The following is a 56,299-nucleotide window of genomic DNA, read 5'->3' as shown; positions in this document are numbered from 1 at the left end:
CTATGGGAGTCTTTATGCATTGTTTGCTGCTGGGGTGTGGCGATTTGGGAAGCCGGGTAGGTGAACTCTTATTGGCTGAAAACTTTCAGGTTTGGGGCGCCAGGCGCTCACTCGATAAATTGCCCCAAGGCATTCAACCCCTGGCCTGGACGTTACCTGAAGAGGCTCCACCACTGCCTCAAGTGGACTATCTCGTTTACTGTTTATCTGCCGATGAGTTTTCTCCTGAAGCCTATCGTCTGGCTTATTTGGAAGGCGTTGAGCAGATGATCAATAGCTTGAAGCGACAAAAAGTCTCACCGAAAAGAATTTTCTTTGTTTCTTCAACGGGCGTTTATGCTCAGAAGGATGGCGAGGAAGTGGATGAAACCAGTGAAACACGTCCTGAGAGTTTTTCCGGACAACTGCTTCTGCAGGGCGAAGAAGCGCTCTATCAAGCGCCCTGGCCGGTCAGTATCCTGCGTTTTTCCGGCATCTATGGGCCGGGTCGTGAGCGTTTGCTTCGCATGGTTAAAGAAGGCCGGTTTCCAGCTGAGCAGCCCTTAAAATACTCTAATCGTATTCATATTGAAGATGGTGCCCGGGCATTGGTCCATCTGATTCAGCAGGATGCGGCCCACCAGCCCCTGGAAGATACCTATTTAATCAGTGATTGCGAACCGGCCCCACTGCAAGAGGTTACTCACTGGCTTGCTCATCAGCTGGGAGTTTTGCCCCAGCCAGGCGAGGAGCTACCCTCCCGCGGCGGCAATAAGCGCATCAATAGCCAACGTCTTAAAGCAACCGGATTCAATTTCCGCTACCCCAGTTATCGGGAAGGTTATGCGCCCTTATTAAAGAAGGCTTAAGCGCTTTTCAATTTGGGCCAGCAGACTCTGCTCATCCAGGCCACAATCTTCCAGCAGCTCGGCCGGGGTTCCCTGGTCAACCCAGCGGTCAGGAATCCCCAGGTTGAGCAGGTTGGGCTGTAGGTTGTGAGCAGCATAAAGCTCATTGATGGCACTGCCGACACCCCCCATTACGGCATTTTCTTCCAGCGTTACCAGTAGCTCGTGCTTGGCGGCCATTTCCAGCAACAAGGCTTCATCCAGGGGTTTTACAAAACGCAGGTTCACCAAGGTCGCATCCAGAGTTTCCGCCAGCTTTTCAGCGGTGGGAACCAGGCTACCCAGGGCCAATAATGCCAGCTTTTTACCCTGACGCCGAACCTCAGCCTTACCCACAGGCAGGGACTGCAAATCCTGAGTAATCTCAACGCCGGGGCCGGTTCCGCGTGGATAGCGAACCGCTGCTGGACCCGGATACTGGTAACCGGTTGTCAGCATCTGGCGGCACTCATTTTCATCTGCCGGAGCCATTACCAGCATTTCCGGCACACAGCGCAGATAGGAGATATCCAGAGTGCCATGATGGGTTGGGCCATCTTCACCCACCACTCCGGCACGGTCGATGGCAAAGAGCACATCCAGTTTTTGTACAGCCACATCATGGATCAACTGATCATAAGCACGCTGCAAAAAGGTTGAATAGATGGCAACGACGGGCTTCATGCCTTCGCAAGCCATCCCTGCCGCCAAGGTCACTGCATGCTGCTCGGCAATGGCAACATCAAAGTAGCGTTCAGGGTACTGGCGGGAAAATTTGACCAGGTCCGACCCTTCACGCATAGCCGGGGTGATACCCAGCAAGCGTTCATCTTGAGCAGCCATATCACAGAGCCACTGCCCAAAGACATTGGAATACTTGGGTTTCTTTTTAGTGGTAGCAGGTGGCGGTGTTTGCAAAGGCTTAACCGGCTTTTCCAGCTTGGTTAACGCATGGTAGCCAATAGGATCAGCTTCCGCGGGAATAAAGCCCTTGCCTTTTTTAGTGACCAAGTGCAGAAACTGGGGGCCGGATAAGTGCTTGAGCTTTTTCAGAGTCGCCAGAAGTTCAGGCAGGTCATGGCCATCTATCGGACCCAGGTAATTAAATCCCAGCTCTTCAAACAGGGTGCCCGGTGTCACCAGGGACTTGACTTGTTCTTCCGTTTTACGCGCCAGCTCCCAGGCCAGAGGTAGTTTGGACAGGAGTTTACGGCTATTTTCCCGCAGGTGATGATAGGGCTCACTAACCAGCAGACGGGATAAATAGGTGGCCATACCGCCGACATTCTCAGAAATCGACATTTCATTGTCATTGAGAATGACCAGCAGATTGGGCTGCACATGCCCAGCATGTGTTAAAGCCTCAAAAGCCATACCCGCGGTCAGAGCACCATCACCAATCACAGCAACACTACGGCGTTTACTGCCCTGGGTTTTAGCCGCTATCGCCATACCCAAGGCTGCACTGATTGAGGTACTGGAGTGACCGACGCCAAAGGCATCATATTCAGATTCAGCACGCTTGGGGAAGGCCGCCAGGCCACCTTTTTGACGAATAGTAAGCAGCTCTTCCTTACGACCGGTCAGAATCTTGTGCGGATAAGCTTGATGGCCAACATCCCAGATGATCCGGTCATCAGGTGTATCATAAACCGCATGCAGGGCTACACTCAGCTCCACAACCCCCAAACCGGCACCAAAGTGACCACCGGTTTGACTGACGCTCCACAGTAGCCAAGCACGCACTTCCCTGGACAGGCTAAGCAGTTGACGTTCAGACAGTTTTTTCAAATCAGCCGGACAAGCGATCTGATCCAGTAGGGGCGTAGATGGACGCTCAGCAGGCAAGGCATCAAACATGGACGAAGGCTCAAATAAAGATAAAATTAATGATCACGCTGAATACACCAATCAGCCAGCTGCAATAAACTTGTCCAGTCCCCGGGCAGGCTTGCCAGACTGGATTTGGCCAGATCCACCAGATCCCTGGCTTTCTGCTCAGCAGCTTCTAACCCCAACAAACCAGGATAGGTTGCTTTTTGATGCAGTACATCTGCGCCGGTATTTTTGCCCAGCTTGGCCGTATCGCCGGTGACATCCAAAAGGTCATCCTGAACCTGGAAGGCCAGGCCCAGCGCATCAGCATAGGCATCCAGGCAGGCCAAAACAGCAGTGTCAGCCTGTCCGGCCAGACCACCCAAGCGAACTGCGGCACGGATTAATGCACCCGTTTTATGGCTGTGCAGGCGTTCCAGCTGCTTCAAGGTTAGTTGTTGTCCTTCCGCCTGTAAATCCAACATCTGGCCACCAACCATGCCCTGTGCGCCACTAGCCTGAGCCAGGGTTTGAATACTGGCCAGGGCAGCAGGCTGGTCACTGGTTGCCAAGACTTGAAAGGCCAGAGTTTGCAGGGCATCACCCACCAGAATGGCGGTGGCCTCATCAAAGGCTTTATGGCAGGTCGGGCGCCCTCTGCGAAGGTCATCATCATCCATGGCGGGCAGGTCATCATGCACCAAAGAGTAGGCATGGATAAGCTCTACAGCCATTGCCGGAGCATCGCAGGCTTCCCAGGAGGCACCTAGAGCGCGGCCCGTAGCATAGACCAAAAGCGGCCTCAGGCGCTTGCCGCCATTGAGAAGACTGTAAGCCAGAGCTTCCTGCAGTTGAGGCTCTGGACCTTGGTGAGTTTCCAGAAGCTTCAGTAGCTGACTATCTACCCTTTCACGCCCCTGACTTGCGAGTTGATTCAAGGCCTGCATCAGTCGGTCTGACCTCCGTTGGTCAAGGGCTCAAAACTGACCTGCCCCTGACTTTCTTGGAGCCGACTGACACGTTGCTCAGCTTGGTTAAGTAGCTGCTGGCAATTGCGAGTCAGCTGAACACCCTGTTCAAAAGCCTGTAAGGAAGCCTCCAAGGACAGCTCCCCTGACTCCATGCGGGTGACCAGCTCTTCCAGCTGTTTTAACTGCTGTTCAAAATCCTGCTCGTTTGCCATTTTCTCGCCTTAACTAAGCCTTGTTATCAGCAGGTCGGGGGGGTTGTCTTGTCAGGCTGTCTGCAACAGGAAGTTGCAGTCAGAGTTTACAGGGACGTATTCATACGTCCTGACCAGACAGACACCCTGACCTAGCCTGCTTAACCATCATGCATCAAACATTTTGCCCGGATTCATGATGTTGCCAGGATCAAAAACCTGCATGATCGCTTTCATATAAGCCAACTCTTCAGGGCTACGGCTGAAATGCAGGAAATCTTTTTTGACCAGGCCCACGCCATGTTCAGCAGACACGCTTCCGGCATATCTTTGGGTGATCGCAAAAACCTTGTCACTGACGTGATGGCATTTCTCAAAGAAAGCATCCTTTTCCATATCCTTGGGTTTAAGGATATTCAGGTGCAGATTGCCATCACCGATATGTCCGAACCAGACAATCTCAAAGCCTGGATAGGTTTCTGCGACAAAATCATCCACTTCTTTCAGGAATTCCGGCACCTTGGAAACCAGCACTGAAAGGTCATTTTTATAGGGCGTTTCATGGCTGATGGTCTCCGAAATAAATTCGCGCAGGCTCCATAGGCTTTGCGCCTGGGCTTCACTTTGACTGATCGAGCCGTCTTCCACCCAGCCTTCTTCCATACAGTGTTCAAAAACCTGCATGGCTCTGTCCATGACTTCTTCTGTTTCAGCTTCAAACTCCAGCAGGGCATAGTAGTCAGTGACACTGTCAAAAGGGCGTTGCAGCTGGTGATGAGCCACGACCTTATCCAAAGCATTATTGGAGAAGAATTCAAAGGCCGTTAAATCAACCTGACTCTGGAAGGCTTTGAGTACCTGCATAACATCCTGCATGGTCGGTGTACCCAGAACCATAACGGTCAGGTTCTTGGGAGGCCGGGTCAGTTTGATGGTTGCTTCGGTAATAATTCCCAGAGTGCCTTCAGCGCCAATAAACAGGTGGCGAAGGTCATAGCCGGTATTGTTCTTGATCAACCCCTTGTTCAGCTCCAGAACGTCACCCGCACCGGTCACTACTTTCAAGCCCAGCACCCAGTCACGGGTCATGCCATACTTGATCACCTTGATGCCGCCGGCATTGGTGGAAATATTACCGCCAATCTGACTGGAGCCTGCCGAGGCAAAGTCAACTGGGTAGTAAAGCCCCTGGTCTTCGGCAAATTTCTGCAATTGCTCGGTAATCATGCCTGCCTGAACCGTGACACTGCGATCAACTGGGTTGAAGTCAATAACCTTGTTCATGTAATCCATGACCACAACCAGTTCATCATTGGCTGCTACCGCACCCGCCGATAAGCCAGTCCGTCCACCGGAGGGAACCAGCGCAATCTTATTTTCGCGGGCAAAGCGAACAATCGCCTGAACATCTTCCGTAGAGCGTGGAAAAGCAATCGCTCGTGGTCTGGGCGTATGGATTTTGGTCCAGTCCCGACCATAAATATCCAGGGCTTCACCATCCAGGCGAACCCGGTCTGTACCTATCAGGTCTTCAATTGCTTGCTTGATTTGCTCAGGGGTCATTCTTATCTCCACTAACTGCCTGACTTGAGGCTGGAGGCCAAACAAAAATGAATGGCTTGCAGGTTAAACTTCAGCCATTTTCAGTCAGATTCAGGCTTAATATGCAGCATGATATGTTAACATAGCTTCCTTTAAGCTGGCTTGCCCAGACGAACTTTTTCCAACAGACCCTCCATCACGGAAACCTGCTTCATGGCTAAAACCACTTCACTGGATAAAGGCAAGATTAAGATCCTGTTACTTGAAGGCGTTCACCAGACCGCTGTGGACAATTTCAAGGCCAATGGCTACACCAATATTGAATACCACCCCAAGTCCCTTCCTGAAGCCGAACTGCTCAAGGCCGTTGAAGATGCTCACTTTATTGGCATCCGCTCACGCACCCAACTGACTGAAGAGGTTTTTGCAGCAGCCAAAAAACTGGTTGCTGTCGGCTGTTTTTGCATAGGCACCAATCAGGTCGAGCTCTATTCGGGACTGATTCGCGGCATCCCTGTCTTTAATGCGCCCTATTCCAATACCCGTTCAGTTGCTGAGCTGGTATTGGGTGAAATGATCATGCTGATGCGAGGCATTCCTCACAAGAGCGCCGAATGTCACAAAGGCGGCTGGATCAAGTCAGCCGAAGGCAGCTATGAGCTGCGCGGTAAAAAGCTGGGTATTGTGGGCTATGGCAATATCGGCTCTCAGCTGTCCGTACTTGCGGAAGGCCTGGGCATGGAAGTCTACTACTATGATGTAGTCGCCAAGTTGCCTTTAGGCAATGCCCGCCAAGTTGAAACTCTGGATGAGCTGCTGGGCATGTCGGATATCGTCACCCTGCACGTCCCTGAATTGGAATCCACCAAGTGGATGATTGCCGGTGAGCAACTACGCAAAATGAAAGCCGGTGCTCATTTGATCAATGCATCGCGTGGAAGCGTCGTGGTTATTGAAGACCTGGCCGATGTTCTTCAGTCTGGACACCTGGCCGGTGCGGCCATTGATGTTTTCCCGGTAGAACCTCGGGGTAACGACGATGAGTTTGTCAGCCCCCTACGTGGCCTGAACAATGTCATTTTGACTCCGCACATCGGTGGTTCCACGCTGGAAGCTCAAGCTAATATCGGTAAGGAAGTATCCGAAAAGCTGATTCGTTACAGCGACAATGGGACGACTACTTTTGCGGTCAATTTCCCTGAAGTGGCACTTCCTTCCCACCCCGGGAAACACCGCTTGCTGCACATTCATGAGAATATCCCCGGCGTCCTCTCGGAAATCAACCGGGTGCTTTCTGAAAATGGTATCAATATCTCCAGCCAGTACCTGCAAACCAACGACAAGGTTGGCTATGTAGTGGTGGATGTTGATGTGGAATACAGCCAGCAGGCACTCGAAGCGCTTAAAAAGGTTAAAGGCACCATACGTAGCCGCGTGCTTTTTTAAAACCTCTTGGTTCCTTGGCACCAGGGAAGGTGCCCAGTCTTTGAAACCCTTATCTACCACTGCAAAAACACCCAGAAAAGTTACATTTTCTATCAACCCCAACTTTTCAAAAGCTGCTATCTTCCCATAACTTAACCGGTTAACAGACAATTCTCTTCAGGAAGTTAGTATGCTGGCTCTTATCGCGGCTCCTTTTCAGGTCATTCTTGGCACCCTCTTTTTTGTAAGCATTACCCTGCTGATTTACGCCCCCGTCCTTCTACCCCTGGTTTATTTGCTGGACTGGCTGTATATCTCTGGCTATCTACCCTGGGATCAATGGCGTCTTCTTTACACGGCTCTTTTTCTCTATGTCAGCTCCATCCTGCTACAGGTCATCGCTGACAATGTGTTTGGCCTGACCTATCGTAAAATCACTCAGGATCCACAAATTGAAGAAGCCACTGCAGACCACCCTAATCTGGCTTGGCTCCACCAGGCTTTTGAAGAGGTCAAACAACAGTTTCCTGGCGAGAAAAGCGCACGCGTTTTTTACAACCCCAGTGGTGAAATCAATGCGATTGCTTTCCGAGATCTAAGGCATAAGGGGGTGATGATCTATGGCGGCCTCGTTAAAACCCTGATCGAAAAAAATGCGCCTGAGCAGCGCATAGCCGCCGTTAAAGGCATTCTTGCCCACGAGCTTTCTCACCTGACCAACTGGGATTTCCTAAGCGGCCAGTACCGCATGGCTTTGGCCAGACAGTTTAATTTACATATGTCGATCAGGAACAAGGTTTTCCAAACCCTCTGGACCTTCCTGCCCATTCTATTAATTATTGGCCTGTTCATTCGCTGGGGCATGGCTTTGATCCACAACCTGACAACAGGTTTGATCAATCTGCTCAGCAGCCTCTATCGTCGTCTGGATGCGGCCGTCAGTCGGGCCATTGAGTTTCGCTGTGATCGCCAAGCCGCCAAAGCAGTAGGCTGGCCATCCATTTTCCTGGGACTCAGCAGTCTACCCATTCAGTCCAGAAGCAATATGTTCGACAGTCACCCAGATGGTATTTCCCGGCTACTGTATATCCATCGTCGCGGTGGTGAGAAATCCAGTAATCAGTTAATCAGTGGCAGTATTGCAGCCAGAATAACCGCTCTTTTACTGTTTCCTTTGTTGGGTTTGTTGGCTTGGTGGCTGGGTGAATTGGCCCAAGTACTTCCGGCTGGCTACTTTGACCCCAGCTTTCAATTTCTACTGGGCCAGCTCATTGCTATTCCCGGCGTTGAAACAGCGATCAACTTCCTTGTTCAAAGCTGGCTAGTGGTGATCAACAGCCTGCAGTATCTAGTGTTCTGGTTACTCGAAGAAAGCACCCTGCTCTGGCCCCTGGTACAGAGCCTGAGCTATCAGGTCTGGGATTTTTTGATCCATTTTCATTACAACCTGCAAACAGGTATTACTGACCTCTACCTGCAGTTTTTACCACTCTTAAATCAGTGGACTGGTTGGCAAATCAGCTTGGACCAGTCAGCACTCAAATGGCTACCCCTGGCCAGCACCCTGCTGACCGAACTCTTTTTGATTCGACTCTTTTTTGCTTCTCTTCGCTGGATCAAGAAAACCCTGGCGTGGATTCAGCAGAAGGTCTTTTTACTGCGCTTTTTTGTTGCGACCCGGCTGTTTACCCGCAAATCAGCACCCGAGCTGGATAGACTCCTGGTCACTGCCTTCAATGAAAACAACTACTCAGCCGTCATCAGGCTAATCCGGCGTGGCGCCCATCCAGCCAGAGTCCAGCTGACTTCGGGTAAAAGTCTGGTTGAGCATCTGCATTTGCAGGGCAACCCGGCTGCCAGTAGCCTGGCCAGACTCCTACCCAAAGAGAAGTAACCCGATCAACGCACTTGGCGGTCCAGGCGCTCACTGGCCTCCCGGTGATCCCGTTGCATACGATCCTGGCGCTCTTGTTGAGCGCGGGGGTCTTCTTTGGGCAGATCTTTCATGGGTGACGAGCAGCCTGCAACAACCAGACTAATTAACAACAACAAACCCCAAGACTTTATCAATTTCAGCATGGTATTTTCCTCTTAAGAAAGCTCAACTCAATCCTTCAACAACCCTTGTGTCAGCCGGTCCAGCGTTTCTTGCCGCTTTTCAGATACTTCGTTCAAGAGGTGATGACCGCAATCCTTAATCAAGAAGGTTTTGGCCGTCGGCACCAAGCGGTGAAGTACCGTCAAATTATATTGCCAATCCACTGTAGTATCAGCTTCTCCCTGGATAATCACCACCTTTTCCCCAGCAGCAGGTGCCTTTTCAATGTAGGGAATCCAGCGGTTCAAAGCCTTGACCCAGGCCAGAGGCAAGCGCCTTGCCTGCAGAGGGTCCTGATCACGAATAAATTCCAAAAACTTGGCATCATGAGAATTGGCGCGAAACTTACGCGGCAGATGGCTAAAAAACAGTGATGCCAAAGGCAGCCATTTTCTCGCTGCCTTCCAGCCAAAGGGTCTCACCAGGGGTGCCAATAAGGCGATACGGTCAAAACAATTGTTAGTGAGTAAGTGTTCCAGGGCAACGGCACCCCCTGTGGAAAATCCAGAAAGCATCCAGGGTCGAGGCAAATTTTCTTTTTCCAACAGGTCTACCAGGCGCCTAAGAAACTGCTGGTAAATTCCAAAGTCATCAATACTGGCCCTGGAGCCACTGGATAAACCGTGGCCCGGCATATCAACCGCCAGATAGTGCAACCCATGAGCCAAAGCCCAACGCTGCAGGTGGGGGTAAAGGCCGCCGTGATCATAGTAGCCGTGCAGATGCAGCAAAGTGCCTGCGGCAGCCTGCTGATCGCCTAGCTGTGGCTTAAAACCTTGCAGCCAAACTCTCTGCTCACCTTCCAGCACCCAGCCCGCTCGAACTTGTGCCAGCAAAGGGTCGTCAACACTAGCCATGCCATAGAAGCTGAGGTAATCGGCATAGTCTTTTTCTGGCTGACGGGTCCAACTGGATTCAAGAAAAGTATGGGGCCATAACCTTAAACTTACTTTAAAAGCAGGTGCCTGCATAATCGACTCTTCCTGTTCGCCTAAAGACGGGTGAATTTCATAACAAAATCCTGTATCTTCTTGCTTCAACAACTTGTAAGTTCCTGAAAATTTACTACAAAATTCACCCTGTTAGGGGGGAGTTTACAACAAATTCCTTCAGGTTACGCAAATGATCAATCCCCAAAAGAAGAGGCGATTTTCCATGACTGATCGCGTTCAAGCAGGTGACTTGCAGGTCGCCAAAGAACTCTACGATTTTATTAACACTCAAGCTATTCCCGGTAGTGGAGTTACAAGCGAAGCCTTCTGGGCAGGTCTTGATAAGCTGGTACATGAGCTGGCTCCCCGCAACCGTGAGCTTTTGCAAAAGCGCGATGAGCTGCAAAAGAAAATTGATACCTGGCATCAAGAAAACCAAGGCCAATTTGATTTTGCAGCCTATAAGAATTTTCTGAAAGAAATAGGCTATCTGCAACCTGAAGGCGATAGCTTCCAGGCAACGACCAGCAAGGTCGATACTGAAATCGCCGAACAAGCTGGCCCTCAGCTGGTTGTGCCTATTACCAATGCCCGCTTTGCTCTGAATGCAGCCAATGCGCGCTGGGGCAGCCTCTATGATGCTCTCTATGGCACTGATGCCCTCCCAGAAGATGATGGCGCTCAAAAAGGCCCTGGCTATAACCCGGTTCGTGGCGAAAAGGTTATTGCCTTTGCACGTGACTTCCTGGACCAGAGTGCACCCCTGGCAAAAGACAGCCATAAAAATGCCACTGGTTATGTGGTTGCCGACGGTCAGCTGCAAGTCAGCCTGAAAGACGGTAGCACAACCAGCCTGAAAGACCCCGCGCAACTACAAGGCTTTACCGGTGAAGCCTCTGCACCTAGCGGTGTACTCCTTCAGCATCATGGTTTGCATTTTGAAATTCAAATTGACCGCAACCACCATATCGGCCAAACCGATGCAGCAGGCGTTAAAGACCTGCTGATGGAAGCCGCCCTGACTGCCATCATGGACTGCGAAGACTCAGTTGCTGCTGTCGATGCTGAAGATAAGGTTTTGGCGTACGGTAACTGGCTGGGCCTGATGAAAGGTGATCTGGCTGAAGACGTCAGCAAGGGTGGCAAAACCTTTACCCGCACCATGAATCCTGACCGTGAATACACTACACCGGATGGTGGGAAACTTAGTCTGCATGGTCGTTCCTTGATGTTTGTGCGTAACGTTGGTCACCTGATGACCAACCCAGCCATTCTATTGAAAGACGGCTCAGAAATTCCTGAAGGTATTCTGGATTGTGCCGTTACCAGCCTGGCGGCCAAGCACGACCTGCTGGGCAAGGGTAAGCTGAGTAACTCCCGCACGGGCAGCGTTTATATCGTCAAGCCCAAGATGCATGGCCCTGAAGAAGTTGCCTTCTCCAATGAGCTCTTTGCCAAGGTTGAAGACCTGCTGGGTCTGGAACGCTTCACTCTGAAAATGGGCATCATGGATGAAGAGCGCCGCACCACGGTTAACCTGAAAGAATGTATCCGTGCCGCCAAAGAAAGGGTTGTCTTCATCAACACCGGCTTCCTGGATCGTACCGGTGATGAAATGCGCACCTCTATGGAAGCAGGCCCTATGATTCGCAAGGGCGATATGAAGACCTCTGCCTGGATTCAAGCCTATGAGCAGTGGAATGTGGATATCGGCCTGGAATGTGGCCTCAAGGGCCGTGCCCAAATAGGTAAAGGCATGTGGGCCATGCCGGATCTGATGGGTGAAATGCTCAAGCAGAAAATCGGCCACCCCAAATCAGGTGCCAACACGGCCTGGGTCCCCTCACCTACTGCGGCTGCCCTGCACGCTCTGCACTACCACCAGGTCAACGTTGCTGAGGTTCAGGAAAAACTCAAATCACGTGAGCGCGCCAGCCTGGATGACATCCTAACCATTCCGGTTGCCGAAAACCCCAGTTGGTCCGCTGAAGAGATTCAGCAGGAACTGGACAACAATGCCCAGGGTATTCTGGGTTATGTAGTTCGCTGGGTCGACCAAGGCGTGGGCTGCTCTAAGGTTCCCGACATCAACAATGTCGGCCTGATGGAAGACCGTGCCACCCTGCGGATCTCCAGCCAGCATATTGCCAACTGGCTACGCCATGGCATTTGCAGCAAAGAACAGGTGATTGAAACCCTGCAACGCATGGCTAAGGTCGTTGATGGACAAAATGCTGGGGATCCAGCCTATCAGCCCATGCATGGCAATTTTGAGCAATCCGTTGCTTTCCAGGCGGCCCTGGAATTGGTATTGGAAGGCTGTGCCCAGCCCAGTGGCTACACAGAACCTGTCCTCCACCGCCGTCGTTTGGAGCTGAAGGCCAACCAAGCCTGATTGCCAAACGCGAGACATAAAAAAGCCGGGGACTAGCCCCGGCTTTTTTTGCGGCTGAAGAAAGCTGAATTACATCATGCCTTCAACACGGTCACGCAGTTCTTCATTGCTCTGCAGGGCCATGGCAATGTTGTTGTAGGTATCAACATCCAGACCTTCTTGCTCAACAGCTTCAACCATCAGCTGGCCAGCTTCTTGTTGCAGCTGGTTAGCAGCTTCCTGTTCGTCAGCAGCTTCAAGGCGCTGCGTAAAATCTTCACGGATTTCTTCAAGAGCAGGCTGGACAGCAACAAACTTTTCCAAATCAGCATCAGAAAAATCCATATCCATTTGCTGCTGCTGCATGCCCTGCTGGCTTTGCTGCTGAGCTACGGCATGAAGACTCAGGCCTGTCAGCATAAACAGGGCAAGAAACAATGCGGTCAATTTTTTCATTCTCAAAACCTCCAAGTAACAATTTTGGCTTCATTCACTCACCCAACTACTAGCGAAGACCATGCCAAAATTAAAAATAGATTATAACTCAATGTTTTTATTGAATTAATTTAATCCTAAAAAGTTTATGTCGGTTAACAGAGACATTTGCACAAAATAGCTAATGCGCCAATATGACACATGTGCCCCATAAAACAAGCAAGCCGGAGGCCTGCATGCAAAGCGCGAACTCAGCATCTCCCGTCACCATCTTGGGCAGCAGCCCTGTCATGCATAAACTTTATGAAAACTTGCAAGTCATTGCCAAAGCGCAAGGGCCGGTACTGATTATTGGTGAAACGGGTACAGGCAAGGAATTGGTTGCCCGCAATCTGCATACTGCCAGCGACCGGGCTCAGGCACCCTTTCTGGCTGTTAACTGTGCCGGCATCCCCCAGGAGCTTTTGGAAAGTGAGTTCTTTGGTCACACCGCTGGTGCTTTTACAGGCGCCAATAAAGCACGCAAAGGCCTGTTTATTGAAGCCAATGGCGGCACTTTGCTGCTGGATGAAATTGGGGAAATGCCCCTTGCGCTTCAGGCTAAGTTACTGAGAGCACTGCAAGATGGCTATATCCGCCCCGTTGGCATGGATACCGAAGAGCAGGTTGATGTGCGTATTTTGGCTGCAACCCACAGAGACTTGAAAGAAAAGGTTGCCAAGGGCGAATTTCGTGAAGACCTTTACTACCGCCTGGAAACCTTCACTTTACAACTTCCCCCGCTTAGAGACAGAGGGAGCGACAAACTCCTCCTCGCCCGCCAATTATTGACCGAGATGGCCAGAGACCAGCAAAGCAAGGTTGAAGGCTTTAGCAAAGAAGCCGAGCTGCTGCTAGAACGCTATGATTACCCAGGTAATGTTCGTGAACTGCAGAACCTCTTGGAAGCTGCACTAGCTTTCTGTGATGGAAAGCATATCCAGGCTTGGCACCTTCCCGAACGTCTAAGACAGCAACAGCTGAGCCCTCAGCAGGATGAACGCCCCAGCAGCCTACAAATCGAAAACCAACTACTTCGGGGGAATAAACTGCCTACGCTGGAAGAGCTGCAACAGCGTTATGTTCAGCTGGTTCTAGATGAAACCCAGGGCAATAAGCGCCGGGCAGCCGCTTTACTCGGAATTGGGCGAAGAACCCTTTATCGCTGGTTGGATGAAGCCAAGTAGCCACTTTAACTGAAAGCGTCATACTGGTGCTTTCAACCATTGATAAGTGAGCAGACCTAAAAAGGTTAAGACCAAACTACCCAGCAAATGCAGAGCGCTGGTTGCAAAAGCCCAACCCCAGCGGCCCTGCTGGAGCATATAAACCACTTCCGCAGAAAAGGTTGAAAAGGTTGTCAGTCCGCCCAAAAGCCCTGTCACCAGCAGAAGACGCCATTCAGGTGACAGCTGTGGATGCTGGGCAAAAAAGCCCAAGGCCAAACCAATTAAATAGCCGCCCGCCAAGTTGGCAATAAGAGTGCCCAAAGGCATGCCTGCCCAGACGGCATTGAGTTTCAAGGCCAGCCACCAGCGCAGCAATGCACCTCCACCAGCACCAAAAGCAACGGCCAAGGCCGCAAAAGGTAAGGACATAGATAATTCTCTGATGTAAGTTATATTCCTTAAAAAACACAGGCAAAAGGTTATTCTTCGTGGTTCAATAGGCTTATGTCAAACTCGCGCCCTGATTTCAGAGCAACTTCCGGCAAAAAACTGTCGCCGTTGCTAATTCCTTTGCTGATCGCTTCCTGGCTTTTGGCAAGTTTGATGCTACTCAACAGTTATCAGTCATCAGTCAGTAATTTTAGAGACTCAGCCTTTCAGCAAAGCGAAGAGCACACCTCCGCACTGCTAGAACTGCAAAAAACACTGGTACAAGCAAAACTCCATGAAATGCAGCGGGCGCTCCAGGCAATCACCCATTTGATTGAAAACCCTGGATTGGATAACCAGCAGCTCCTTCAAGCACTCTATGCTCGCAAGCATCCTAGCCCTGAAATTCTAGCGATTATTCTGCTCAATAACGAAGGAGAAACCGAGGCCTTCAGTCGGCCTGGTGAGAACCCATCACTGGGTGATCGCGAATACTTCACCTGGCATTTGAACAACCCCGAATCTGGACAGTTTTATCTTTCTCCACCCTTGCAAGCACGTCATCCCGAGCAGTTTCCTTTCGTAGCTCTTAGTAAAGCGATTACTGATGACGAAGGCCAATTAAGCTATGTGCTGGCTATGGCCATCGACCTCAAGATGTTGGCAGAGGACCTGAGTGGTCTGGTGAGTGCCAATGGTCATACCACCGTGCTGGCTCATCAATCCGGGGAGATTTACTTTCGCATGCCCTGGTTTGAAGATGCCGTTACCCAGCAATCACCTGTTATCGCAGACCACCAGGGCGAATTAGCGCAAAGCCATCTAACCAGAATCGCTTCACCTTTTGATGGGCACACCCGGCAAATTGCTTATGGACGGGTTGGCACTACCCCCTTGGTGGTTTTTATTTCTGAAAACCTTGAACCTACCCTGGCTGCGATTGACGACTACCAACAAAAACAAGCCTTGCGTTGGGGCTTGGCATTTTTGATAGCAACCCTGCTTTTTGCTGGCCTGGCCGGCTTGATTCGTTCACGCCACAAAAATCTGCAACAACTTCTGGAAAGCGAAGAACGTTACCGCCTGGCCAAGGAAGCCGCCAATATAGGTGTTTGGGATTTAAACCCACTAACCGGAGAATTGACTTGGGACCAACAGCTGTGGCAGCAGTTAGGTTATTCCCAACCTGAATTCAAACTCACCAAACAGTCCTGGCTGGATAGCATTCACCCTGAAGACCTGGACCGGGTTATTGAGATAACCTCCAGAAAAATTCAAGAATGCCAACCTTTTGAAATTGAGTATCGCTCCCGAACCAGCCAAGGTTCCTGGCTGTGGCTTCTCGGTAAGGGGCAAGTAATTGCCTGGAATGAACGAGGCCACTCCACAAGAGTGCTCGGTACCAGCCAGATTATTGAAGACAGAAAACAAACTGAACAGCAGCTTCAGGAACAAGCAGAAGCCCTGAAAGCGTCAAATGAAGAATTGGAGCAATTTGCCTATGTCGCTTCACACGACCTTCGCCAGCCGTTAAGAATGATTAGAAGCTATGTGGAGCTTTTGAACAAACGGTTAGCAGGACAGCTTAATGAAGAAACCAACCAGTTTATGACTTTTATCAATGAGGGTGCCCAGCGTATGGACAATATGCTGGTTTCTCTTCTGGAATACTCTCGTGTTGGCCGCAAGGGTGAGCCAATCAGCGAACAAAACCTGCGCCAGCTAGCAGCAGAAGCTTTAAGCTATCTACAGCCGCAAATCAAGGAGTCTCAAGCCAAAATAGAGTTCCAGGGCCAGTGGCCAGAGCAACTACCTACCAGTCGTAACGAGATAGTTCGCCTTTTTCAGAACCTGCTTAACAACGCCCTGAAATACCAGCCCCCTGGACAACAACCTCAAGTCCTTCTCACGGCAAGTAAGCAGGGTCAACACTGGCAAGTTAGCATTCAGGATAATGGCATCGGCATTGCAAAAGATCAGCAGGATCGTTTATTCAAAGTCTTTCAGCGCCTGCATACCCGCCAAGAGTATGAGGGAACAGGCATAGGGCTGGCGATTTGTCGTAAGATCGTCGAACGCCATGGTGGCGAAATCTGGCTGGAATCAGAGGGTAAAGGCCAGGGTACCTGCATGCATTTTACCCTGGCCACAAACCTTGATTAAAAGAACCAATTAAACCCGGAACTGCTTAACGCTTTCCTGTAGGCGGCAAGCAAGTTCAGCCAATTCCCGGCTGGCAGCAACATTCTGTTCCATACCTGCGGCTGCCAATTCGGAAGCCTCGGTAATGCTGGTGAAATTACGATTAATTTCTTCAGCAACAGACGACTGCTCCTCAGCAGCACTGGCGATCTGTGCATTCATATGATTAATATCCGTCACAGAACGTTGAATCACTTCCAAGGAGTTACCCGCACGGCGCGCCTGCTCGACGCTCTCGGCCGCTTTTAAACGCCCCTGCTCCATAACTTCAACTGCTCCCTGAGCACTGGACTGCATTTTTTCAATCCGCTGCTGAATGTCACGAGTCGACTCCTGAGTGCGACTGGCTAGAGCTCTTACCTCATCAGCAACCACCGCAAAGCCACGACCATGCTCGCCAGCTCTGGCTGCTTCAATAGCCGCATTCAAGGCCAACAGGTTGGTTTGCTCGGCAATGGTTTCAATCACTTCCAACACGGTTCCGATTTCCGTACTGTCCTCTGACAGCTGGTCAATCACCTTGCCGGCTTTTTCAACTTGCTTGGCCAGCTCATCAATACTGGCCAGTGTTCTTTTAACCTCATCGCCACCTGAAATGGTTTCTTCATCGGCCGTTTTGGCAACTTCTGAGGCTTCAACGGTATGCCCTGCAACTTCCTGAACCGTTGCCGACATTTGATTAATTGCGGCCGCGCCCTGTTCGGTTTGTTCGCGCTGGCTGCTGGCCAAGTCTCGATTTCGGGTGGCCGTTTCCTGAAGCTCACCCGCCGCCTGAGCAAGGGTGTTAGCCGTTGTTGTGACGCCCTGAATCACTTCTGACAATTGACTGCTCATGCCAGCCACCGCACCCATAATACTGTCCGGGTGGCGCGTCTTGATCGCTTGAGTCAAATCACCTGAAGCCACCTGGCGTATCAAGCGCGCCGCCACTTCAGGCTCCCCACCGATCATACGAGTCAATTTGGAAACCAAGCGTACACTGACCAAAACACCCACAATTAAAGAAAAAGCAGCGACCAATAGCATCAGGGTTTGAAAGCCACCCGTCTCCGAACGTACAAAATCCACCTGCTGCTGGATCTCCTGCTCTTGGTAATCAATAAACGCATTAATTGCACCCAGCCAGTCTGTATAGGCTGCTGAAACTTCTTCCAGAAGCAGGCGTCTGGCTGCATTCTGTTGTCCATCGCTTAAGAGCTGCAGCGTTCGCGTAGTCAGTGCCTGTGTTTGTTCTTCAATCATCTGAATCGATGCCAAAAGCTCTCTCTCAGTTGCAGTTACCCCAACTTCACGAGCAAATAGTCGGTCCATTTCCTGAGCCGAATCCTGATAAAAAGCATCCAAGTCATCAATTTGTGCCAAAAACGGCTGACGCTCACTGGCTGAGCTCACCAGGACCGCATCACGGATGGCAATGGCACGATCATGGACACTGCCACGAAAGTTAATTGCAAAACGCTGCTTACGGGTATCGACATCATTAACCTGTGTCAGAGTCGAATCCACGCTAGCAACCTTGACCACCCCGACCAGGGTAATCACCAAAATCAAAGCTAGCACCAGGCCAAAACCCAAATACAGACGTTGTGCAATTGTCATGTGACTGTCTCCAAAACCTTTACAAGATGGAACATCATAATTATACAATAATTTTATAATTTTATCCTATCAAGATTCTTGAAAACAGAAAAAATTAGCTATCATGAAAAATGAAGCGCTCTATAACGCAAAAAGCCCCTGATAAGGGGCTTTAAAACACCAAGGCAAAGCTAGCGCTCAGAAGGGAATTTCATCATCCATATCATTAAAGCTGGGGGATGTTGGCTGACCACCTGTTTGCTGAGGTTGAGGCGCCGGATTGGAATAGCCACCGCCTGGATGAGCAGGTTGCTGCTGATAATTCTGTTGTGGTTGCTGCTGAGGCTGAGGCGGCGGTGCCTGAGGTGACTGCTGAGGCTGAGGAGCCGCCTGCCTTGGCTGAGGAGGAGGTGGCGGTGGCGCAGCTGGTGCCTGTTGAGGAGCAGCCTGGCTGTAATCCTGCTGATAGTTACCTTGCGGCTGAGAATAGCCCGGCTGTCCACCTTGAGGTGCCTGCTGAGCATAATCATTAGGTTGTGCGGAGCGTCCAGCATTACCATAAGCTGGCTGACCACCTGCACTATCCAGCATCTGCATTTCATTGGCGACAATTTCAGTGGTGTACTGGTCTACACCCTGTTGGTTTTGCCATTTACGGGTCTGCAGCTTACCTTCGACATAAACCTTGCTGCCTTTTTTCAGATACTGGCCAACAATTTCTGCCAGGCGATCGAAAAAGACAACCCGGTGCCATTCTGTTCTTTCCTGCTTCTGACCGGTTTGGCGATCAGTCCACTGCTCACTGGTTGCAATACTGACATTGGCAACCTGCTTCTGATTTTGTGTAAAACGGATATCTGGATCTTGTCCCAGATTCCCGATCAAGATGACTTTGTTCACGCCCCTTGCCATGCTCTTCCCCTTGGTAAAAACCTTGTTGTCTATAAATTGTTCTGACTTTTGACTTAGCCAGATGTTTCAGCCAGCAACTCTTCCAAAGCATCTTCATCAAGTTGTTGCCGGTCCAGTTTCAGATAGCCAGTGGCCTCTTCAACCAGGAAAACCACCTCTTCCACACCAGGTAAGGCTTTAAGATTCTTTTCCAGCTCGTCCAAACCTTCTGCAGCCGTTTGCGGTGACAGATGAAAGACTCGGCTGGATAGGTGTCGAGGTGGTTGGAATCCAAGCAGCCCCAGGAGCCATAAGAGGCAGGCAGCAGCTGCGACCCATAACAGCCCTTCTGCACCCCAGCCACCCAGCAGCCAGCCACCCAGGATACCACCTGCAAAAGCACCCATAAATTGCGAAGTGGAATAAACACCCATGGCCGTTCCCTTGGATTCAACAGGGGCTTGCTTACTGATCAAGGATGGTAGGCTCGCTTCCAACAGGTTAAAGCCGATGAAAAAGATCCACAAGCCCGGTAGTAACCACCAGCCACCCGGAACCAGTAATGCCAAACCTAGGGCCAGCAATGCAAAGCCTGCCAGCAGAACGCGTTTCATTTGCCGCTTTTTTTCACCATAAATGATCAGCGGTATCATAAAGACGAAACCCAGCAGCATGCAGCCCAGGTAGACAAACCCTTGCTGGGCCAGGCTCCAACCAGCTTCCAGCAAAAGGCCAGGCACCGCAATAAAAATAGCGGTTAGCAACAAATGCAGCAGAAGAATACTAAAGTCCAAACGCAAAAGCTGAGGGTGACTAATCACTGGCGTTAGTTGCTTGAGGTCGATACCAGCATCCAGGTGCTTACGACTCTTTGCTGGAGAAGGCACCCAGCGCCACAAAACCAGCATACCCAACAGGCTAAGCACCAAAGTCAGCCAAAAGAGTCCCGACAAACCTAAACCCTGAGCCAGCCAGGGACCTAGTGCCATGGCTAGGATAAAAGCCAAACCTATACTAATGCCAACACTGGCCATGGCCTGGGTACGCCTTTCATCCCGGGTCAGGTCTGCCAATAAGGCCATGAGTACGCTGGCTATGGCGCCCATACCCTGCAAGGCCCGACCTAGAATAATCACTACTAGACTGTCAGCGGTAGCCGCAACCAGGCTGCCTAGCGCAAAAACGGCCAGCCCCAGGTAAATCAATGGCTTACGGCCCCAGCGATCGGATAGCCAGCCAAACGGAAGCTGAAGGAGTGCCTGGGTAAAGCCATAGATACCTATCGCCAGGCCGATCGCCAGAGGCGTCGCCCCATCAAAGTCTTCCAATAGCAGAGGCATGACCGGTAGAACCATAAAGAGCCCGAGCATGCGCAGACCATAGAGCCCGGCTAGACCGCTGATTGCCCGGATTTCAATAGAGTTCAGGGAGTCGCGCGACATAAAGCTTCCGTGTTGATAAAACCCGCTATTCTACCTTGGTGTCCATCCGCTCACCAGCCTTGCTGTCTTTTCCTTGTCAGGATGCTTGGCAGACACTGGAGACGTTTCCCCCTATAATGTCCGGTCGCATTAACGAAGAGGTGCAAGGTGGCTCTGGACAAGATAAGTGTACGTGGGGCGAGAACCCACAACCTGAAAAATGTTTCCCTTGAGATTCCACGCGACCAGCTGGTGGTAATAACCGGCCTCTCCGGTTCGGGAAAGTCTTCTCTGGCCTTTGATACCCTCTATGCTGAAGGCCAGAGGCGCTATGTGGAATCCCTCTCAGCCTATGCCCGTCAATTTCTGTCGATGATGGAGAAACCCGATGTCGATGGCATTGAAGGCCTGTCCCCAGCCATTTCCATCGAACAGAAATCCACATCCCATAACCCGCGGTCCACCGTGGGCACCATCACTGAAATTTATGACTATCTACGCCTTCTCTATGCACGAACCGGCATACCCCGTTGTCCGGAGCATGAGGTGGAGCTGGTCGCCAAAACCGTTAGTGAAATGGTCGATGAAGTCCTCAACCTGCCCGAGGAATCCCGCATTCTGATTCTTGCGCCGGTTATTCAGGATCGCAAGGGTGAGCACCTCAATCTGCTTGCAGACCTCAAAGCTCAGGGTTATATCCGGGCCCGAATTGATGGTCAGGTGGTTGAGCTGGATGAAGCGCCCGAGTTGGACAAAAAACGCAAACACACCATCGAAGTGGTGGTTGACCGCCTCAAAGTCCGTGATGACCAGCAGCTACGCCTGGCGGAATCTTTTGAAACCGCTCTGGCTCTATCTGATGGCCTGGCTCTGGTCAGCTTTATGGGCAGCGAACAAGAAGACCTCTTGTTTTCAGCCAACTATGCCTGCCCTCACTGTGGCTATGCAGTCTCTGAGCTAGAGCCACGGATGTTTTCTTTCAACAATCCCGCCGGCGCCTGCCCAACCTGTGATGGCCTGGGGCACAAGGCCTTTTTTGATGAGCACAAATTGATCGTTTCACCTGAGCTTTCTCTTGCTGAAGGGGTTATCAAGGGCTGGGACAGGCGCAATGTCTATTATTTTGGACTGCTCAAACAGTTAGCCAAGCATTATGACTTTACTTTAGAAACGCCCTGGAAAGAGCTTCCCAAAAAAATCCAGCAAGTCATTTTACAAGGTAGCGGAGAAGAAAAGATAGACTTCACCTATTCCAGTGATCGCGGGCGCCAGGTCATTAAGTCCCACCCTTTTGAGGGCGTGCTGCCCAACCTGGAAAGGCGTTACCATGAAACGGATTCCCAGAATCTGCGCGAAGAGCTCGCCAAACTCCTCACCACCCATGCCTGCCCCAGCTGTCATGGCAGCCGTCTCAAGGAGGCTTCACGTCATGTTTTTGTCGGCGGCATCAACCTACCTGAGGTGGTGAAAAAGCCGTTAGGCGAAGCCAGCAACTATTTCAGTACGCTGAAACTGGACGGGCACAGGGGCGAAATAGCTCAACGCATCCTGGTTGAAATCGTTGAACGACTTAATTTTCTAGTCAATGTCGGTTTGGACTATCTGTCTCTGGAACGAAGCGCCGAAACCCTGTCAGGTGGTGAAGCCCAGCGTATTCGCCTGGCCAGCCAGATAGGTGCGGGCCTGGTGGGTGTGATGTATATTCTTGATGAGCCTTCCATCGGCCTTCACCAAAGAGATAATGAACGCCTGCTCAGCACCCTGATGCGCTTACGCGACCTGGGTAATACCGTACTCGTGGTCGAGCATGACGAAGACGCTATTCGCCAAGCGGATCACCTCATTGACATAGGGCCGGGCGCGGGCGTGCATGGCGGCCAGATCGTTGCTCAGGGCACACCTGAACAAGTGATGCAGGCAAAGGGGTCAATCACCGCTGACTATCTTACTGGACGCCGGAAAATAGAAGTTCCCCAACTGCGTCATCCACCGAGCGAAGATCAACACCTATGGATACGCGGCGCCAGTGGCAATAATTTGCGCAACGTGGATGCCTGTATTCCGCTAGGCATTATGACCTGCGTCACCGGGGTTTCCGGTTCAGGCAAGTCCACCCTGATCAATAACACCCTCTATCCGCACGCAGCCCATGACCTCAATGGCAACACCAGCCTAACCCCTCAGCCGTGCAAAACCATTGAAGGCCTGGATAAGCTGGACAAGGTCATAGATATTGACCAGAGCCCAATAGGCCGCACTCCCCGCTCAAATCCAGCGACCTACACGGGTATCTTCACACCGGTCAGAGAGCTGTTTGCTGGAACTCAGGAAGCCAGATCACGAGGTTATAAGCCAGGACGTTTCAGCTTTAACGTTAAAGGCGGGCGGTGTGAGGCTTGTCAGGGTGATGGCCTGATCAAGGTGGAAATGCACTTCTTGCCGGATATCTATGTGCCCTGTGATGTGTGTAAGGCCAAACGCTACAACAGGGAAACCCTGGAAATACGCTACAAGGGTAAGAACATTCATGAAGTTTTGGAAATGACGATTGAAGAGGCGCGCGAATTCTTCTCTGCGGTGCCTGCAGTTGCCCGTCGCTTGCAAACCCTGATGGATGTGGGTCTGTCTTATATACGCCTGGGCCAGAGTGCAACCACGCTTTCAGGCGGAGAAGCTCAAAGGGTCAAGCTGGCTAAAGAGCTGGCTCGCCGGGATACCGGCAAAACTCTCTATATTCTGGATGAGCCCACCACCGGCCTGCACTTTGAAGACATTAAACAGCTCCTTGCCGTCCTGCATCGCCTCAGAGACCACGGCAATACCCTAGTGGTCATTGAGCACAATCTGGATGTCATTAAAACGGCGGACTGGATTATCGATATGGGACCGGAAGGAGGTAAAGGTGGCGGACAGATCATAGCTGAAGGTACACCTGAAGAGGTCGCCAGGGAGGCTCATTCGCATACCGGACGCTTCCTTGCCAAGATGCTTTAATAAAAGCCAGGCATAAAAAAACCGCGACTCAAGTCGCGGTTTTTTTGTTTGAAGATCACTTATTCAGCATCTTCAGCCTGAGGGCGATCAACCAGCTCTACATAGGCCATAGGGGCCTGATCACCAGTACGCATGCCGCACTTAAGAATGCGAACATAGCCACCAGGACGCTCAGCATAACGCTGGCCCAGTTCAAAAAGCTTACCAACGGCAGCTTTAGAACCAGTACGCGCAAATGCCAGGCGACGGTTAGCAACACTATCAACCTTAGCCAGGGTAATCAGCGGCTCGATAACACGACGCAGCTCTTTAGCCTTGGGCAGAGTTGTTTTGATGACTTCATGTTCAACCAGAGAAACGCTCATGTTTTTAAACATGGCCTTACGATGGCTGCTATTTCTATTGAGTTTACGACCACTCTTACGATGACGCATTGTCGTTTATCCTTTCCAAACCTTGAGACTTGAAATGACGTATTAGGCGCTGGCCTTGTCGTCGTTCTTCAAACTGGCAGGCGGCCAGTTTTCCAACCGCATACCCAAAGACAGGGCACGGGCAGCGAGGACATCCTTGATTTCAGTCAGAGACTTCTTACCAAGGTTAGGTGTCTTCAGCAGCTCAACTTCTGTGCGCTGGATCAAGTCACCAATATAATAAATGTTCTCGGCCTTGAGGCAGTTGGCTGAACGTACAGTCAGTTCAAGGTCATCTACCGGACGAAGAAGAACCGGATCAATTTGATCTTCCTCTTCTTCGGGCTCTTGTTGCTTGTCTGTTTCCAGATCAACGAAGGCAGCCAGCTGCTCTTGAAGAATGGTTGCCGAACGGCGAATGGACTCTTCAGGGTCCAGGGTGCCATCAGTTTCCAATTCCAAAACCAGCTTATCAAGGTCAGTACGCTGCTCAACGCGCGCCGCTTCAACGGCATAGGCGACACGTAGCACAGGACTAAAAGTGGCATCCAGAGCCAGGCGGCCAATGGGACGGGTTTCGTCATCATCGGATACACGGGCATCTGCTGGCACATAGCCACGACCCTTCTCAACACGCAGCTGCATGTTCAGCTGAGCACCACCATTCAAATTGGCGATGACCAAGTCAGGGTTGATGATCTCAACATCATGATCACCCTGAAGGTCGCCTGCTGTTACAGGTCCTGGACCTTGTTTTTTCAGCGTCAACACAGCATCGTCGCGGCTGTGAATTTTCACCGCAACCTGCTTGAGATTCAGGAGAATTTCAATCACATCTTCCTGAACACCCTCAAGTGTGCTGTACTCATGCTCGACGCCTTCGATCTCTGCTTCGACTATTGCACAGCCGGGCATGGAGGAAAGCAGAATACGACGCAGAGCATTCCCCAGGGTATGACCAAAACCACGCTCGAAAGGCTCGAGGATGATTTTTGCACGGGTCGGACTCAAGGTCTCGACTTTGATATCTCTTGGGCGAAGAAACTCTGTCACTGAACGCTGCATATGAACACCTGTTTGGCTGCCAGACGGTTACTCCAAGATTACTTGGAGTAAAGCTCGACGATGAGGTTTTCGTTGATTTCGGCTGAAAGGTCAGTACGCTCAGGCTGTGCCTTGAAAGTACCTTCCAGCTTGTTGCCATCAACCTCGACCCAGGAAACGTCTGAGCGCTGAGAAGCCAGTTGCAGGGCATTCTTGATACGTAGCTGCTGCTTGGACTTTTCACGCACGGCAACGACATCACCGGGCTGAACCTGATAAGAAGCCACATTGACTGTCTTACCATTAACGGTTAGGGCTTTGTGGCTGACCAGCTGACGTGCTTCTGCACGCGTGGAGCCAAAGCCCATGCGGTAAACCACGTTATCAAAACGTGATTCCAGCAGCTGAAGCAGGTTTTCACCTGTAGCACCCTTCATACGGGCAGCTGCTTTGTAGTAGTTACGGAATTGCTTTTCCAGAACACCGTACATACGACGGACTTTCTGTTTCTCGCGAAGCTGCAGACCATAGTCTGAAAGACGAGAACGACGTTGACCATGCTGACCGGGAACTGCTTCTGATTTACACTTCTTCTCAAAAGGAGTTACACCGCTTTTCAACAGCAGATCAGTACCCTCACGACGTGAGAGCTTACACTTGGGACCTAAGTAACGTGCCATGAATCTGCCTCCTTATACGCGGCGTTTCTTCGGTGGGCGACAACCGTTGTGTGGAATCGGGGTCACATCGGTAATGTTGGTGACCTTAAAACCAGCAGCGTTCAGAGCGCGAACGGCAGATTCACGGCCAGGACCAGGGCCCTTGACCATAACGTCGACATTCTTCAGACCATACTCGGCTGCCGCTGTAGCGGCACGTTCACTCGCGACTTGCGCTGCGAACGGGGTGCTCTTACGAGAACCACGAAAACCCGAACCACCGGCAGTAGCCCAGGAAAGGGTATTGCCCTGGCGGTCAGTTATCGTAATGATGGTATTGTTAAAAGAGGCGTGGATATGGGCGACGCCATCCACTACCGTCTTTTTAACTTTTTTACGAGTACGCGGGTTAGCCATAGTATCTTAAATTCCTGATTTTCGCGGTAGCACACCAGCTAAGACGGTGTGCAACCTGCTTATTTGCGAATAGGTTTACGCGGTCCTTTACGGGTACGCGCATTAGTTTTAGTGCGCTGACCACGAACCGGCAGGTTACGGCGGTGGCGAATGCCACGGTTGCAACCCAGATCCATCAGACGCTTAATATTCAGCGTAACTTCACGACGCAGATCACCTTCAACGGTGAAAGCGCTCACTGCATTACGCAGTTTATCCAACTCGTCGGTGGACAAGTCAGCAATTTTACGATTAGGTTCAATCCCGGATTCTGCACAAATCAATTTGGCGCGCGTTTTACCAACACCAAAAATGTAGGTCAGAGAAATGACCGTGTGCTTGTTATCCGGAATATTGACACCAGCAATACGTGCCATTCACTTCACTCCGATTCCAAGCCGGCAAAAGCCAGCTCCAGTTTTTATGTCCACAAAGGGCGCAAAAGCATACCCCTTGATAAAAGAAATATCAAGGGGTAAAAGCTGCAGCCTTCATGGTCCTGTCCAGAGTCTTAACCCTGGCGCTGTTTGTGACGAGGCTCAATGCAAATAACACGCACCGAACCGCGACGACGAATGATCTTACAGTTACGACAGATCTTCTTCACAGATGCACGAACTTTCATCTTCTACTCCGTTCCCAAAAGGTGATCAGCGTTTGCGACCATAGCCCTTGAGGTTAGCTTTTTTAAGCAAAGACTGATTCTGATATTGATGCGACATCAAGTGCGACTGCAGTTGTGCCATAAAGTCCATCACTACGACGACCACGATCAGCAAAGCGGTACCACCAACGTAGAAAGGAATATCCCAGGCAACCTGCAGGAACTGAGGCATCAAGGAAACAGCCGTTATATACAGTGAACCGAACAGGGTCAGGCGAGTTACCACCCCATCAATGTATTTTGCTGTTTGCTCGCCTGGACGGATACCGGGCAGGAAAGCACCTGATTTTTTCAGGTTTTCAGCAATTTCTTTGGGGTTGAACATGAGTGCTGTATAAAAGAAGCAGAAGAATACAACACTGAGTGCAAAAAGCAAGATGTACAGGGGTGCACCTGGGGCAAGAAGTTGCGCCAGATCCTGTAAAAGCCCCATACCTTCCGCACTTCCAAACCACTGGCCAATCGACGCGGGGAACAACAGGATACTTGAAGCAAAGATGGGTGGAATTACCCCAGCCATGTTTACTTTCAGCGGCAGATGATTGGATTGCGCTGCATACATCTGATTACCCACCTGCCGTTTGGCATAGTTCACCGTAACGCGGCGTTGGCCACGTTCGATAAATACGACAAAAGCAACAGTGGCAATACCCAGGGCACCGATTACCAACAAAGGAATCAGGTTCCAGGTACCTTCACTACGGGCAATTTCCAGAGAGCTACCTATAGCACCGGGCAAGCCCGCTACGATACCGGCGAAGATCAGCAGGGAAATACCGTTACCGATACCTCGCTCTGTAATCTGTTCACCCAGCCACATCAGGAAGACAGCACCACAAACCAGGGTCGTTACCGCAACAAAATAGAACCCGAAGTTCGCCATATAGACGACACCGCTTTGTCCTGCCAGGCCTACTGACATACCGATCGCCTGCACAAATGCCAGACCCACGGTGCCATACCGTGTGTACTGGTTGATTTTGCGACGTCCGGCTTCACCTTCTTTTTTCAGTGCTTCCAGCTTAGGTGTTACCGCTGTTAGCAGCTGCATGATAATCGAGGCAGAAATATAGGGCATGATACCCAGTGCCAAGATACTCATATTCTCCAGAGCACCACCCGAGAACATGTTAAACATGTCCAGGATGGTGCCACGGGTCTGATCGAAGATGGCAGCAAGCTGGTCAGGATTAATACCAGGGACAGGCACATGAGCACCAATGCGATACACAATGATCGCAACAATGACAAAGCGCAAGCGGGCCCAGACTTCTCCGAGTCCGCTTTGATTTCCTGGTAGGGATCCTGGTTTAGCCATTTCGTCCTCGACTTATCTTAGTCTTCGACTTTACCGCCAGCCGCTTCAATGGCCGCACGAGCACCCTTGGTCGCCTTAACGCCCTTGAGGGTTACTGCACGGTTGATTTCGCCGGACAGAATCACTTTTACATACTGAGTAGACTGCTTGATGATGTCCGCAGCTTTCAGGGTTTCAAGGCTAACCTCGTCCCCTTCAACTTGGGCAACTTCGTGCAGACGTACTTCAGCAGTCAGCGGTGCCTTGTGCGAAGTAAAACCAAATTTTGGCAGACGACGCTGCAAGGGCATTTGACCGCCTTCAAAACCTGGTTTGACCGTTCCACCAGAGCGCGCTTTCTGCCCTTTGTGACCGCGACCGCCAGTTTTACCCAGTCCACTACCGATACCGCGACCAACGCGCTTGGCGTCAGTTTTGGAGCCGGGTGCTGGGCTCAGATCGTTCAGATGCATGACTTATGCTCCTTCAACTCGCAGCAAATAGTTGACCTTATTGATCATGCCACGTACTGCGGGAGTGTCTTCCAGTTCTACCTGGTGACCAATACGGCGCAGACCCAGCCCCTTAACACAAAGCTTGTGCTTGGGAAGAGTGGCTATGGGGCTGCGTACCAGAGTGACTTTAATTTTCGCCATGGTTTACCCCAGAATCTCTTCTACGGTCTTGCCGCGCTTAGCAGCGATGTCTTCTGGCGCTTTCATAGCCGCCAGACCCTTGACCGTGGCGCGAACCACGTTGACCGGATTGGTTGAACCGTAACACTTAGCTAGAACATTCTGAACACCTGCCAGTTCCAGTACGGCGCGCATGGCACCGCCGGCAATAATACCGGTACCTTCCGATGCAGGCTGCATGAAGACTTTAGAAGCCCCATGAGCTGCACGTACAGGATACTGAAGCGTGGTGCCGTCCAGTTGGACATTAACCATGTTACGGCGAGCCTGTTCCATTGCCTTTTGAATCGCTACAGGCACTTCACGTGCCTTGCCACGACCAAAGCCAATGCGACCCTTGCCGTCGCCTACGACGGTCAAGGCGGTGAAACCGAAAATACGGCCACCCTTGACCACCTTGGCGACTCGGTTGACCTGTACAAGTTTTTCTTGCAGGTCACCGGCTGTTTTTTCAATATTCGCCATCGTCACACCCTTTAGAATTCCAGGCCGCCTTCACGAGCCGCATCAGCCAGGGCTTTTACGCGACCATGATATTTGAAACCACCGCGATCAAAGGCAACAGTTTCAATACCTGCAGCTTTGGCTCTTTCGGCGATCAGCTTGCCTACCTTGGAGGCGGCTTCGATGTTACCTGTCGCTCCGCTACGCAGACTGGAATCCAGCGTTGAAGCACTGGCCAGTACCTGGCCGCCATCGGCGGAAATGATCTGCGCATAAATGTGCCGCGGAGTGCGGTTCACGCACAGGCGAATCGCACCCAGCTCGCGAATTTTGGCGCGGGCACGGCGGGCACGACGTAAACGAGATTCTTTCTTCGCGTTCATAACCCTGCCTTACTTCTTCTTGGCTTCTTTACGACGAACGAGTTCGTCGCTATAGCGGATGCCCTTGCCCTTATAGGGTTCTGGACGGCGGAAACTGCGAATCTCTGCAGCACACTGGCCAAGCAGTTGCTTGTCAGCACCCTTCAATACAATCTGGGTGTTGCTGGGAGTTTCTGCTGTCACGCCGGCAGGAAGGGTATATTCCACCGGATGGGAGAAGCCCAAGGTAAGATTGATAGTTTGCCCTTTGGCTTGTGCACGATAACCAACACCGTTAATTTCCAGAGACTTGCTAAAGCCTGTGGAAACACCAGTCACCATATTGTTGACCAGTGCACGGGTAGTACCGGCATGCGCCCAGGCAGCTCGGTTGTTCGGGTTGCCAGCAGCAACTGTCACTGTTTTATCATCCACTTTAACATCGACCAGCGGATGGATATCCAGTTCAAGGGAGCCATTGCCACCCTTTACAGTTACCTTGCTGTCATTGAGTTTCAGCTCAACGCCAGCTGGCAGTTCAATCGGTTTCTTTGCTACGCGGGACATTGTACTCTCCCTTAGAACACGGTGCAGATGACTTCGCCACCGACACCGGCCGCACGTGCTGCACGATCACTCATCACACCCTTAGAGGTGGAGATAATCGCAACGCCCAGGCCGCCGGCAACTTTAGGCAGCTCACTCTTGCCTTTGTAGCTACGCAAACTGGGTTTGCTAACACGTTCGATCTTCTCGATGACCGCTTTACCTTCAAAATACTTCAAAGTCACAGTCAGTTCAGGTTTTACATCACCTTGGACTTGGAAGTCCTCGATGAAACCCTCTTCTTTTAGCACCCGGGCAACTTCAATTTTCATTTTCGAAGACGGCATGGTGACCGTCTCTTTGGTTGCCATTTGTGCATTGCGAATACGAGTAACCATATCCGCCAGGGTGTCTTGCATGCTCATTAGCTTTGCACTCCTGGATCCTAAGCTTACCAGCTGGACTTACGCAGACCGGGCACATCACCACGCATGGCTGCTTTACGCAGCGCGTTGCGGCTCAGGCCGAACTTGTTGTAAAAACCGTGTGGACGTCCAGTTGCACGGCAGCGGTTACGCTGACGAACAGAACTGGAATCACGCGGCAGCTTCTGCAGTTGTTGTAGCGCGTCCCATTGCTCTTCTTCCGAAGAGTTGGGGTTAACAATGATCGCCTTCAACTCAGCGCGCTTGGCAGCATACTTTTCTACCAGTTTGGTGCGCTTGAGTTCACGCTGAACCATGGAAACCTTCGCCATGTTTTTCCCCTTACTTCTTGAACGGGAAGCCGAGCGCAGTCAAAAGCGCGCGACCTTCGTCGTTGTTACGGGCACTTGTGGTGATGGTCACGTCCAGTCCACGCACCCTGTCAACCTTGTCATAGTCGATTTCAGGGAAGATGATCTGCTCACGCACACCCATGCTGTAGTTACCACGACCGTCAAAGGACTTGGGGCTCAAGCCACGGAAGTCACGAATACGAGGAATCGCAACATCCACCAGACGGTCCAGGAATTCCCACATGCGCTCATGACGCAGGGTGACCTTACAACCAATTGGCCAACCTTCGCGAACTTTAAAGCCTGCGATGGATTTACGTGCCTTGGTTACCACAGGCTTTTGCCCGCTCAGTTTTTCCAAATCCGCAACGGCGTTTTCCATCAGCTTTTTATCGCTGAGTGCTTCACCTACACCCATGTTCAGGGTGATCTTGGTGATGCGTGGTACTTCCATCACGTTCTTTAAGCCAAGCTCGTCTTTCAGTTTGGCTGCCACTTCATCTTGGTAAAGATTTTTCAATCTAGCCATGCTGATACCTGACTTGATTAGGAGTCGATCTCAGCTTGAGTCGACTTGAAAATACGTACCTTGGAACCATCGTCCAGGACCTTGAATCCTACTCTATCAGCCTTGCCAGTTTCCTTATTGAAAATGGCAACGTTGGAAGCATGAATGGGCGCTTCGCGCTCAATGATGCCGCCAGGCTGATTGGCATAGGGATTTGGGCGCGTGTGGCGCTTAATCATGTTGACTCCGGAAACCACATAGCGGTTATCCTTGAGTACACGCTTGATGGTGCCACGCTTACCCTTGTCTTTGCCTGCGATGACGATCACTTCATCGTCACGTTTAATTTTACGCATAACCGGCCTCTCTCCTTATAGCACTTCGGGTGCCAAGGAAATGATCTTCATGAACTTGTCGCCACGCAGCTCGCGGGTTACCGGCCCGAAAATACGGGTGCCCATCGGAGCGTCCTTGTTATCCAGAATGACGGCAGCATTGCCATCAAAACGAATAGCAGAACCATCTGGACGGCGAACGGGCGCCTTGGTGCGAACTACCACAGCCTTGAGAACCTGGCCTTTTTTCACCTTGCCACGAGGAATGGCATCTTTAACGGTGACCTTGATGATGTCACCGACACGTGCATAACGGCGGTGAGATCCACCCAGCACCTTGATGCACATTACGCGACGCGCGCCGCTGTTGTCGGCAACATCCAGCATTGATTGCGTCTGAATCATTAGTTATCTCCAAACTTTAAGCGTTCAGAAGCTGAGTTACCTCAGACTTCCTTGGCACGCTCAACAATCTCGACCAGTTTCCAGGTTTTCGTCTTGGACAAAGGACGACTTTCCTGGATGGTTACGGTGTCACCCATGCGAGCATCATTGGCCTCGTCATGTGCATGTAGCTTCGTGGAGCGACGTACATACTTACCGTACAGAGGGTGAGCAACACTGCGCTCAACCATGACTGTGACAGTCTTGTCCATTTTGTCGCTGACCACCTTGCCGGTGACAGTTCTGGCTTTCTTTTCAACTTCGGCCATTTTAGTTACCTGCCTTATCGTTGAGCACGGTTTTAATCCGAGCCACGTCACGACGCAACTGCTTAAGCAGATGGGTCTGACCCAGCTGACCAGTCACCTTGCGCATGCGGAGTTGAAACTGCTCGCGCAATAGACCTTGCAGCTGTTCTTTGAGCTCGTCAGCGGATTTCTCGCGCAGTTCTTGAGCTTTCATTACATCACCGTCCGTTTAACAAAAGTTGTCGGGATAGGAAGTTTGGCTCCGGCGAGCGCAAAGGCCTGGCGAGCCAGTTCTTCAGACACACCTTCAACTTCATAGAGCACCTTTCCGGGTTGAATAAGGGCGACCCAGTATTCCACGTTACCCTTACCTTTACCCATACGAACTTCCAACGGCTTTTCTGTAATCGGCTTATCTGGAAAAACTCGGATCCAAATCTTACCACCACGCTTGATGTGACGAGTCATGGTACGACGCGCCGCTTCAATTTGCCGGGCGGTCAGACGACCACGACCAGTGGCTTTCAGACCGAATTCACCAAAGCTGACCTTATTACCGCGATTTGCCAGGCCGCGGTTACGGCCAGTATGCATCTTGCGGAATTTTGTACGCTTGGGCTGTAACATCGACTATCCCCTTACTTGGAACCTTTCTTCTTAGGCGCCTGCTGCTGAGGCTGTTGAGCAGCCTTGGCACGCACCTCTTCGATCCCGCCCAGAATTTCGCCTTTAAAGATCCACACCTTGACGCCAATGACACCATAGGTAGTGTGGGCTTCAGCAGTGGCGTAGTCGATATCAGCGCGTAGGGTATGCAGAGGTACACGACCTTCGCGATACCACTCAGAACGGGCAATCTCTGCACCACCGAGACGTCCGCCAACCTGGATCTTGATGCCTTTGGCACCCAGACGCATGGCATTCTGCACGGAGCGCTTCATAGCACGGCGGAACATCACACGACGCTCCAGCTGACCAGCAACACTCTGAGCAACCAAGGCTGCATCCAGCTCTGGTTTGCGAACTTCTTCAATGTTGATGTGCACAGGCACACCCATCATGTCGGACACATCCTTGCGTAGACGATCAACATCTTCGCCTTTCTTGCCAATCACGATGCCGGGGCGGGCGGTGTGAATGGTGATGCGAGCGTTATTTGCAGGACGCTCGATCTGGATGCGGCTAACAGCTGCTTGCTTCAGGCGCTCTTCAAGGAAGCTACGCACCTGCAAGTCATTATTTAGCTTATCGGCATAAGACTGGCCTTCGGCATACCAAGTAGAGGTATGGTCCTTAACAATGCCCAGACGAATGCCAGTAGGATTGACTTTCTGACCCATCGGGTGACTCCTTACCGGTCTGCAACCTTGACGGTGATATGGCAAGTGCGCTTGAAAATGCGGTCAGCACGGCCCTTGGCACGGGGTTTAATCCGTTTCATGGTCATGCCTTCATCTACCATAATGGTAGAGACACGCAGTTCATCAATATCAGCACCTTCGTTATGCTCAGCGTTTGCAATTGCAGACTCGAGAACTTTTTTAACCAGACTTGCAGCCTTTTTGGGGCTGAATGCAAGCAGGTTAAGTGCATCCGCAACCTTCTTGCCACGCACCTGATCAGCAACCAAGCGCGCCTTCTGTGCGGACAGACGGGCACCACGCAATTTAGCGGCGACTTCCATCATTACCTCCTCGATTAGCGCTTGGCTTTCTTGTCAGCTGCATGACCCTTGTAGGTACGGGTAGCAGCAAATTCACCCAGCTTGTGACCGACCATCTCTTCAGTGATGTAAACCGGTACATGCTGGCGTCCATTGTGGACAGCAATCGTAAGGCCGATCATATCTGGAATGATCATTGAGCGACGTGACCAAGTCTTGATTGGCTTTTTGTCTTTGCCTTCGACCGCAACTTCCACTTTTTTCAACAGATGAAGGTCAATGAAAGGACCTTTCTTCAGTGAACGAGGCACAGCGGTATCCCCTTAATCGTTATTTCGCTTTACGGCGACGAACAATCAGATTGTTAGTACGCTTGTTTTTGCGAGTTTTGTAACCCTTGGTAGGTACACCCCAAGGCGTTGTTGGGTGTTTACCCATATTACGTCCTTCACCACCACCGTGAGGGTGGTCAACTGGGTTCATGGCAGTACCACGAACGGTAGGACGTACACCACGCCAACGGGAAGCACCGGCTTTACCAAGAACTCGCAGGCTGTGTTCAGAATTACTGACTTCACCCAGAGTCGCACGGCAATCTACCAATACCTTACGGGTCTCACCTGAACGCAGACGCAAGGTGGCATAAGCACCCTCACGGGCAACCAGCTGAGCAGAAGTACCTGCAGAGCGGACCATTTGCGCACCTTTGCCAGGCTTGAGTTCAATACAATGAACCGTAGAACCCAGTGGCATGTTACGCAGTGGCAGCGTGTTGCCTGCCTTAATCGGAGAATCCATACCCGATTGAATCTGGTCACCAGCAGTCAGACCCTTGGGAGCGATAATGTAGCGGCGCTCACCATCCAGGTACTTGATCAGCGCGATGTTGGCTGAGCGATTAGGATCATATTCCAGACGCTCAACAATACCTACAACACCGTCTTTGTTACGCTTGAAGTCGATGATGCGATAATGTTGACGATGACCACCACCGATATGACGGGTAGTGATACGTCCATTGTTGTTCCGGCCGCCAGACTTGCGCTTGGTATCCAACAGAGGTGCATGAGGCGCACCCTTGTGCAGATCCTTGTTCACCACCTTGATTAGATGGCGGCGACCGGCTGAAGTCGGCTTAGCTTTTATAACTGCCATGATTCAACCCCTTGCCTTATTCCGCGTCAGCGAAATCGATCGCTTGACCTTCCGCGAGGCTAACATAAGCCTTACGGAAACCTTTGCGACGACCGAGACCGTGAAGAGTGCGTCGGGTTTTAGCTTTAGCATTCGTAACACTAACGGCTTCAACCTTGACATCAAACAGTTGCTCGACAGCCTTTTTAATTTCAGGCTTAGTCGCATCTGAAGCTACTTTAAATACATACTGGTTTTTTTCGTCAGCCAGTACAGCAGCTTTCTCGGTCATGTGTGGACCGAGCAGCACTTTATATAGGCGCTCCTGGTTCATCCCAATTTCTCCTCGAACTGACGCAGGGCTGGCACAGTGACCAGTACGTTTTCGTAGGCGATCAGGCTTACAGGATCAGCAGCTTTGGCTTCAATCACATCAACGTGGGGCAAGTTGCGAGCAGCCAGGTAAAGATCACTGTTCAATTCAGAAGTAACGATCAGCACCTTGTCCAGCTTCATTTCTGCAAGCTTGGTAGCCAGTAGCTTGGTCTTAGGGGCTTCAACAGTGAAGTCCTCAACAGCAACCAGGCGATCCTGACGAGCCAGTTCTGACAGAATGGAACGCATCGCAGAGCGATACATTTTCTTGTTCACTTTTTGTGAGTGATCTTGTGGACGGGCCGCAAAAGTAACGCCACCTTTCCGCCAGATCGGAGAAGTCGCTGTACCAGCACGCGCACGGCCAGTACCTTTTTGACGCCAAGGCTTCTTACCACCACCTTTAACATCAGCGCGATTCTTCTGGGCACGAGTACCTTGACGGGCACCGGCCATATAGGCAACGACAACCTGGTGAACCAGGGCTTCGTTGAATTCTTTTCCAAAGGTCGCATCGGATACTTCGACAGTACCCTGAGCTCCGGCAAGATTCAGGTTCATGTGTCTCTATCCTCTTAGCTGCGAGCCTTGACCGCCGGACGAACCAGCACATCTGAACCGGTAGCGCCAGGCACGGCACCTTTTACCAGCAGCAGATTACGCTCTTCATCAACGCGGACGACTTCCAGAGATTGCACGGTGACACGCTGATTACCCATTTGACCAGCCATTTTCTTGCCTTTAAAGACACGGCCTGGCGTCTGGTTCTGACCAATAGAACCAGGAGCACGGTGGGAAAGGGAGTTACCGTGGGTAGCATCCTGAGTACGGAAATTCCAGCGCTTAACAGCACCTTGGAAACCCTTACCTTTGGATGTAGCGGTCACATCGATTGATTGACCTGCTTCGAACAGACTGACTGTCAGCTCAGCGCCCACTTCTGGAGCTTCCTGACCTTCAGCTAGAGGAAATTCACGCAGCAGACGACCTGCCTCTACACCAGCCTTGGCAAAATGACCTGCCTGAGCTTTGGTAAGATGCTTGGCCTTACGTGAACCTGAAGTAACCTGAACAGCAGTATAGCCATCGTTTTCAAGGCTACGAATCTGCGTTACTCGGTTAGGAGTCACTTCAATAACGGTGACAGGTATAGAAATACCTTCTTCGGTGAAAATGCGGGTCATGCCGCTTTTCTTACCGACTAAACCAAGAGCCATTTTATGTCTCCTATCAGTGTACGGGGCTATCACCCGCTATGGCTGCCTTTTTCAGGGCATTCCACTATCTCAATTGTATTGCGTCTCGCGACGCGAACCACTTAGCTTGTCAGCAGGGATTAACCCAGGCTGATTTGAACATCAACGCCAGCAGCCAGTTCGAGCTTCATCAGGGCATCAACTGTTTTTTCAGTTGGCTCAACAATATCCAGCACACGCTTGTGGGTGCGGATCTCATACTGATCGCGGGCATCTTTGTTCACGTGCGGAGAAATCAGCACGGTGAACTTTTCTTTGCGAGTCGGCAGAGGGATCGGACCTTTGATCTGAGCTCCAGTACGCTTGGCTGTCTCAACAATCTCCAGCGCGGACTGATCGATCAGTCGATGATCAAACGATTTCAGCCGAATACGGATTTTCTGGTCTTGCATTATCCAATGCTCCGATACGGACACTAGGATGCAGGCATCTGCACCCCACCTAAAAAGGAGCAGCATTATAGTGCTGCCATCTAAAGGATGTCAAATCTTCTTCTCAAGATTTATACAACAAAGAGGGCCTCCTTGCGGAGACCCTCTTTAAGGTGCGAGCACCAAGATTCGATATTACTCGATGATCTTAGCTACAACACCAGCACCTACGGTACGGCCACCTTCACGAATCGCAAAGCGCAGGCCGTCGTCCATTGCAATAGGAGCAATCAGAGTAACAACCAGCTTGACGTTATCGCCAGGCATAACCATTTCAGTACCTTCAGGCAGTTCACAAGAACCAGTTACGTCAGTTGTACGGAAGTAGAACTGAGGACGGTAGCCCTTGAAGAAAGGCGTATGACGGCCACCTTCGTCTTTGGACAGAACATAAACTTCTGCTTCAAAAACGGTGTGAGGAGTGATGGAACCTGGCTTGGCCAGAACCTGACCACGCTCAACGTCGTCACGCTTGGTGCCACGCAGCAGGGCACCGATGTTCTCACCAGCACGACCTTCGTCGAGCAGCTTGCGGAACATTTCCACACCAGTACAGGTGGTTTTGGTGGTTTCTTTAATACCAACGATTTCAATTTCTTCGCCAGTTTTAACGATACCACGCTCTACACGGCCAGTTACTACTGTACCACGACCGGAAATAGAGAAAACGTCTTCGATTGGCATCAGGAAAGGCTGGTCAATCGCACGCTCAGGCTCAGGGATGTAGTCGTCCAGGGCTTCTACCAGTTTCTTAACGGCAGTAGTACCCATTTCGTTGTCATCTTTACCTTCCAGAGCCATCAGGGCAGAACCGATGATGATTGGAGTGTCGTCGCCTGGGAAGTCATAAGTAGACAGCAGGTCACGAATTTCCATCTCAACCAGTTCCAGCAGCTCTTCATCGTCAACCATGTCGGCTTTGTTCATGAAGACTACGATGTAAGGTACACCAACCTGACGAGACAGCAGGATGTGCTCACGCGTCTGAGGCATGGGGCCGTCAGCAGCAGAACATACCAGGATAGCGCCGTCCATCTGAGCAGCACCAGTGATCATGTTCTTGACATAGTCAGCGTGGCCTGGGCAGTCAACGTGTGCATAGTGACGCGTTGGAGAATCGTACTCTACGTGAGAAGTAGCGATGGTGATACCACGCTCTTTTTCTTCAGGAGCATTATCGATACCGTCAAAGGCAACAGATGCGCCTGTGCCCCAAACTTCGTGACATACACGAGTCAGAGCAGCAGTCAGAGTGGTTTTACCATGGTCAACGTGACCGATGGTGCCAACGTTTACGTGGGGTTTACTACGTTCAAATTTTTCTTTAGCCACAACGATAACCTCTTCAGTTAACGGCAGAATTAAAAATTACTTTTGGTTAATAACGGCGTCTACGATGCTGGACGGTGCTTCGGCATACTCGGAGAATTCCATCGAGTAGCTGGCACGACCCTGGGTCGCAGAGCGCAGGTCGGTTGCATAACCAAACATTTCGCCCAGCGGCACCTTGGCACGAATAACCTTACCGGAAGGCAAGTCATCCATACCCTGCACCAGGCCACGACGGCGATTCAGGTCGCCCATAACGTCGCCCATGTAGTCTTCAGGCGTAACCACTTCAACCTTCATCATAGGCTCAAGCAGTACTGCACCTGCCTTCTTGGCGCCTTCCTTGATTGCCATGGAACCAGCAATCTTGAAGGCCATTTCGTTAGAGTCAACGTCGTGGTAAGAACCGTCGTAGAGGGTTACCTTAACGTCGATCATTGGGTAGCCAGCCAGAACACCATTCTGCAGCTGTTCATAACAGCCTTTATCAACAGAACCGATGTACTCACGTGGAACCACACCACCAACGATTTCGTTTACGAACTCGTAATCTTTATCGCCATCTTCACCCTTGTCGGTCAAAGGCTCAATGCGCAGCCATACATGGCCATACTGACCACGACCACCGGACTGACGCACAAACTTGCCTTCTTGCTCAACCGACTTGCGGATGGTTTCTCGGTAGGCAACCTGTGGCTTACCGATGTTGGCTTCGACCTTGAATTCGCGCTTCATGCGGTCAACGATGATATCCAGGTGCAGCTCACCCATACCAGAGATGATGGTCTGACCGGACTCTTCGTCAGTCTTGACGCGGAAAGAAGGATCTTCCTGGGCCAGTTTACCCAGTGCAATACCCATTTTTTCCTGGTCAGCTTTAGACTTAGGCTCCACAGCCACAGATATAACCGGATCAGGGAATTCCATGCGCTCCAGAACGATCTTGTGATCTGGGTTGCACAGGGTATCACCTGTCGTTACATCTTTGAGACCTACGCAAGCCGCGATGTCACCAGCGCGGACTTCTTTGATCTCTTCGCGGTTGTTGGCGTGCATCTGAACCAGACGACCAACGCGCTCTTTCTTCTGACGGACTGAGTTGTAAACACCCTGACCAGTTTCTAGCACACCTGAGTAAACGCGGATGTAAGTCAGAGTACCAACGAAGGGGTCGGTTGCTATCTTGAACGCCAGAGCAGCAAAAGGCTCTTTATCGTCAACAGGGCGAGTACCCACGGAGCCGTCTTCCAGCTCACCTTCAATGGCTGCAACTTCATCAGGCGCTGGCAGGTATTCAATAACCGCATCCAGCATGGCCTGAACGCCTTTGTTTTTAAAGGCGGAACCACACATCGCCAGAACGATATCGTTAGCGATGACGCGCTGACGTAGACCTGCCTTGATTTCTTCAGTGGTCAATTCACCACCTTCAAGGTACTTGTCCATCAGTTCTTCGTTGGCTTCAGCAGCAGCTTCGATCATCTGCTCGCGGTACTGATCAGCTTTATCCTGGAGTTCAGCAGGAATGTCACGCAGCTCAAAGCTGGTGCCCATATCCTCTTCACTCCAGTAAATAGCCTTCATACGAATCAGGTCGATAACACCTTCAAATTCGTCTTCAGCGCCGATAGGCAACTGAATAGGTACAGGATTAGCAGCCAGACGCGTTTTGATCTGATCAACAACCCGCTCAAAGTCAGCGCCGGAACGGTCCATTTTGTTAACAAAGACCAGACGGGGAACTTCGTACTTGTTAGCCTGACGCCAGACAGTTTCTGACTGAGGCTCAACACCGGAAGAACCACAGAAAACCACCACAGCACCATCCAGAACCCGCAGTGAGCGCTCAACTTCGATCGTGAAGTCAACGTGCCCAGGGGTATCGATGATGTTGACGCGGTGTTCGTCAAACTGGTGATCCATACCTTTCCAGAAGGTCGTTACAGCAGCAGAGGTAATGGTAATACCACGCTCCTGCTCCTGCTCCATCCAGTCAGTCGTCGATGCACCATCGTGGGTCTCACCCAGCTTGTGGTTAACACCTGTGTAAAACAGAATCCGCTCGGTCGCCGTGGTTTTACCTGCGTCCACGTGGGCACAGATACCAATGTTGCGATAGCGTTTAATAGGGGTTTTGCGTGCCACTTGGGGCCTCCCTTAGAAGCGGTAGTGAGAAAATGCCTTGTTGGCTTCGGCCATGCGGTGCACATCTTCACGCTTCTTAACGGCTGCACCTTTACCTTCAGAGGCATCCAGCATCTCGCCAGCCAGGCGTAGATCCATGGACTTTTCGCCACGCTTGCGTGCAAAGTCTACCAGCCAGCGCATGGCCAGGGCATTACGACGCGAAGGACGAACTTCTACTGGCACCTGATAAGTGGCACCACCAACACGACGGGACTTAACTTCGACCAGCGGCTGAATAGTCTCGAGAGCCTTCTCGAAAACTTCCAGGGGATCTTTCTTGGTGCGTTCTTCCACTTTGCTCAGCGCGCCATAGACAATACGCTCAGCAACGGATTTTTTGCCGCTTTCCATCACGTGGTTCATAAACTTGGCCAAACGCTCACTTCCGTACTTAGGATCTGGAAGCACATCGCGTTTTGCCGCAACTCTTCTTCTTGGCATGATAAGCCCTCAAAACGGTCTTCAGGTAACTCCAGGACACCAAATGAAATCTAACGGCCTGGCCTTACTCTTATCAGACAGTGGTTAATAAAATTACTTAGGACGCTTGGCGCCGTATTTGGAACGACCTTGCTTACGATCCTGTACACCGGAAGTATCCAGAGCACCACGCACGGTGTGATAACGCACACCAGGAAGGTCTTTTACACGACCACCGCGAATCAGAACGACCGAGTGCTCCTGAAGGTTGTGACCTTCACCGCCAATGTATGAAGAAACTTCATAACCATTGGTCAGACGCACACGGCAGACTTTACGCAGTGCCGAGTTAGGTTTTTTAGGTGTAGTCGTGTAAACACGAGTACATACGCCACGCCTTTGTGGGCAAGCCTGAAGTGCAGGAACGTCACTCTTGGCTACTTTCCGTTTGCGTGGCTTGCGAACCAACTGATTAATTGTTGCCATGCAAGCAAACTCCAATGTCTGTTTAGGCACCAAAATGGGTGCTTCAACTAGGCAGATTTCTGATAATACAAAATGGATAGACGCACCTATCCCCTCTTTTGAGGAAGCGCATTCTACGGTCACCCAGTAGACAAGGTCAAGACTTGCAGGTTATTTCCTGCAAATCCTGACCTTTTTTATGCTTTATTCCTCATCTTGATCCAGTGCTGACAGCTCACTGGTCAAGGCCGCTTCAACTTCACTCGCACTTGGACCGGCAAGCAAGGCTTCTTGATCTTCGCGACGACGCTTACGCTGCGCGTGATAAGTCAAGCCGGTACCCGCTGGAATCAAGCGGCCTACAACAACGTTTTCTTTCAAACCGCGCAGATAATCCTTCTTGCCGGTCACTGCAGCTTCGGTCAGGACACGTGTTGTTTCCTGGAAGGAAGCCGCCGAAATGAAAGATTCAGTTGCCAAAGATGCTTTGGTAATACCCAGCAACAGGCGATTGAACTTGGCAGCAAACTTGCTGTTTTCTTCGAGGCGGCGATTTTCTTCGACAACCTTGAAGTATTCAACCTGCTCACCACCAATAAAGCTAGAATCACCTGGATCTGTAATTTCAACTTTGCGCAGCATCTGGCGCACGATAACTTCAATGTGCTTATCGTTGATACCTACACCCTGAAGGCGGTAAACATCCTGTACTTCGCTGGTGATATATTTCGCCAGCTCGCTAACACCCAGCAGGCGCAAAATATCGTGAGGATTGGATGGGCCATCAGAAATCACCTCACCCCTTTCCACTGTTTCACCTTCAAAGACGTTGATCTTACGCCATTTGGGAATCAAGGTTTCAACAGGATCACTACCGTCATTTGGAGTGATCACTATACGCTGTTTGCCTTTGGTTTCTTTACCCAGCGAGATGGTTCCCGAAATTTCTGCCAGTACAGCGGGCTCTTTCGGTTTACGCGCTTCGAAGAGGTCAGCAACACGCGGCAGACCACCGGTAATATCCTTGTTACCACTGCTTTCCTGAGGAATACGGGCAATGATTTGACCGACTTTAACTTCTGAACGGTCTTCAAGGGTCACTACGGCCTTACCAGGCATCATGTACTGCACAGGCGTTTGGCTGCCAGGCAGGATGATTTCTTTGCCATTCTCATCCAACAGCAGCAGCATAGGACGCTTGTCTTTACCAGCTGCGGGACGGTGCTGAGTCTCGATGATTTCAATCGACGACAGACCCGTCAATTCATCAATGTTACGGTTGATGGTAATGCCATCTTCCATATCACTGAACTGAACGCGACCGGCCACTTCGGCAACGATTGGATGAGTGTGTGGGTCCCATTTAGCAACGATCTGACCAGCTTCAACCGCCTCGCCGTCACGAACGTTGATTTCAGCACCATAGGGCAGCTTGTAGTATTCGCGCTCACGGCCCTGAGCATCGGCAATCGCCAAGGCCCCAGAACGGGAAACAGCAACCAACTTGCCATCATCACGGTCAACCACCTTGATGTTGTGGAAGCGGACCTTGCCACCATGCTTAACCTGAACACTATCCGTTGCTGATGCACGCGAGGCCGCACCACCGATGTGGAAGGTACGCATGGTCAGCTGGGTGCCTGGCTCACCGATCGACTGAGCAGCAATAACACCGACAGCCTCACCCACGTTGACCTGGTGGCCACGTGCGAGATCACGACCGTAACACTTGGAGCAAACACCGTAGCGCGTATCACAAGTGATGGTGGAGCGAACGATAATTTCATCGACACTCAGGGTATCCAGCTGGTTACACCATTTTTCATCCAACAGGGTGCCCTTGGAAATGACCACCTCACCGGTTTCAGCACTGATAACATCGCGCGCCACCACACGACCCAGAACGCGCTGGGACAGAGGTACGATGATATCGCCACCTTCGATGATGGGGTGCATAACCAAGCCTTCTTCGGTGCCACAGTCTTCTTCTGTAACAACCAGGTCTTGGGCTACGTCAACCAAACGACGCGTCAGGTAGCCCGAGTTAGCAGTCTTCAAGGCAGTATCCGCCAGACCCTTACGCGCACCGTGAGTCGAGATAAAGTACTGAAGTACGTTCAGACCTTCGCGGAAGTTGGCCACGATGGGGGTTTCAATGATCGAGCCATCAGGCTTGGCCATCAGACCACGCATACCGGCTAGCTGACGGATCTGGGCAGCAGAACCCCGAGCACCTGAGTCAGCCATGATAAAGACGCTGTTGAACGAGTCCTGCTCATGCTCGACACCCTTGGAGTCGACTGCTTTCTCTTTGGAAATACCGACCATCATTGCCTTGGCAACCTTGTCGTTCGCCTTGGACCAGATGTCGATAACCTTGTTGTACTTCTCACCCTGAGTGACCAGACCGGAAGCAAACTGCTGCTCGATTTGTTTCACTTCAGCTTCTGCTTCAGCAACGATTTTCGCTTTCTCATCAGGAATAACGAAGTCGTTTACACCAATTGAACAACCTGACCAGGTCGCATAACGGAAGCCGGTATACATCAGTTGGTCAGCAAAAATAACCGTGTCTTTGAGACCCACGCGGCGATATGCCTCGTTGATCAAGCGTGAAATGGCTTTTTTGTTCAGTGGCTGGTTAGCCAGCTCAAAGGGCAAGCCCTTGGGCAGAATGCGGAAGAGCAACGCCCGACCAACGGTCGTATCGGCCATGAAGGTGCGGGTTTCTGGATCCCCTTCAATTTCTTTAACCGTTTCAGTGATACGTACCTTAACGCGAGCATGCAAGCTTAACGCACCCGTTGCATAGGCACGTTCAGCTTCATCGATTCCGCTCAGGAAGCGACCTTCACCCTGGGCACCGATTTTCTCACGGGTCATGTAGTAGAGACCCAAAACCACGTCCTGCGAAGGAACGATAATGGGCTCACCATTGGAAGGCGACAGGACGTTGTTGGTCGACAGCATCAGGGCACGGGCTTCGAGCTGGGCTTCCAGAGTCAGAGGCACGTGAACCGCCATCTGGTCACCGTCAAAGTCGGCGTTATAGGCCGCACATACCAGTGGGTGCAGCTGGATGGCCTTACCTTCGATCAGGACAGGTTCAAACGCCTGGATACCCAGACGGTGAAGCGTCGGTGCTCGGTTCAAGAGAACAGGGTGCTGGCGGATGACTTCAGCCAGAATATCCCAAACCTCAGGCAATTCACGCTCAACCATCTTTTTGGCTGCTTTGATGGTCGTAGCCAGGCCACGCGCTTCCAGCTTGGCAAAAATGAACGGCTTGAAGAGTTCCAGCGCCATTTTCTTAGGCAGACCACACTGATGCAGGCGCAGCGTAGGACCAACGGTGATGACCGAACGGCCTGAGTAGTCAACACGCTTACCCAACAGGTTTTGACGGAAGCGACCCTGCTTACCCTTGATCATATCAGCCAAGGATTTCAGAGGACGCTTGTTGCTACCCGTGATGGCGCGACCACGACGACCATTATCCAAGAGGGCATCAACCGCTTCCTGGAGCATCCGCTTTTCATTACGCACGATAATGTCTGGTGCATTGAGTTCCAACAGACGCTTGAGACGGTTATTCCGGTTAATGACTCGACGGTAAAGATCGTTCAGGTCAGAGGTCGCAAAGCGGCCACCATCCAGAGGCACCAGAGGACGCAGATCGGGTGGCAATACGGGCAGCACTTCCATCACCATCCAGCCAGGCTGGTTGGAGGAGTCACGGAAAGCTTCCAAAATCTTCAAGCGCTTGGTCAGTTTCTTCATCTTGGTTTCAGATGAAGTCTGAGGAATCTCTTCGCGAATGGTTTCGATCTCATCATCCAGATCGATATCATTCAGCAGTGCCTGAACGGCTTCAGCACCCATACGGGCGTCAAAGTCATCGCCAAACTCTTCCAGGGCATCAAAGTACTGTTCATCGTTCAGCAGTTGACCTTTTTCAAGCGTGGTCATACCTGGATCGATAACGATGAAACTTTCAAAATAAAGGACGCGCTCAATATCGCGCAGAGTCATGTCCAGCATCAAGCCAATGCGTGATGGCAAGGACTTCAGGAACCAAATGTGGGCAACAGGAGAAGCCAGGTCAATATGACCCATACGCTCACGACGCACCTTGGCCTGGGTAACTTCAACACCACACTTTTCGCAGATGATGCCTCGATGCTTCATCCGCTTGTATTTTCCGCACAAGCACTCGTAGTCTTTAACCGGGCCAAAAATCTTGGCACAGAAAAGACCGTCACGCTCTGGCTTGAAGGTACGGTAGTTGATCGTCTCTGGCTTCTTGACTTCACCAAAGGACCAGGAACGAATCATGTCCGGTGAAGCAAGGGAAATCTTGAGGGATTCAAATTCCTCAGGTTGTCCCTGAGTACGCAATACATTGACTAGGTCTTTCATCAGCCGCAGCTCCCGTTGGAGTTACGGCGGGCCACTGGCCCGCCGGCACTTTCTACTCTAGCCCCGCATGGGGGTTCCCCGCATATCTGCCTGGGGTATTAATATTCCAGGTCGATATCGATCGCCAGAGAACGTATTTCTTTAATCAGAACGTTGAAGGACTCAGGCATACCTGGCTCCATCTTGTGATTGCCATCCACGATGTTTTTGTACATCTTGGTACGACCATTCACATCATCTGATTTAACCGTCAGCATTTCCTGCAAGCTGTGCGCTGCGCCATAGGCTTCCAGCGCCCAGACTTCCATCTCACCAAAGCGCTGACCACCGAACTGTGCCTTACCACCCAAGGGCTGCTGGGTAACCAGGCTGTAAGAACCGGTGGAACGGGCGTGCATCTTGTCATCAACCAGGTGGTTCAGCTTCAACATGTACATGTAGCCAACCGTTACCGGGCGGTCAAATTTGTCACCCGTACGGCCATCATAGAGGTCCATTTGACCACTACGTGGCAGGCCAGCAAGCTCCAGCATGGCTTTGACTTCGTGCTCTTTGGCACCATCAAAGACGGCTGTGGCCATGGGCACACCTTTTTTCAGGTTGTGTGCCAACTCGATGACTTCTTCATCACTGAAGCTGTCCAGTTCTTCCTTGTTCTTGCCACCGATCTGGTTGTAAACCTGCTCCAGGAAGCTACGGATTTCAGTAACCTGAGCTTCGCGTTCAGCCAAGAGCATTTCTTCAATGCGCTCACCCAAACCCTTGGCTGCCAGACCCAAGTGGGTTTCCAGAACCTGACCTACGTTCATCCGGGAAGGAACACCCAGCGGGTTGAGTACCACATCAACGGGGATACCCTTCTCGTTGTAAGGCATGTCTTCAACCGGCATGATCGCAGAAATAACACCCTTGTTACCGTGGCGGCCAGCCATCTTGTCACCGGGTTGAATGCGGCGCTTAACAGCCACATAAACTTTGACGATTTTGAGTACGCCAGGAGCCAGGTCATCGCCTTGCTGCAGCTTACGTTTCTTGTCTTCAAACTTTTCTTCCATGATGTTCTTGCGCTCTTCCAGCTGCTGCTGGGCTTGGGCAAGAAGCTCATTCAAAGACTCGTCCTGCATGCGTAGCTTGAACCACTGCACGTTGGGCAGCTCTTCCAAGTAAGCCGCAGTAATGCGCTCATTCTTGGAAAGGTTAGGACCACCGTTGACAGGCTGGCCTTCGAGAGCATTGTGAAGACGCGTAAAGGTCGCTTCTTCAGCAATCCGGTACTCTTCTTTAAGGTCTTTGCGAACCTCGTCCAACTGCATCTGCTCAATGGATAGAGCGCGCTTGTCTTTTTCCACGCCATCGCGGGTAAAGACCTGGACATCAATAACTGTACCCTTCATGCCGGTAGAAACACGCAGTGACGTATCCTTAACGTCAGAAGCCTTCTCACCAAAGATGGCACGCAGGAGCTTCTCTTCGGGTGTCAACTGGGTTTCGCCCTTAGGTGTTACCTTGCCGACCAGAATGTCGCCAGGACCAACTTCGGCACCGATATAAACAATCCCTGAATCATCCAGCTTGGACAGCGCCGACTCACCGACGTTGGGAATATCAGAAGTAATCTCTTCTGAGCCCAGCTTGGTATCCCGAGCCACGCAGGTTAGCTCTTGGATATGAATAGTCGTGAAACGGTCTTCTTCAACAACCCTTTCTGAAACCAGAATCGAGTCCTCAAAGTTGAAACCATTCCAGGGCATAAAAGCAATACGCATGTTCTGACCCAGAGCCAGCTCACCCATATCAACTGAAGGACCATCAGCCAGGATATCACCACGGGTCACACGATCACCGGGCTTAACGATAGGACGCTGGTTAATACACGTGTTCTGGTTAGAACGGGTGTACTTGGTCAGGTTGTAAATATCGATACCTGCCTCACCACCTATCAGCTCGCCTTCATTAATGCGAACGACGATTCGTGAAGCGTCAACCGAGTCAACAACACCGCCGCGCAGAGCAACAGCACAAACACCTGAGTCACGCGCAACAAAGCGCTCCATACCTGTACCCACCAGCGGTTTATCTGCTTTAAGGGTAGGTACTGCCTGACGCTGCATGTTCGAACCCATTAGGGCGCGGTTAGCATCATCATGCTCCAGGAAAGGAATCAAGGAAGCGGCAACGGAAACAACCTGACGTGGCGAAACGTCCATCAGGGTCACCTGATCAGGTGTAACAAAGGTGGTATCACCCTTATGACGCACCTGAACCAGATCATCAATCAATTCACCGTCATCGCTAAGCTTCGCGGAAGCCTGGGCGATAACAAACTGGCCTTCTTCAATCGCTGACAGGTAAGCAACTTCATCCGTTACCTTGCTATCCACTACCTTACGGTAAGGTGTTTCCAGGAAGCCATAAGAGTTGGTACGTGCATAGGTCGCCAAGGAGTTGATCAGACCGATGTTAGGGCCTTCAGGCGTTTCAATTGGGCAGACACGACCATAGTGCGTTGGATGAACGTCACGTACTTCAAAGCCGGCACGCTCACGCGTCAAGCCACCCGGGCCGAGCGCAGAAACACGACGCTTGTGAGTCACCTCAGAGAGCGGGTTGTTCTGGTCCATAAACTGTGACAGCTGACTGGAACCAAAGAATTCCTTAACCGCTGCAGCGACAGGTTTGGCATTAATTAGGTCCTGAGGCATCAGGCCTTCACTTTCAGCCAGAGACAAGCGCTCTTTTACTGCGCGCTCAACACGAACCAGGCCAACACGGAATTGGTTTTCAGCCATCTCACCGACAGAACGGATACGGCGGTTGCCCAGGTGATCAATATCATCCACATCACCCTTACCATTACGAATATTCAGCAGCTCACGCATGACATCAATAATGTCTTCGTGCTGAAGAATAGCCGAGCCAGTATCTTCTTCACGGCGCAGGCGGCGGTTGAATTTCATCCGGCCAACAACCGAAAGGTCATAGCGATCTTCGGAGAAGAACAGGTTTTGGAAAAGGCTTTCCGCTGCTTCTTTAGTGGGTGGCTCACCAGGACGCATCATCCGGTAGATTTCAACCAAAGCTTCAAGCTGCGAACGGGTCGGATCCGCTTTAATGGTATCCGACATGAAGGGACCGCAATCCAGGTCGTTAGTGTAAAGCGTTTCAAAACTGGTGACCTTGGCTTCAACCAGCTTCGTCAATACTTCGGCATTCAGCTCAGAGTTGCATTCGGCAATCAGTTCACCGGTCGAAGGGTCGACCATATCCCGCGCCAAAACCTTACCAAAGAGGTAATCAGCAGGAACAGCCAAGCGACTGATACCCGCTTTTTCAATCTGGCGGATATGCTTTTGGGTGATGCGGCGATCTTTCTCAACAATCACCTTGCCATCTTGATCTGTAATTTCAAAAGACGAGGTTTCGCCACGCAAGCGTGAAGGGATCAGGTCAACTGAAAAACCATTATTTTCAATATTAAAGGTGCTGGTTTCAAAAAACATTTCCAGTATCTGTTCGGCTGTATAGCCAAGCGCACGAAGCAAAATGCTTGCTGGCAGCTTCCGACGACGGTCGATACGAACAAATACGAGATCCTTGGGATCGAATTCAAAATCCAGCCAGGAGCCACGGTAAGGAATAATACGGGCAGAGTAGAGAAGCTTGCCCGACGAATGGGTTTTACCCCGGTCATGATCAAAGAAAACACCAGGTGACCGGTGCAACTGGGAAACAATAACCCTTTCAGTACCATTGATAACGAAGGTACCGTTTTCTGTCATGAGCGGCATTTCGCCCATGTAAACTTCCTGTTCTTTGATGTCCTTGATTGCCTTGTTCGGCGAATCCTTATCGTAAATAACCAGGCGCACCTTGACGCGCAAGGGAGCAGCATAGGTTACGCCACGCAGGATACACTCCTTGACGTCAAACGCCGGGGTACCAAGACGGTAGCTTACATACTCAAGCGCTGCATTGCCTGAGTAGCTCTCGATAGGAAACACGGACTGAAATGCAGCATGCAAACCAGTTTCAGTACGCGCATCACCAGCCTTATCTTCTTGAAGGAACTGGCGATAGGAATCCAGCTGTATGGCCAGTAAGTAAGGAACATCCATTACTACTGGTAGTTTACTGAAATCCTTGCGGATGCGTTTTTTCTCTGTGTACGAGTAAGCCATCTATTTTCCCCAGCTTGTTCACCAGAAACCAGACCGCAAGTGGTCACTACGCCTTAAGGGGGAGGCGCGCCCCAACTGCGATGCACCGGTTAAGGTGAAACATGCAGTCATATCTAATCAGCAAAGCAGGCTTTAACAGAAAAAGGCCGGGGGCGCAAGCGCCACCAGCCATTCAACTGCCGCAGCCTAAAGCTGCCAAGCAAATTACTTGAGTTCCACCGTAGCACCGGCTTCTTCAAGCTTCGCTTTTGCAGCTTCAGCGTCTTCTTTAGAAGCGCCTTCTTTAACCGTTGCAGGTGCGCCATCAACCATGCCTTTGGCTTCTTTCAGGCCCAGACCGGTGATTTCACGAACGGCTTTGATAACGTTAACTTTCTTGTCACCAGCTGAAGCCAGAACAACGTCAAATTCGGTTTGCTCTTCAGCAGCTTCGCCGCCACCAGCAGCGCCACCAGCTACAACAGCAGCTGCAGCGCTAACACCGAATTTTTCTTCCATTGCTTCAATCAGTTCAACAACTTCCATTACTGACATTTCAGCAACGGCATTGATGATGTCTTCTTTGTTAAGTGCCATGTTAGCTCTACCTAAATTAAAATGAGTAAACTACTCGGAAATTTAAGGAAGCGATCAAGCCGCTTCTTGTTTCTGGTCGCGCAGTGCCGCGAGAGTACGTACCAGCTTGCCAGCCGAGGCTTCTTTCATAGTAGCCATCAGTTTGGCGATCGCTTCGTCGTAAGTTGGCAGACTTGCCAGACGATCGATATCCTTCGCTGGGATGATCTCACCCTCGTAAGCCATTGCTTTGACTTCGAATTCTTTCTGATCTTTTGCAAAGTCCTTGAACAACCGGGCAGCAGCGCCTGGGTGATCCATGGAGAATGCAATCAGTGTAGGACCTACAAACTGATCAGACAGACCTTCATAAGCAGTGTCTGCAAAAGCAAAACGAGCCAGGGTATTACGCACAACACGCATATCTACCTGAGCTTCACGAGCTTGCTTACGCAGCTCGGTCATTGCACCTACAGTCACGCCACGCGAGTCGGCAACAACTACGGACTGAGCAGCTTTGGCAGCTTTGTTGACATCAGCAACAATAGCTTTTTTGTCTTTCAGACTTAATGCCACTTTTTTGCTCCTCTTGGAGAGAAGTTGCTTGGCAACTCTCTACGGTTTCCAACCCTCCGAAAGATCGGAGTCGTTTATGATGGTTGGACCGACAATTCTGGCGGCCTCCATCTGCGTAGGAAATTAAGTTTTTGCAGTACAAAAACACCTACGGTCTTTGACGGTCAGCGGGCTAAAACTTAGCCCGCTCCGCAAAGTAACCTCACAGATTCAAGCTTGAAATATCAACAGTCAAGCCTGGACCCATGGTGGTAGACAAGGACACCTTCTTCACATAAACGCCTTTGGAAGAAGATGGCTTCAATTTTTTCAGATCGGACAGCAGGGCTTCAACGTTGCCACGGATAGCATCTGCAGCAAAATCAACCTTACCAATACCCGCGTGAACAATACCGTTCTTATCAGTACGGAAACGAACCTGACCAGCTTTGGCGTTTTTAACAGCAGTTGCCACGTCAGGTGTTACTGTGCCAACTTTGGGGTTAGGCATCAGACCGCGCGGACCCAGAATCTGACCCAGTTGACCAACAACACGCATGGCGTCAGGTGCAGCGACAACAACATCAAAATCCATGACGCCTTTTTTGACTTGTTCGGCCAGGTCTTCCATACCTACTAGGTCAGCACCGGCTTCTTTAGCAGCATCAGCAGCAGCACCCTGAGCAAAAACAGCAACGCGTACATCTTTGCCTGTACCATTAGGCAGGACAGTTGCGCCACGAACAACCTGGTCAGACTTACGTGGATCTACACCTAGGTTAACTGCCAGCTCAAACGTTTCTTTAAACTTTACAGGGGGCAGAGAAGCCAGAACTTCGACTGCTTCTTCAAGAGTGTAAGCCTTGTTGGAATCAACTTTTTCAGCAATTTGCTTTTGACGCTTAGTCAGCTTGGCCATTTACACACCCTCCGAGTCTATACCCATACTGCGCGCAGTACCGGCAATCGTACGAACAGCTGCATCCATATCGGCTGCAGTCAGATCTGGCTCTTTCATCTTGGCAATTTCTTCCAGCTGCTCGCGTGTAATTTTGCCAACCTTGTTCTTATTGGGTTCAGCAGAACCTGATTTAAGACCCAGGGTTTTCTTCAGCAGTACAGCTGCGGGAGGGGTTTTGGTGACAAAAGTAAAGCTGCGGTCACTGTAAACAGTGATAACCACAGGAATCGGAAGACCTGCTTCCATTTCCTGAGTTTGAGCATTAAATGCTTTACAGAATTCCATGATGTTCACACCGTGCTGACCCAGTGCTGGACCAACGGGTGGACTTGGGTTCGCCTTACCAGCTCCAACTTGAAGCTTGATGTAGGCTTGTACTTTCTTAGCCATAATTTACTCCTGTGGGTTCAACGCCTTGCGGCTCCCCGTTTTAATTTGCTGGCAATACCAGCACCTAATTAATCTTTTTCTACCTGGCCGAAATCCAGCTCTACAGGTGTCGCTCGCCCAAAAATAAGTACTGAAACGTGCAGGCGGCTCTTTTCGTAGTTCACTTCTTCTACGACACCATTAAAATCGGCAAAAGGCCCATCCAGGACGCGCACCACTTCACCTGGTTCAAACATGGTCCGAGGACGAGGTTTATCTGTGCCATCCTGGACACGCTGAAGAATCTGATCAGCTTCTTTCTCAGTAATGGGTGCAGGCCTTTCTGGTGTACCACCAATAAAGCCCAGAACCTTGGGCGTTTCCTTTACCAAGTGCCAGCTATCATCATTCATTTCCATTTCCACCAGCACGTAGCCGGGGTAGAATTTACGCTCACTTTTGCGCTTTTTCCCTTCACGCATTTCAACAACTTCTTCAGTGGGCACTAGAATCTGACCAAAGAGATCTTCCATCTCTTTCAGATTGACACGCTCTTGAAGTGAGCGCATAACCTGTTTTTCAAAGCCCGAATAGGCGTGTACGACGTACCAGCGCTTAGCCATAATGCTTCTCCTAGTAAATCAGGCTTTGGATGATCCAGCTCAAGAAGGAATCAATGAGCCAAAGGAGCAGAGCAACAATAGCTACAGCAGCAAGAACGATCAGAGTTGTCTGGGTCGTTTCAGGGCGTGTAGGCCAGATAACCTTACGTATTTCAGTCCGCGCTTCACGGGCCATGGCCAGAAACTTTTGCCCCTTGGCTGTTTGTGCAAAAACACCAGCCGCCAGGGCCAGCAACACAACAACGCCCGCCACTCGATAGAGCAGAGGCTGATCACCAAAATACATGTTTCCCAGCACTGCTGCTGAAACCAGCAACACTACAAGAGCCCATTTAAAACCATCCAGGCGAGCTGGCTGAGCTTCGGCTTTTGCTTTCATCTGGGATTTAACTCCTTGCGGCAGCACTTTGTATGGAAATATCAAAACCAACCTGGGGAAGATTGGCAGGCCAGGAGGGAATCGAACCCCCAACCTGCGGTTTTGGAGACCGCTGCTCTGCCAATTGAGCTACTGGCCTAAAATTTGGCATTAAGAACTTGACGCTTGCTCACGACCAAAACTCAATCGTGGAGCTCATGGGCGGATTTGAACCGCCGACCTCACCCTTACCAAGGGTGTGCTCTACCCCTGAGCTACATGAGCTTATTTGGAGCGGGCAGCGGGAATCGAACCCGCGTCATCAGCTTGGAAGGCTGAGGTTCTACCATTAAACTATGCCCGCTTGCCCGGGAAAAACTGGTGGAGGGGGAAGGATTCGAACCTTCGAAGCTCGCGCGGCAGATTTACAGTCTGCTCCCTTTGACCACTCGGGAACCCCTCCAGCGAGGCGATAAATTATACTCAAATTTATGCCTGTGTCAAGGAAGAATTTTCTCTCTCCCCAAACAACGGCGGCAACTTTAACAGCTAGGCTCTTATTCGGCAAGTCTTTTTTCAAAACTCCTTTCAGGCATACCACTGAGTTGTCCGGATTTTTCCGATGAGGTCACTGGAAACATTAACTCCAAACCTGCGTAGACCATATCTGGCCAGCAATAAGGGATGACATCCAAGCCACCTGAAATTAGCAGAGCATCACCACCCGTCAAAATAATTGGAAGCTTATGCTTCTGTTCCATTTGAATTTGAGTATAGGCCGTATTTATTTGCCCAATTGCTGCCAAATAAATGCCATGTCCGACGGCCTGATGAGTCGTTCGTCCGGGTGTAGTCATTCCCTGGTGATCCTCATCTGGGTCTATAGGGACATTGCGGGTACCCAGCTTCAGACTCTCTTTCATTAGCCGTATTCCTGGCGCAATAAAACCACCTAGGTGCTGCCCCCCATCCAAGACAAAATCGATGGTGATCGCACTACCGCAGTCAACCACGCAACACCCGCCCACGGCATGAAAGCCAGCTAGAATCCCCAGCCAACGGTCTACTCCCAGTGTTGATGGTTGGCGATAGGCATTGCGCACACCCGAGAAGCGCTCTGAAGAGCGAGCAACATGAAGAGGAACCCGATAGCGCCTTGCCAGTCGCTCTACCTCCTGCAGAACCTCCTTGCCGCCCACGTTGGAAACGCGCATCAATTTAAGATCACGAAAATCAGGTATCTCGTCTGAGTCTTCCCAACGATCGCGTGTCCAGATGGAACCTCTATCCAGAATGCGGCTTGAAGTAATGCATTTTAGGCGCCATTTGGTCAGGGTATTGCCAATATCAAGATCAAGAATCACTCAGATAACCTCAAACTGATTTCACCGGAGTTAATAGAACGCCAGCTGCCATCAGCAGCTTGTACATTCAGCTCACCCAGCGGGTTAACATCACCCAAAAGCACTTCTTCCTGACCCGATGCGGAGATCAAATGAACCTTTTTACCCTTCCAAATATGCAGCTGATTCCAAGCTTCCACATGAGGCTGAAAGCCAGTTATTGCATAACTTTCCAGCACCCTGGCAACCTCAATAAAAAGGTCAGCGACCAACTGATTTCGTGAAGGCAGCTTTTCAGTATGATCACTAAGGAAGGTGAAGCTTTGATCAATCAAGGAAGCATCAAATGTAGGGGGACGGCTAAAATTAACGCCATAGCCTACAACAAGAATACAGGGGCCTGCCAGGTCACCGGTAATTTCAATGAGTATTCCTCCCAACTTACTGCCATTGAGATAGACATCATTGGGCCATTTCAGGCCTGTTCCAGGAAAACCATATTTCTGTAAACATCGGCAGAGGGCAACACCTATGGCAAGACTTAAACCTTGAAGCTTTTGGGCCGAGCCATCAAAGTGCCAACCTAGTGTAGAGCTCAGAGAGGAGGCAAAAGGACTCATCCACTGGCGCCCTCTACGCCCTTTACCTTGCACCTGCATTTCAGCGGTCACAAAATGCTTGTGGATATTTTGTCCTGCATTGGCAAAATCGAGCAGGTGGGTATTAGTTGAACCGACCAAAGGAAGGGTTTCTAGCTTGGCATCATGAAAGGAGTCGAGGGACTTAATCTGCTCTGCCAAAGCTGTCGCATCAAGCAAATCCAAAGGCTCAAGAAGGCAGTAACCTAATTGCTTGTCTGTGGTGTACTCAAGACCCAACTCAGGAAGCTTTTGGATTTGTTTCCACACTGCTGTACGACTGATCGCTAACTGATCACCTAATTCAGTACCGGTATGAGGCTTGCCGTCACTTAATAGCTTGATTAATGGATAAAGGTTCATGAAAACTCCCTAGCAAGCCGCAAGTGTAGCTTTTTCCAGTGAACTTGTAACCTAATCAACAGGCATAAAAAAACCCCCAGCTTTGAGCTGGGGGTTTTTCTTTAATAAGTGCCTGACGATGACCTACTTTCACATGGGGAAGCCCCACACTATCATCGGCGCTGAGCGGTTTCACTGCTGAGTTCGGCAAGGGATCAGGTGGTTCCCACTCGCTATTGTCGTCAGGCGTAACTGGTTGGTTGCTGGCGGTGTTACTAAGGCCAACAGCCTAAAAAGGGGCAAGCAATCTCGTTCGCTTCGTCAAAGCATCATCTGTTTCGTATCCGGTTTACGTCGTTTCAGTACCGCTTAAAACCGTTTGGGTGTTATATGGTCAAGCCTCACGGGTCATTAGTACCGGTTAGCTCAATGC

General features: G+C 50.9%; 60 protein-coding genes, 4 tRNA genes and 1 rRNA gene. 7 read left to right on the top strand and 58 right to left on the bottom strand.

All coding sequences use genetic code 11. The annotated features are described in order from the left end of the window. Nucleotides 1-14 precede the first annotated feature (14 nt). A complete protein-coding gene (locus tag BM185_RS13770) occupies nt 15-848 on the top strand; it encodes an SDR family oxidoreductase (protein ID WP_091964948.1) in 834 nt (277 codons plus the stop codon). Here the strand turns inward: BM185_RS13770 and dxs are convergent. The 4 genes from dxs to BM185_RS13750 form a co-directional block, all read right to left on the bottom strand. Beyond that, nucleotides 834-2,726, bottom strand: a complete 1,893-nt coding sequence (dxs, locus tag BM185_RS13765; protein ID WP_091964946.1) for a 1-deoxy-D-xylulose-5-phosphate synthase — start codon at nt 2,724-2,726, stop codon at nt 834-836. The genes BM185_RS13770 and dxs overlap by 15 nt on opposite strands. A gap of 26 nt (nt 2,727-2,752) precedes the next feature. After that, a complete protein-coding gene (ispA, locus tag BM185_RS13760) occupies nt 2,753-3,628 on the bottom strand; it encodes a (2E,6E)-farnesyl diphosphate synthase (RefSeq protein ID WP_091964943.1) in 876 nt (291 codons plus the stop codon). Then, nucleotides 3,628-3,864, bottom strand: a complete 237-nt coding sequence (locus BM185_RS13755; RefSeq protein WP_091964941.1) for an exodeoxyribonuclease VII small subunit — start codon at nt 3,862-3,864, stop codon at nt 3,628-3,630. Before BM185_RS13755 ends, ispA begins: the two co-directional genes overlap by 1 nt. A gap of 147 nt (nt 3,865-4,011) precedes the next feature. Beyond that, on the bottom strand, nt 4,012-5,406 hold the full coding sequence (locus BM185_RS13750; protein ID WP_091964939.1) for an FAD-binding oxidoreductase: 1,395 nt from the start codon (nt 5,404-5,406) through the stop codon (nt 4,012-4,014). Nucleotides 5,407-5,598: 192 nt separating this feature from the next. On the opposite strand from BM185_RS13750, the gene serA reads away from it, so the two are divergent. Next, nucleotides 5,599-6,831: a phosphoglycerate dehydrogenase gene (serA, locus tag BM185_RS13745; RefSeq protein ID WP_091964937.1), complete on the top strand. Its 1,233-nt coding sequence runs from the start codon at nt 5,599-5,601 to the stop codon at nt 6,829-6,831. Between the two features lie 169 nt (nt 6,832-7,000). Further along, entirely contained in the window at nt 7,001-8,704 is a 1,704-nt protein-coding gene (locus tag BM185_RS13740; RefSeq protein WP_091964935.1) for a M48 family metallopeptidase, read from the top strand. Between the two features lie 5 nt (nt 8,705-8,709). On the opposite strand, the gene BM185_RS13735 is transcribed toward BM185_RS13740, so the two are convergent. Together BM185_RS13735 and BM185_RS13730 are read right to left on the bottom strand one after the other, a co-directional pair. After that, entirely contained in the window at nt 8,710-8,889 is a 180-nt protein-coding gene (locus BM185_RS13735; RefSeq protein ID WP_091964933.1) for an outer membrane protein assembly factor BamD, read from the bottom strand. A gap of 27 nt (nt 8,890-8,916) precedes the next feature. After that, a complete protein-coding gene (locus BM185_RS13730) occupies nt 8,917-9,951 on the bottom strand; it encodes an alpha/beta fold hydrolase (protein ID WP_143089523.1) in 1,035 nt (344 codons plus the stop codon). A gap of 112 nt (nt 9,952-10,063) precedes the next feature. On the opposite strand from BM185_RS13730, the gene BM185_RS13725 reads away from it, so the two are divergent. After that, nucleotides 10,064-12,235 carry a malate synthase G gene (locus BM185_RS13725; RefSeq protein WP_091964928.1) on the top strand — a complete coding sequence of 724 codons (2,172 nt, stop codon included), beginning with the start codon at nt 10,064-10,066 and terminating at the stop codon, nt 12,233-12,235. A gap of 69 nt (nt 12,236-12,304) precedes the next feature. On the opposite strand, the gene BM185_RS13720 is transcribed toward BM185_RS13725, so the two are convergent. Continuing rightward, complete coding sequence (locus tag BM185_RS13720; RefSeq protein ID WP_091964926.1) at nt 12,305-12,670, bottom strand: DUF4168 domain-containing protein; 366 nt, start codon at nt 12,668-12,670, stop codon at nt 12,305-12,307. A 173-nt stretch (nt 12,671-12,843) separates the two neighbouring features. On the opposite strand from BM185_RS13720, the gene BM185_RS13715 reads away from it, so the two are divergent. After that, complete coding sequence (locus tag BM185_RS13715; protein WP_091964924.1) at nt 12,844-13,875, top strand: sigma 54-interacting transcriptional regulator; 1,032 nt, start codon at nt 12,844-12,846, stop codon at nt 13,873-13,875. Between the two features lie 18 nt (nt 13,876-13,893). Here BM185_RS13715 and crcB read toward each other — a convergent pair whose 3' ends face one another. Continuing rightward, nucleotides 13,894-14,286, bottom strand: a complete 393-nt coding sequence (gene crcB, locus BM185_RS13710; protein WP_091964922.1) for a fluoride efflux transporter CrcB — start codon at nt 14,284-14,286, stop codon at nt 13,894-13,896. 174 nt (nt 14,287-14,460) lie between these two features. Here crcB and BM185_RS13705 point away from each other — a divergent pair, with 174 nt between their 5' ends. Continuing rightward, nucleotides 14,461-16,449 (top strand): ATP-binding protein, encoded by a 1,989-nt coding sequence (locus BM185_RS13705; RefSeq protein WP_218149452.1) that lies wholly within the window; start codon nt 14,461-14,463, stop codon nt 16,447-16,449. Between the two features lie 9 nt (nt 16,450-16,458). Here the strand turns inward: BM185_RS13705 and BM185_RS13700 are convergent, their stop codons facing one another. The 3 genes from BM185_RS13700 to BM185_RS13690 all read right to left on the bottom strand — a co-directional run bounded on the left by BM185_RS13700 (nt 16,459) and on the right by BM185_RS13690 (nt 20,399). Next, nucleotides 16,459-18,087, bottom strand: a complete 1,629-nt coding sequence (locus BM185_RS13700; protein WP_091964918.1) for a methyl-accepting chemotaxis protein — start codon at nt 18,085-18,087, stop codon at nt 16,459-16,461. 177 nt (nt 18,088-18,264) lie between these two features. Then, complete coding sequence (locus BM185_RS13695) at nt 18,265-18,966, bottom strand: single-stranded DNA-binding protein (protein ID WP_425434219.1); 702 nt, start codon at nt 18,964-18,966, stop codon at nt 18,265-18,267. A gap of 65 nt (nt 18,967-19,031) precedes the next feature. Then, the gene (locus BM185_RS13690; protein WP_091964914.1) at nt 19,032-20,399 is read right to left on the bottom strand and encodes an MFS transporter; all 1,368 of its coding nucleotides are present in this window, start codon (nt 20,397-20,399) and stop codon (nt 19,032-19,034) included. Nucleotides 20,400-20,552: 153 nt separating this feature from the next. Here BM185_RS13690 and uvrA point away from each other — a divergent pair, with 153 nt between their 5' ends. Then, entirely contained in the window at nt 20,553-23,372 is a 2,820-nt protein-coding gene (gene uvrA, locus BM185_RS13685) for an excinuclease ABC subunit UvrA (RefSeq protein WP_091965041.1), read from the top strand. A 59-nt stretch (nt 23,373-23,431) separates the two neighbouring features. On the opposite strand, the gene rplQ is transcribed toward uvrA, so the two are convergent. The 47 genes from rplQ to rrf all read right to left on the bottom strand — a co-directional run bounded on the left by rplQ (nt 23,432) and on the right by rrf (nt 56,113). Continuing rightward, a complete protein-coding gene (gene rplQ, locus BM185_RS13680; protein WP_091964912.1) occupies nt 23,432-23,806 on the bottom strand; it encodes a 50S ribosomal protein L17 in 375 nt (124 codons plus the stop codon). A 42-nt stretch (nt 23,807-23,848) separates the two neighbouring features. Beyond that, entirely contained in the window at nt 23,849-24,850 is a 1,002-nt protein-coding gene (locus tag BM185_RS13675; RefSeq protein WP_091964910.1) for a DNA-directed RNA polymerase subunit alpha, read from the bottom strand. A 38-nt stretch (nt 24,851-24,888) separates the two neighbouring features. Then, nucleotides 24,889-25,509: a 30S ribosomal protein S4 gene (gene rpsD, locus BM185_RS13670; protein WP_091964907.1), complete on the bottom strand. Its 621-nt coding sequence runs from the start codon at nt 25,507-25,509 to the stop codon at nt 24,889-24,891. A 12-nt stretch (nt 25,510-25,521) separates the two neighbouring features. Further along, complete coding sequence (rpsK, locus tag BM185_RS13665; protein ID WP_091964905.1) at nt 25,522-25,905, bottom strand: 30S ribosomal protein S11; 384 nt, start codon at nt 25,903-25,905, stop codon at nt 25,522-25,524. Between the two features lie 59 nt (nt 25,906-25,964). Next, nucleotides 25,965-26,321, bottom strand: a complete 357-nt coding sequence (rpsM, locus tag BM185_RS13660; protein ID WP_091964903.1) for a 30S ribosomal protein S13 — start codon at nt 26,319-26,321, stop codon at nt 25,965-25,967. 134 nt (nt 26,322-26,455) lie between these two features. Then, on the bottom strand, nt 26,456-26,569 hold the full coding sequence (gene rpmJ, locus BM185_RS13655) for a 50S ribosomal protein L36 (RefSeq protein ID WP_072326876.1): 114 nt from the start codon (nt 26,567-26,569) through the stop codon (nt 26,456-26,458). Nucleotides 26,570-26,594: 25 nt separating this feature from the next. Then, the gene (gene secY, locus BM185_RS13650) at nt 26,595-27,926 is read right to left on the bottom strand and encodes a preprotein translocase subunit SecY (RefSeq protein ID WP_091964901.1); all 1,332 of its coding nucleotides are present in this window, start codon (nt 27,924-27,926) and stop codon (nt 26,595-26,597) included. A 17-nt stretch (nt 27,927-27,943) separates the two neighbouring features. After that, nucleotides 27,944-28,378: a 50S ribosomal protein L15 gene (gene rplO / locus BM185_RS13645; RefSeq protein ID WP_091964899.1), complete on the bottom strand. Its 435-nt coding sequence runs from the start codon at nt 28,376-28,378 to the stop codon at nt 27,944-27,946. 3 nt (nt 28,379-28,381) lie between these two features. Next, nucleotides 28,382-28,561, bottom strand: coding sequence for a 50S ribosomal protein L30 (gene rpmD, locus BM185_RS13640; RefSeq protein WP_091964897.1), 180 nt, complete (start codon nt 28,559-28,561; stop codon nt 28,382-28,384). A 3-nt stretch (nt 28,562-28,564) separates the two neighbouring features. Continuing rightward, nucleotides 28,565-29,065: a 30S ribosomal protein S5 gene (gene rpsE, locus BM185_RS13635; RefSeq protein ID WP_091964895.1), complete on the bottom strand. Its 501-nt coding sequence runs from the start codon at nt 29,063-29,065 to the stop codon at nt 28,565-28,567. Between the two features lie 11 nt (nt 29,066-29,076). Beyond that, the gene (gene rplR, locus BM185_RS13630) at nt 29,077-29,427 is read right to left on the bottom strand and encodes a 50S ribosomal protein L18 (protein ID WP_091964893.1); all 351 of its coding nucleotides are present in this window, start codon (nt 29,425-29,427) and stop codon (nt 29,077-29,079) included. Nucleotides 29,428-29,436: 9 nt separating this feature from the next. Further along, the gene (rplF, locus tag BM185_RS13625; RefSeq protein ID WP_091964891.1) at nt 29,437-29,973 is read right to left on the bottom strand and encodes a 50S ribosomal protein L6; all 537 of its coding nucleotides are present in this window, start codon (nt 29,971-29,973) and stop codon (nt 29,437-29,439) included. Nucleotides 29,974-29,984: 11 nt separating this feature from the next. After that, complete coding sequence (gene rpsH / locus BM185_RS13620; RefSeq protein WP_091964889.1) at nt 29,985-30,377, bottom strand: 30S ribosomal protein S8; 393 nt, start codon at nt 30,375-30,377, stop codon at nt 29,985-29,987. A gap of 26 nt (nt 30,378-30,403) precedes the next feature. Continuing rightward, on the bottom strand, nt 30,404-30,709 hold the full coding sequence (rpsN, locus tag BM185_RS13615) for a 30S ribosomal protein S14 (protein WP_091964887.1): 306 nt from the start codon (nt 30,707-30,709) through the stop codon (nt 30,404-30,406). 10 nt (nt 30,710-30,719) lie between these two features. After that, complete coding sequence (gene rplE, locus BM185_RS13610; protein ID WP_091964885.1) at nt 30,720-31,259, bottom strand: 50S ribosomal protein L5; 540 nt, start codon at nt 31,257-31,259, stop codon at nt 30,720-30,722. Nucleotides 31,260-31,276: 17 nt separating this feature from the next. Further along, nucleotides 31,277-31,594, bottom strand: coding sequence for a 50S ribosomal protein L24 (gene rplX / locus BM185_RS13605; RefSeq protein WP_091964883.1), 318 nt, complete (start codon nt 31,592-31,594; stop codon nt 31,277-31,279). Between the two features lie 15 nt (nt 31,595-31,609). Beyond that, complete coding sequence (gene rplN, locus BM185_RS13600; protein ID WP_072326865.1) at nt 31,610-31,978, bottom strand: 50S ribosomal protein L14; 369 nt, start codon at nt 31,976-31,978, stop codon at nt 31,610-31,612. A gap of 41 nt (nt 31,979-32,019) precedes the next feature. After that, the gene (gene rpsQ, locus BM185_RS13595; protein WP_091964881.1) at nt 32,020-32,286 is read right to left on the bottom strand and encodes a 30S ribosomal protein S17; all 267 of its coding nucleotides are present in this window, start codon (nt 32,284-32,286) and stop codon (nt 32,020-32,022) included. Between the two features lies 1 nt (nt 32,287). Next, a complete protein-coding gene (rpmC, locus tag BM185_RS13590; RefSeq protein ID WP_091964879.1) occupies nt 32,288-32,479 on the bottom strand; it encodes a 50S ribosomal protein L29 in 192 nt (63 codons plus the stop codon). Then, a complete protein-coding gene (gene rplP, locus BM185_RS13585) occupies nt 32,479-32,892 on the bottom strand; it encodes a 50S ribosomal protein L16 (protein ID WP_091964877.1) in 414 nt (137 codons plus the stop codon). Before rplP ends, rpmC begins: the two co-directional genes overlap by 1 nt. An 11-nt stretch (nt 32,893-32,903) precedes the next feature. Beyond that, nucleotides 32,904-33,605, bottom strand: a complete 702-nt coding sequence (rpsC, locus tag BM185_RS13580) for a 30S ribosomal protein S3 (RefSeq protein WP_091964875.1) — start codon at nt 33,603-33,605, stop codon at nt 32,904-32,906. An 11-nt stretch (nt 33,606-33,616) separates the two neighbouring features. Further along, entirely contained in the window at nt 33,617-33,949 is a 333-nt protein-coding gene (gene rplV / locus BM185_RS13575; RefSeq protein ID WP_091964872.1) for a 50S ribosomal protein L22, read from the bottom strand. A 14-nt stretch (nt 33,950-33,963) separates the two neighbouring features. Continuing rightward, nucleotides 33,964-34,239, bottom strand: coding sequence for a 30S ribosomal protein S19 (gene rpsS / locus BM185_RS13570; protein ID WP_091964870.1), 276 nt, complete (start codon nt 34,237-34,239; stop codon nt 33,964-33,966). 19 nt (nt 34,240-34,258) lie between these two features. Next, the gene (rplB, locus tag BM185_RS13565; RefSeq protein WP_091964868.1) at nt 34,259-35,083 is read right to left on the bottom strand and encodes a 50S ribosomal protein L2; all 825 of its coding nucleotides are present in this window, start codon (nt 35,081-35,083) and stop codon (nt 34,259-34,261) included. A gap of 16 nt (nt 35,084-35,099) precedes the next feature. Next, nucleotides 35,100-35,396, bottom strand: a complete 297-nt coding sequence (gene rplW, locus BM185_RS13560; RefSeq protein WP_091964866.1) for a 50S ribosomal protein L23 — start codon at nt 35,394-35,396, stop codon at nt 35,100-35,102. Beyond that, nucleotides 35,393-35,998: a 50S ribosomal protein L4 gene (gene rplD / locus BM185_RS13555; RefSeq protein ID WP_091964865.1), complete on the bottom strand. Its 606-nt coding sequence runs from the start codon at nt 35,996-35,998 to the stop codon at nt 35,393-35,395. Before rplD ends, rplW begins: the two co-directional genes overlap by 4 nt. A 14-nt stretch (nt 35,999-36,012) precedes the next feature. Beyond that, a complete protein-coding gene (gene rplC, locus BM185_RS13550; protein WP_091964863.1) occupies nt 36,013-36,654 on the bottom strand; it encodes a 50S ribosomal protein L3 in 642 nt (213 codons plus the stop codon). 119 nt (nt 36,655-36,773) lie between these two features. After that, entirely contained in the window at nt 36,774-37,085 is a 312-nt protein-coding gene (rpsJ, locus tag BM185_RS13545) for a 30S ribosomal protein S10 (protein ID WP_091964861.1), read from the bottom strand. Between the two features lie 174 nt (nt 37,086-37,259). Then, entirely contained in the window at nt 37,260-38,456 is a 1,197-nt protein-coding gene (gene tuf, locus BM185_RS13540) for an elongation factor Tu (protein ID WP_091964859.1), read from the bottom strand. A gap of 36 nt (nt 38,457-38,492) precedes the next feature. Further along, nucleotides 38,493-40,598, bottom strand: coding sequence for an elongation factor G (fusA, locus tag BM185_RS13535; protein WP_091964857.1), 2,106 nt, complete (start codon nt 40,596-40,598; stop codon nt 38,493-38,495). Nucleotides 40,599-40,610: 12 nt separating this feature from the next. Next, nucleotides 40,611-41,081 carry a 30S ribosomal protein S7 gene (gene rpsG, locus BM185_RS13530; protein WP_091964855.1) on the bottom strand — a complete coding sequence of 157 codons (471 nt, stop codon included), beginning with the start codon at nt 41,079-41,081 and terminating at the stop codon, nt 40,611-40,613. Nucleotides 41,082-41,174: 93 nt separating this feature from the next. Continuing rightward, nucleotides 41,175-41,546, bottom strand: coding sequence for a 30S ribosomal protein S12 (gene rpsL, locus BM185_RS13525; protein WP_091964853.1), 372 nt, complete (start codon nt 41,544-41,546; stop codon nt 41,175-41,177). 183 nt (nt 41,547-41,729) lie between these two features. Continuing rightward, nucleotides 41,730-45,944 (bottom strand): DNA-directed RNA polymerase subunit beta', encoded by a 4,215-nt coding sequence (gene rpoC, locus BM185_RS13520; protein WP_091964851.1) that lies wholly within the window; start codon nt 45,942-45,944, stop codon nt 41,730-41,732. Between the two features lie 98 nt (nt 45,945-46,042). Beyond that, the gene (rpoB, locus tag BM185_RS13515; protein WP_091964849.1) at nt 46,043-50,122 is read right to left on the bottom strand and encodes a DNA-directed RNA polymerase subunit beta; all 4,080 of its coding nucleotides are present in this window, start codon (nt 50,120-50,122) and stop codon (nt 46,043-46,045) included. A 204-nt stretch (nt 50,123-50,326) separates the two neighbouring features. Next, nucleotides 50,327-50,698, bottom strand: a complete 372-nt coding sequence (gene rplL, locus BM185_RS13510; RefSeq protein WP_091964847.1) for a 50S ribosomal protein L7/L12 — start codon at nt 50,696-50,698, stop codon at nt 50,327-50,329. A gap of 54 nt (nt 50,699-50,752) precedes the next feature. Next, entirely contained in the window at nt 50,753-51,253 is a 501-nt protein-coding gene (gene rplJ / locus BM185_RS13505) for a 50S ribosomal protein L10 (RefSeq protein ID WP_091964845.1), read from the bottom strand. A 202-nt stretch (nt 51,254-51,455) separates the two neighbouring features. After that, nucleotides 51,456-52,151 (bottom strand): 50S ribosomal protein L1, encoded by a 696-nt coding sequence (gene rplA, locus BM185_RS13500; RefSeq protein WP_091964843.1) that lies wholly within the window; start codon nt 52,149-52,151, stop codon nt 51,456-51,458. Continuing rightward, complete coding sequence (gene rplK / locus BM185_RS13495; protein WP_091964841.1) at nt 52,152-52,583, bottom strand: 50S ribosomal protein L11; 432 nt, start codon at nt 52,581-52,583, stop codon at nt 52,152-52,154. Between the two features lie 68 nt (nt 52,584-52,651). Further along, a complete protein-coding gene (gene nusG, locus BM185_RS13490; RefSeq protein WP_091964839.1) occupies nt 52,652-53,185 on the bottom strand; it encodes a transcription termination/antitermination protein NusG in 534 nt (177 codons plus the stop codon). A gap of 10 nt (nt 53,186-53,195) precedes the next feature. Then, nucleotides 53,196-53,564 (bottom strand): preprotein translocase subunit SecE, encoded by a 369-nt coding sequence (secE, locus tag BM185_RS13485; protein ID WP_091964837.1) that lies wholly within the window; start codon nt 53,562-53,564, stop codon nt 53,196-53,198. A gap of 63 nt (nt 53,565-53,627) precedes the next feature. Then, nucleotides 53,628-53,703: transfer RNA gene (locus tag BM185_RS13480), tRNA-Trp, on the bottom strand. Between the two features lie 50 nt (nt 53,704-53,753). Continuing rightward, nucleotides 53,754-53,828, bottom strand: a tRNA-Thr gene (locus BM185_RS13475). A gap of 5 nt (nt 53,829-53,833) precedes the next feature. Then, a tRNA-Gly gene (locus BM185_RS13470) sits at nt 53,834-53,907 on the bottom strand. A gap of 15 nt (nt 53,908-53,922) precedes the next feature. Next, a tRNA-Tyr gene (locus tag BM185_RS13465) sits at nt 53,923-54,006 on the bottom strand. 94 nt (nt 54,007-54,100) lie between these two features. Further along, entirely contained in the window at nt 54,101-54,907 is an 807-nt protein-coding gene (locus BM185_RS13460; RefSeq protein ID WP_091964835.1) for a type III pantothenate kinase, read from the bottom strand. Continuing rightward, on the bottom strand, nt 54,904-55,887 hold the full coding sequence (locus BM185_RS13455; RefSeq protein WP_091964833.1) for a biotin--[acetyl-CoA-carboxylase] ligase: 984 nt from the start codon (nt 55,885-55,887) through the stop codon (nt 54,904-54,906). The genes BM185_RS13460 and BM185_RS13455 overlap by 4 nt, the downstream gene beginning before the upstream one ends. Before the next feature lie 110 nt (nt 55,888-55,997). Next, nucleotides 55,998-56,113: ribosomal RNA gene (gene rrf / locus BM185_RS13450) — 5S ribosomal RNA — on the bottom strand. Nucleotides 56,114-56,299: the final 186 nt, after the last annotated feature.

Source organism: Marinospirillum celere (assembly GCF_900112235.1).
GTDB lineage: Bacteria > Pseudomonadota > Gammaproteobacteria > Pseudomonadales > Halomonadaceae > Marinospirillum > Marinospirillum celere.
The sequence above is the reverse complement of the archived record's forward strand: the minus strand, read 5'-3'. Positions and strand labels throughout refer to the sequence as shown.

What these genes read in the sequence shown, in the direction of transcription:
- BM185_RS13690 (WP_091964914.1), bottom strand. Translation starts at nt 20,399, where the DNA reads ATGTCGCGCGACTCCCTGAACTCTATTGAAATCCGGGCAATCAGCGGT.
- BM185_RS13455 (WP_091964833.1), bottom strand. Translation starts at nt 55,887, where the DNA reads ATGAACCTTTATCCATTAATCAAGCTATTAAGTGACGGCAAGCCTCAT.
- rpsL (WP_091964853.1), bottom strand. Translation starts at nt 41,546, where the DNA reads ATGGCAACAATTAATCAGTTGGTTCGCAAGCCACGCAAACGGAAAGTA.
- rplK (WP_091964841.1), bottom strand. Translation starts at nt 52,583, where the DNA reads ATGGCTAAGAAAGTACAAGCCTACATCAAGCTTCAAGTTGGAGCTGGT.
- rplB (WP_091964868.1), bottom strand. Translation starts at nt 35,083, where the DNA reads ATGGCAGTTATAAAAGCTAAGCCGACTTCAGCCGGTCGCCGCCATCTA.
- rplP (WP_091964877.1), bottom strand. Translation starts at nt 32,892, where the DNA reads ATGTTACAGCCCAAGCGTACAAAATTCCGCAAGATGCATACTGGCCGT.
- secY (WP_091964901.1), bottom strand. Translation starts at nt 27,926, where the DNA reads ATGGCTAAACCAGGATCCCTACCAGGAAATCAAAGCGGACTCGGAGAA.
- BM185_RS13675 (WP_091964910.1), bottom strand. Translation starts at nt 24,850, where the DNA reads ATGCAGCGTTCAGTGACAGAGTTTCTTCGCCCAAGAGATATCAAAGTC.
- rpsH (WP_091964889.1), bottom strand. Translation starts at nt 30,377, where the DNA reads ATGAGCATGCAAGACACCCTGGCGGATATGGTTACTCGTATTCGCAAT.
- rpoB (WP_091964849.1), bottom strand. Translation starts at nt 50,122, where the DNA reads ATGGCTTACTCGTACACAGAGAAAAAACGCATCCGCAAGGATTTCAGT.
- BM185_RS13700 (WP_091964918.1), bottom strand. Translation starts at nt 18,087, where the DNA reads ATGACAATTGCACAACGTCTGTATTTGGGTTTTGGCCTGGTGCTAGCT.
- BM185_RS13705 (WP_218149452.1), top strand. Translation starts at nt 14,461, where the DNA reads ATGCTACTCAACAGTTATCAGTCATCAGTCAGTAATTTTAGAGACTCA.
- rplC (WP_091964863.1), bottom strand. Translation starts at nt 36,654, where the DNA reads ATGGCTCTTGGTTTAGTCGGTAAGAAAAGCGGCATGACCCGCATTTTC.
- rpmD (WP_091964897.1), bottom strand. Translation starts at nt 28,561, where the DNA reads ATGGCGAAAATTAAAGTCACTCTGGTACGCAGCCCCATAGCCACTCTT.
- rpsG (WP_091964855.1), bottom strand. Translation starts at nt 41,081, where the DNA reads ATGCCAAGAAGAAGAGTTGCGGCAAAACGCGATGTGCTTCCAGATCCT.
- rplR (WP_091964893.1), bottom strand. Translation starts at nt 29,427, where the DNA reads ATGAACGCGAAGAAAGAATCTCGTTTACGTCGTGCCCGCCGTGCCCGC.
- rplE (WP_091964885.1), bottom strand. Translation starts at nt 31,259, where the DNA reads ATGGCTAGATTGAAAAATCTTTACCAAGATGAAGTGGCAGCCAAACTG.
- BM185_RS13755 (WP_091964941.1), bottom strand. Translation starts at nt 3,864, where the DNA reads ATGGCAAACGAGCAGGATTTTGAACAGCAGTTAAAACAGCTGGAAGAG.
- dxs (WP_091964946.1), bottom strand. Translation starts at nt 2,726, where the DNA reads ATGTTTGATGCCTTGCCTGCTGAGCGTCCATCTACGCCCCTACTGGAT.
- rpsM (WP_091964903.1), bottom strand. Translation starts at nt 26,321, where the DNA reads ATGGCACGTATTGCTGGTGTCAATATTCCGGATAACAAGCACACGGTC.
- BM185_RS13720 (WP_091964926.1), bottom strand. Translation starts at nt 12,670, where the DNA reads ATGAAAAAATTGACCGCATTGTTTCTTGCCCTGTTTATGCTGACAGGC.
- secE (WP_091964837.1), bottom strand. Translation starts at nt 53,564, where the DNA reads ATGAAAGCAAAAGCCGAAGCTCAGCCAGCTCGCCTGGATGGTTTTAAA.
- rpmC (WP_091964879.1), bottom strand. Translation starts at nt 32,479, where the DNA reads ATGAAAGCTCAAGAACTGCGCGAGAAATCCGCTGACGAGCTCAAAGAA.
- ispA (WP_091964943.1), bottom strand. Translation starts at nt 3,628, where the DNA reads ATGCAGGCCTTGAATCAACTCGCAAGTCAGGGGCGTGAAAGGGTAGAT.
- serA (WP_091964937.1), top strand. Translation starts at nt 5,599, where the DNA reads ATGGCTAAAACCACTTCACTGGATAAAGGCAAGATTAAGATCCTGTTA.
- BM185_RS13750 (WP_091964939.1), bottom strand. Translation starts at nt 5,406, where the DNA reads ATGACCCCTGAGCAAATCAAGCAAGCAATTGAAGACCTGATAGGTACA.
- rpsN (WP_091964887.1), bottom strand. Translation starts at nt 30,709, where the DNA reads ATGGCGAAGGTTTCCATGGTTCAGCGTGAACTCAAGCGCACCAAACTG.
- BM185_RS13735 (WP_091964933.1), bottom strand. Translation starts at nt 8,889, where the DNA reads ATGCTGAAATTGATAAAGTCTTGGGGTTTGTTGTTGTTAATTAGTCTG.
- crcB (WP_091964922.1), bottom strand. Translation starts at nt 14,286, where the DNA reads ATGTCCTTACCTTTTGCGGCCTTGGCCGTTGCTTTTGGTGCTGGTGGA.
- rplO (WP_091964899.1), bottom strand. Translation starts at nt 28,378, where the DNA reads ATGCATCTGAACGATCTGAGCCCAGCACCCGGCTCCAAAACTGACGCC.
- BM185_RS13770 (WP_091964948.1), top strand. Translation starts at nt 15, where the DNA reads ATGCATTGTTTGCTGCTGGGGTGTGGCGATTTGGGAAGCCGGGTAGGT.
- rplQ (WP_091964912.1), bottom strand. Translation starts at nt 23,806, where the DNA reads ATGCGTCATCGTAAGAGTGGTCGTAAACTCAATAGAAATAGCAGCCAT.
- rpsD (WP_091964907.1), bottom strand. Translation starts at nt 25,509, where the DNA reads ATGGCACGTTACTTAGGTCCCAAGTGTAAGCTCTCACGTCGTGAGGGT.
- rplD (WP_091964865.1), bottom strand. Translation starts at nt 35,998, where the DNA reads ATGAACCTGAATCTTGCCGGAGCTCAGGGTACTGTCGAAGTATCCGAT.
- rpsC (WP_091964875.1), bottom strand. Translation starts at nt 33,605, where the DNA reads ATGGGTCAGAAAGTCAATCCTACTGGCATTCGTCTGGGCATTGTTAAG.
- rpmJ (WP_072326876.1), bottom strand. Translation starts at nt 26,569, where the DNA reads ATGAAAGTTCGTGCATCTGTGAAGAAGATCTGTCGTAACTGTAAGATC.
- rplA (WP_091964843.1), bottom strand. Translation starts at nt 52,151, where the DNA reads ATGGCCAAGCTGACTAAGCGTCAAAAGCAAATTGCTGAAAAAGTTGAT.
- rpsJ (WP_091964861.1), bottom strand. Translation starts at nt 37,085, where the DNA reads ATGCAAGACCAGAAAATCCGTATTCGGCTGAAATCGTTTGATCATCGA.
- rpsK (WP_091964905.1), bottom strand. Translation starts at nt 25,905, where the DNA reads ATGGCTAACCCGCGTACTCGTAAAAAAGTTAAAAAGACGGTAGTGGAT.
- rplV (WP_091964872.1), bottom strand. Translation starts at nt 33,949, where the DNA reads ATGGAAGTCGCCGCTAAATTGCGTGGTGCCCGTCTGTCCGCACAGAAG.
- rpsQ (WP_091964881.1), bottom strand. Translation starts at nt 32,286, where the DNA reads ATGGCCGAAGTTGAAAAGAAAGCCAGAACTGTCACCGGCAAGGTGGTC.
- rplW (WP_091964866.1), bottom strand. Translation starts at nt 35,396, where the DNA reads ATGAACCAGGAGCGCCTATATAAAGTGCTGCTCGGTCCACACATGACC.
- nusG (WP_091964839.1), bottom strand. Translation starts at nt 53,185, where the DNA reads ATGGCTAAGCGCTGGTACGTCGTACACGCCTATTCGGGCTTTGAAAAA.
- rpsE (WP_091964895.1), bottom strand. Translation starts at nt 29,065, where the DNA reads ATGGCGAATATTGAAAAAACAGCCGGTGACCTGCAAGAAAAACTTGTA.
- rplX (WP_091964883.1), bottom strand. Translation starts at nt 31,594, where the DNA reads ATGCGTAAAATTAAACGTGACGATGAAGTGATCGTCATCGCAGGCAAA.
- rplL (WP_091964847.1), bottom strand. Translation starts at nt 50,698, where the DNA reads ATGGCACTTAACAAAGAAGACATCATCAATGCCGTTGCTGAAATGTCA.
- rpoC (WP_091964851.1), bottom strand. Translation starts at nt 45,944, where the DNA reads ATGAAAGACCTAGTCAATGTATTGCGTACTCAGGGACAACCTGAGGAA.
- BM185_RS13725 (WP_091964928.1), top strand. Translation starts at nt 10,064, where the DNA reads ATGACTGATCGCGTTCAAGCAGGTGACTTGCAGGTCGCCAAAGAACTC.
- BM185_RS13740 (WP_091964935.1), top strand. Translation starts at nt 7,001, where the DNA reads ATGCTGGCTCTTATCGCGGCTCCTTTTCAGGTCATTCTTGGCACCCTC.
- rplN (WP_072326865.1), bottom strand. Translation starts at nt 31,978, where the DNA reads ATGATTCAGACGCAATCAATGCTGGATGTTGCCGACAACAGCGGCGCG.
- BM185_RS13715 (WP_091964924.1), top strand. Translation starts at nt 12,844, where the DNA reads ATGACACATGTGCCCCATAAAACAAGCAAGCCGGAGGCCTGCATGCAA.
- rplF (WP_091964891.1), bottom strand. Translation starts at nt 29,973, where the DNA reads ATGTCCCGCGTAGCAAAGAAACCGATTGAACTGCCAGCTGGCGTTGAG.